Annotated in this window: 51 protein-coding genes and 3 pseudogenes; 26 read left to right on the forward strand and 28 right to left on the reverse strand. The window is 60.9% G+C overall.

The window, feature by feature from the left end:
* Positions 1-314: 314 nt before the first annotated feature.
* Positions 315-710: a MerR family transcriptional regulator gene (locus tag GPJ75_RS21330; protein WP_163271213.1), complete on the reverse strand. Its 396-nt coding sequence runs from the start codon at positions 708-710 to the stop codon at positions 315-317.
* 96 nt (positions 711-806) lie between these two features.
* Here GPJ75_RS21330 and GPJ75_RS21335 point away from each other — a divergent pair, with 96 nt between their 5' ends.
* The 15 genes from GPJ75_RS21335 (at position 807) to msrQ (ending at position 11,182) form a co-directional block, all read left to right on the forward strand.
* On the forward strand, positions 807-1,217 hold the full coding sequence (locus GPJ75_RS21335) for a mercuric transporter MerT family protein (RefSeq protein WP_246249175.1): 411 nt from the start codon (positions 807-809) through the stop codon (positions 1,215-1,217).
* 28 nt (positions 1,218-1,245) lie between these two features.
* On the forward strand, positions 1,246-1,569 hold the full coding sequence (locus tag GPJ75_RS21340; RefSeq protein ID WP_163271115.1) for a cation transporter: 324 nt from the start codon (positions 1,246-1,248) through the stop codon (positions 1,567-1,569).
* 206 nt (positions 1,570-1,775) lie between these two features.
* On the forward strand, positions 1,776-2,138 hold the full coding sequence (locus GPJ75_RS21345; RefSeq protein WP_163271117.1) for a heavy-metal-associated domain-containing protein: 363 nt from the start codon (positions 1,776-1,778) through the stop codon (positions 2,136-2,138).
* 4 nt (positions 2,139-2,142) lie between these two features.
* Entirely contained in the window at positions 2,143-2,364 is a 222-nt protein-coding gene (locus GPJ75_RS21350; RefSeq protein ID WP_163271119.1) for a hypothetical protein, read from the forward strand.
* A 10-nt stretch (positions 2,365-2,374) separates the two neighbouring features.
* Positions 2,375-3,799 carry a mercury(II) reductase gene (gene merA, locus GPJ75_RS21355; protein WP_163271121.1) on the forward strand — a complete coding sequence of 475 codons (1,425 nt, stop codon included), beginning with the start codon at positions 2,375-2,377 and terminating at the stop codon, positions 3,797-3,799.
* A 9-nt stretch (positions 3,800-3,808) separates the two neighbouring features.
* A complete protein-coding gene (locus GPJ75_RS21360; protein ID WP_163271123.1) occupies positions 3,809-4,069 on the forward strand; it encodes a hypothetical protein in 261 nt (86 codons plus the stop codon).
* A 77-nt stretch (positions 4,070-4,146) separates the two neighbouring features.
* Positions 4,147-5,502, forward strand: coding sequence for a dihydrolipoyl dehydrogenase family protein (locus tag GPJ75_RS21365; protein ID WP_163271125.1), 1,356 nt, complete (start codon positions 4,147-4,149; stop codon positions 5,500-5,502).
* Positions 5,503-5,547: 45 nt separating this feature from the next.
* Positions 5,548-5,790: a hypothetical protein gene (locus tag GPJ75_RS21370; RefSeq protein WP_163271127.1), complete on the forward strand. Its 243-nt coding sequence runs from the start codon at positions 5,548-5,550 to the stop codon at positions 5,788-5,790.
* Positions 5,775-6,629: a helix-turn-helix transcriptional regulator gene (locus GPJ75_RS21375; RefSeq protein WP_163271129.1), complete on the forward strand. Its 855-nt coding sequence runs from the start codon at positions 5,775-5,777 to the stop codon at positions 6,627-6,629. The genes GPJ75_RS21370 and GPJ75_RS21375 overlap by 16 nt, the downstream gene beginning before the upstream one ends.
* Positions 6,630-6,722: 93 nt before the next feature.
* On the forward strand, positions 6,723-7,418 hold the full coding sequence (gene merB, locus GPJ75_RS21380) for an organomercurial lyase (protein WP_163271131.1): 696 nt from the start codon (positions 6,723-6,725) through the stop codon (positions 7,416-7,418).
* A gap of 90 nt (positions 7,419-7,508) precedes the next feature.
* A complete protein-coding gene (locus tag GPJ75_RS21385; protein ID WP_205602602.1) occupies positions 7,509-7,904 on the forward strand; it encodes a hypothetical protein in 396 nt (131 codons plus the stop codon).
* Positions 7,905-8,270: 366 nt separating this feature from the next.
* Entirely contained in the window at positions 8,271-8,549 is a 279-nt protein-coding gene (locus GPJ75_RS21390) for a hypothetical protein (RefSeq protein WP_163271133.1), read from the forward strand.
* A gap of 489 nt (positions 8,550-9,038) precedes the next feature.
* Positions 9,039-9,329 carry a hypothetical protein gene (locus GPJ75_RS21395; protein WP_163271135.1) on the forward strand — a complete coding sequence of 97 codons (291 nt, stop codon included), beginning with the start codon at positions 9,039-9,041 and terminating at the stop codon, positions 9,327-9,329.
* A 303-nt stretch (positions 9,330-9,632) separates the two neighbouring features.
* Positions 9,633-10,535, forward strand: a complete 903-nt coding sequence (gene msrP, locus GPJ75_RS21400) for a protein-methionine-sulfoxide reductase catalytic subunit MsrP (protein ID WP_246249177.1) — start codon at positions 9,633-9,635, stop codon at positions 10,533-10,535.
* The gene (gene msrQ, locus GPJ75_RS21405) at positions 10,535-11,182 is read left to right on the forward strand and encodes a protein-methionine-sulfoxide reductase heme-binding subunit MsrQ (RefSeq protein WP_163271139.1); all 648 of its coding nucleotides are present in this window, start codon (positions 10,535-10,537) and stop codon (positions 11,180-11,182) included. Before msrP ends, msrQ begins: the two co-directional genes overlap by 1 nt.
* 18 nt (positions 11,183-11,200) lie before the next feature.
* On the opposite strand, the gene GPJ75_RS21410 is transcribed toward msrQ, so the two are convergent.
* The 13 genes from GPJ75_RS21410 to GPJ75_RS21470 all read right to left on the reverse strand — a co-directional run bounded on the left by GPJ75_RS21410 (position 11,201) and on the right by GPJ75_RS21470 (position 20,226).
* Positions 11,201-11,971, reverse strand: a complete 771-nt coding sequence (locus tag GPJ75_RS21410) for a L,D-transpeptidase (RefSeq protein ID WP_425483178.1) — start codon at positions 11,969-11,971, stop codon at positions 11,201-11,203.
* 93 nt (positions 11,972-12,064) lie between these two features.
* Entirely contained in the window at positions 12,065-12,805 is a 741-nt protein-coding gene (locus GPJ75_RS21415; protein WP_163271141.1) for a cytochrome c biogenesis CcdA family protein, read from the reverse strand.
* 4 nt (positions 12,806-12,809) lie between these two features.
* Positions 12,810-13,583, reverse strand: a complete 774-nt coding sequence (locus GPJ75_RS21420) for a DsbA family protein (protein ID WP_246249179.1) — start codon at positions 13,581-13,583, stop codon at positions 12,810-12,812.
* A gap of 83 nt (positions 13,584-13,666) precedes the next feature.
* Complete coding sequence (locus GPJ75_RS21425) at positions 13,667-14,299, reverse strand: cytochrome c oxidase assembly protein (protein ID WP_163271144.1); 633 nt, start codon at positions 14,297-14,299, stop codon at positions 13,667-13,669.
* A 14-nt stretch (positions 14,300-14,313) separates the two neighbouring features.
* Positions 14,314-15,189: a WD40/YVTN/BNR-like repeat-containing protein gene (locus GPJ75_RS21430; protein WP_163271146.1), complete on the reverse strand. Its 876-nt coding sequence runs from the start codon at positions 15,187-15,189 to the stop codon at positions 14,314-14,316.
* Between the two features lie 117 nt (positions 15,190-15,306).
* Positions 15,307-16,008, reverse strand: coding sequence for an SCO family protein (locus tag GPJ75_RS21435; RefSeq protein ID WP_163271148.1), 702 nt, complete (start codon positions 16,006-16,008; stop codon positions 15,307-15,309).
* A gap of 68 nt (positions 16,009-16,076) precedes the next feature.
* Complete coding sequence (locus tag GPJ75_RS21440; protein WP_163271150.1) at positions 16,077-16,361, reverse strand: hypothetical protein; 285 nt, start codon at positions 16,359-16,361, stop codon at positions 16,077-16,079.
* Positions 16,358-16,843, reverse strand: coding sequence for a hypothetical protein (locus GPJ75_RS27220; RefSeq protein WP_205602603.1), 486 nt, complete (start codon positions 16,841-16,843; stop codon positions 16,358-16,360). The genes GPJ75_RS21440 and GPJ75_RS27220 overlap by 4 nt, the downstream gene beginning before the upstream one ends.
* 52 nt (positions 16,844-16,895) lie before the next feature.
* On the reverse strand, positions 16,896-17,456 hold the full coding sequence (locus tag GPJ75_RS21450; protein ID WP_163271152.1) for a DUF1573 domain-containing protein: 561 nt from the start codon (positions 17,454-17,456) through the stop codon (positions 16,896-16,898).
* Complete coding sequence (locus tag GPJ75_RS21455; protein ID WP_343036339.1) at positions 17,443-18,225, reverse strand: WD40/YVTN/BNR-like repeat-containing protein; 783 nt, start codon at positions 18,223-18,225, stop codon at positions 17,443-17,445. Before GPJ75_RS21455 ends, GPJ75_RS21450 begins: the two co-directional genes overlap by 14 nt.
* A 201-nt stretch (positions 18,226-18,426) precedes the next feature.
* Positions 18,427-19,056, reverse strand: coding sequence for a TlpA family protein disulfide reductase (locus tag GPJ75_RS21460; protein WP_163271156.1), 630 nt, complete (start codon positions 19,054-19,056; stop codon positions 18,427-18,429).
* Entirely contained in the window at positions 19,053-19,574 is a 522-nt protein-coding gene (locus tag GPJ75_RS21465; RefSeq protein WP_246249180.1) for a DsbE family thiol:disulfide interchange protein, read from the reverse strand. The genes GPJ75_RS21460 and GPJ75_RS21465 overlap by 4 nt, the downstream gene beginning before the upstream one ends.
* A 238-nt stretch (positions 19,575-19,812) precedes the next feature.
* A complete protein-coding gene (locus GPJ75_RS21470; protein ID WP_163271160.1) occupies positions 19,813-20,226 on the reverse strand; it encodes a hypothetical protein in 414 nt (137 codons plus the stop codon).
* A 237-nt stretch (positions 20,227-20,463) separates the two neighbouring features.
* On the opposite strand from GPJ75_RS21470, the gene GPJ75_RS27765 reads away from it, so the two are divergent.
* A complete protein-coding gene (locus tag GPJ75_RS27765; protein WP_425483179.1) occupies positions 20,464-20,772 on the forward strand; it encodes a cation transporter in 309 nt (102 codons plus the stop codon).
* Between the two features lie 81 nt (positions 20,773-20,853).
* Here GPJ75_RS27765 and GPJ75_RS27770 read toward each other — a convergent pair whose 3' ends face one another.
* Complete coding sequence (locus GPJ75_RS27770) at positions 20,854-21,030, reverse strand: hypothetical protein (RefSeq protein WP_425483181.1); 177 nt, start codon at positions 21,028-21,030, stop codon at positions 20,854-20,856.
* Between GPJ75_RS27770 and GPJ75_RS21480 the strand changes: the two are divergent.
* Positions 21,000-22,139 (forward strand): annotated as a pseudogene (locus tag GPJ75_RS21480) (heavy metal translocating P-type ATPase); the annotation flags it as partial. The gene GPJ75_RS27770 and the pseudogene GPJ75_RS21480 overlap by 31 nt on opposite strands.
* Before the next feature lie 11 nt (positions 22,140-22,150).
* Complete coding sequence (gene cueR / locus GPJ75_RS21485) at positions 22,151-22,582, forward strand: Cu(I)-responsive transcriptional regulator (RefSeq protein WP_163271162.1); 432 nt, start codon at positions 22,151-22,153, stop codon at positions 22,580-22,582.
* Here the strand turns inward: cueR and GPJ75_RS21490 are convergent.
* The gene (locus GPJ75_RS21490; protein WP_163271164.1) at positions 22,568-22,792 is read right to left on the reverse strand and encodes a hypothetical protein; all 225 of its coding nucleotides are present in this window, start codon (positions 22,790-22,792) and stop codon (positions 22,568-22,570) included. The genes cueR and GPJ75_RS21490 overlap by 15 nt on opposite strands.
* A gap of 198 nt (positions 22,793-22,990) precedes the next feature.
* Between GPJ75_RS21490 and GPJ75_RS21495 the strand changes: the two genes are divergently transcribed.
* Complete coding sequence (locus GPJ75_RS21495; protein ID WP_163271166.1) at positions 22,991-23,692, forward strand: c-type cytochrome; 702 nt, start codon at positions 22,991-22,993, stop codon at positions 23,690-23,692.
* A 297-nt stretch (positions 23,693-23,989) separates the two neighbouring features.
* On the opposite strand, the pseudogene GPJ75_RS21500 reads toward GPJ75_RS21495, so the two are convergent.
* The 3 genes and pseudogenes from GPJ75_RS21500 to GPJ75_RS21510 form a co-directional block, all read right to left on the reverse strand.
* A pseudogene (locus tag GPJ75_RS21500) lies at positions 23,990-24,995 on the reverse strand (tyrosine-type recombinase/integrase).
* Complete coding sequence (locus GPJ75_RS21505; RefSeq protein WP_163271168.1) at positions 24,992-25,915, reverse strand: tyrosine-type recombinase/integrase; 924 nt, start codon at positions 25,913-25,915, stop codon at positions 24,992-24,994. The pseudogene GPJ75_RS21500 and the gene GPJ75_RS21505 overlap by 4 nt, the downstream one beginning before the upstream one ends.
* Positions 25,912-26,817, reverse strand: a complete 906-nt coding sequence (locus tag GPJ75_RS21510; protein WP_163271170.1) for a tyrosine-type recombinase/integrase — start codon at positions 26,815-26,817, stop codon at positions 25,912-25,914. The genes GPJ75_RS21505 and GPJ75_RS21510 overlap by 4 nt, the downstream gene beginning before the upstream one ends.
* A 417-nt stretch (positions 26,818-27,234) precedes the next feature.
* Between GPJ75_RS21510 and GPJ75_RS27225 the strand changes: the two genes are divergently transcribed.
* Positions 27,235-27,858: a hypothetical protein gene (locus GPJ75_RS27225; RefSeq protein WP_205602604.1), complete on the forward strand. Its 624-nt coding sequence runs from the start codon at positions 27,235-27,237 to the stop codon at positions 27,856-27,858.
* Here GPJ75_RS27225 and GPJ75_RS21520 read toward each other — a convergent pair.
* Positions 27,790-28,359 carry a TetR family transcriptional regulator gene (locus GPJ75_RS21520; RefSeq protein ID WP_163271221.1) on the reverse strand — a complete coding sequence of 190 codons (570 nt, stop codon included), beginning with the start codon at positions 28,357-28,359 and terminating at the stop codon, positions 27,790-27,792. The genes GPJ75_RS27225 and GPJ75_RS21520 overlap by 69 nt on opposite strands.
* A gap of 78 nt (positions 28,360-28,437) precedes the next feature.
* On the opposite strand from GPJ75_RS21520, the gene GPJ75_RS21525 reads away from it, so the two are divergent.
* The 4 genes from GPJ75_RS21525 (at position 28,438) to GPJ75_RS21540 (ending at position 30,489) form a co-directional block, all read left to right on the forward strand.
* Positions 28,438-28,815, forward strand: a complete 378-nt coding sequence (locus GPJ75_RS21525; RefSeq protein WP_163271173.1) for a nuclear transport factor 2 family protein — start codon at positions 28,438-28,440, stop codon at positions 28,813-28,815.
* A 51-nt stretch (positions 28,816-28,866) separates the two neighbouring features.
* On the forward strand, positions 28,867-29,151 hold the full coding sequence (locus tag GPJ75_RS21530) for a putative quinol monooxygenase (protein ID WP_163271175.1): 285 nt from the start codon (positions 28,867-28,869) through the stop codon (positions 29,149-29,151).
* Between the two features lie 129 nt (positions 29,152-29,280).
* Positions 29,281-29,643, forward strand: coding sequence for a nuclear transport factor 2 family protein (locus GPJ75_RS21535; RefSeq protein WP_163271177.1), 363 nt, complete (start codon positions 29,281-29,283; stop codon positions 29,641-29,643).
* Positions 29,644-29,826: 183 nt separating this feature from the next.
* Positions 29,827-30,489 (forward strand): hypothetical protein, encoded by a 663-nt coding sequence (locus GPJ75_RS21540; protein WP_163271179.1) that lies wholly within the window; start codon positions 29,827-29,829, stop codon positions 30,487-30,489.
* Between the two features lie 185 nt (positions 30,490-30,674).
* Here GPJ75_RS21540 and GPJ75_RS21545 read toward each other — a convergent pair whose 3' ends face one another.
* The 3 genes from GPJ75_RS21545 to GPJ75_RS27775 form a co-directional block, all read right to left on the reverse strand.
* Positions 30,675-30,857: a hypothetical protein gene (locus GPJ75_RS21545; RefSeq protein WP_163271181.1), complete on the reverse strand. Its 183-nt coding sequence runs from the start codon at positions 30,855-30,857 to the stop codon at positions 30,675-30,677.
* 168 nt (positions 30,858-31,025) lie between these two features.
* Positions 31,026-31,415: a hypothetical protein gene (locus GPJ75_RS27475; RefSeq protein ID WP_246249183.1), complete on the reverse strand. Its 390-nt coding sequence runs from the start codon at positions 31,413-31,415 to the stop codon at positions 31,026-31,028.
* Between the two features lie 169 nt (positions 31,416-31,584).
* The gene (locus GPJ75_RS27775) at positions 31,585-32,088 is read right to left on the reverse strand and encodes an IS66 family transposase (protein WP_425483180.1); all 504 of its coding nucleotides are present in this window, start codon (positions 32,086-32,088) and stop codon (positions 31,585-31,587) included.
* Between GPJ75_RS27775 and GPJ75_RS21560 the strand changes: the two genes are divergently transcribed.
* Positions 32,015-32,335, forward strand: a complete 321-nt coding sequence (locus GPJ75_RS21560; RefSeq protein WP_246249186.1) for a LysR substrate-binding domain-containing protein — start codon at positions 32,015-32,017, stop codon at positions 32,333-32,335. The two genes, GPJ75_RS27775 and GPJ75_RS21560, sit on opposite strands and share 74 nt — an antisense overlap.
* A 216-nt stretch (positions 32,336-32,551) precedes the next feature.
* On the opposite strand, the gene GPJ75_RS21565 is transcribed toward GPJ75_RS21560, so the two are convergent.
* Positions 32,552-32,770 carry a winged helix-turn-helix transcriptional regulator gene (locus GPJ75_RS21565; RefSeq protein ID WP_205602605.1) on the reverse strand — a complete coding sequence of 73 codons (219 nt, stop codon included), beginning with the start codon at positions 32,768-32,770 and terminating at the stop codon, positions 32,552-32,554.
* Here GPJ75_RS21565 and GPJ75_RS21570 point away from each other — a divergent pair.
* Positions 32,769-34,076, forward strand: a pseudogene (locus tag GPJ75_RS21570) (MFS transporter); the annotation flags it as partial. The gene GPJ75_RS21565 and the pseudogene GPJ75_RS21570 sit on opposite strands and share 2 nt — an antisense overlap.
* Positions 34,077-34,512: 436 nt before the next feature.
* Here the strand turns inward: GPJ75_RS21570 and GPJ75_RS21575 are convergent.
* From GPJ75_RS21575 to GPJ75_RS21590, 4 genes are all read right to left on the reverse strand, one after another.
* Complete coding sequence (locus GPJ75_RS21575; protein ID WP_163271185.1) at positions 34,513-34,878, reverse strand: hypothetical protein; 366 nt, start codon at positions 34,876-34,878, stop codon at positions 34,513-34,515.
* A 53-nt stretch (positions 34,879-34,931) separates the two neighbouring features.
* Positions 34,932-37,685, reverse strand: a complete 2,754-nt coding sequence (locus GPJ75_RS21580; protein ID WP_246249187.1) for an ATP-binding protein — start codon at positions 37,683-37,685, stop codon at positions 34,932-34,934.
* A 260-nt stretch (positions 37,686-37,945) separates the two neighbouring features.
* Positions 37,946-38,296, reverse strand: a complete 351-nt coding sequence (locus GPJ75_RS21585; protein ID WP_163271187.1) for a CobW family GTP-binding protein — start codon at positions 38,294-38,296, stop codon at positions 37,946-37,948.
* A 296-nt stretch (positions 38,297-38,592) separates the two neighbouring features.
* The gene (locus GPJ75_RS21590; RefSeq protein ID WP_163271189.1) at positions 38,593-40,542 is read right to left on the reverse strand and encodes a putative bifunctional diguanylate cyclase/phosphodiesterase; all 1,950 of its coding nucleotides are present in this window, start codon (positions 40,540-40,542) and stop codon (positions 38,593-38,595) included.
* Between the last annotated feature and the right edge of the window lie 289 nt (positions 40,543-40,831).

The raw sequence follows: 40,831 nt of genomic DNA on the forward strand, positions 1-40,831 counted from the left end.
ATTTTATCCCGAGCGGGAGACTATGCCGATTAAGCCGCCTAAGCCACGGGACTTTCGATAAGAACGGCCGCGCTCGCTCGGCATAGTCAAAGTGTCCGGCGCCGCGAATGTCTCAGTTGCGTGGAAGCTCGTCATACAGAAGCGATGACCGGAAGGGTCGCTGCATCTCGCCGCTGCCCAGCATTCAGTTCGGTTGCCAACGCGATCTCATCGCCGCCAGCTGCAACTTCCGCCCCCTCGTTTGATAGCTGAAATTCCTGCTGCTTCTGTTTCTCGCGACACACTTCGTCGCAGCACCGACGCAACCATCGACCTCAGGCAGCGAGCGCGTCAAGGATCGGGCATTCCGGCACGTCTTCGCCCGAGCATTGCGCCATGGTCCGGGCCAGGAGCCTTTCGATGCGCCGAAGGTCGGCGATCTTGGCCCTGATTTCCGCCAGATGCGGTTTTGTCCGTTCCTGGATCTCGGCGCAGGTCTGAGCCTTGCGATCGACGAGATCCAGCAGGCCGCGAATCTCATCGATGCCAAAGCCAAGCTCGCGGCTGCGTAGGATGAAGCGCAGGCGCTGAACATGGGTCTCGTCATACAGACGATACCCCTTTGGACTGCGCGGTGGCTCCGGCATGAGGCCGATGTTCTCGTAGTAACGAATGGTCTCGAGGTGGCAGCCGGTTCGCCTGGAAAGCACGCTGCGCTGCAACCCGTTCACGGAAGTGTGTTTCGCCATGGGGCTAGTTCCGTCTTGAGCCTGTAGTTGATACAGGCGTTATGTACCATGCGGATTGGCAACTGTCATGAGGTTTGGATGATGAATGATGCACACGACGCCTCCCTGGATCCGGCGCGCGGGATCGACGGTGGCGAAAGTGCCGTCAGGGGATCCAAACTGGCCGCTGTCGGAGGAATTCTCGGCGCGATTGCAGCATCGAGCTGCTGCGTCTTGCCTTTTGCCCTTTTCATGTTTGGCGTCAGCGGCGCCTGGATCGGTAATCTGACGGCGTTGGAACCTTACCAGCCCTACTTCATCGCGATGACCTTGGCTTTCCTTGGCTACGGCTATTACGCGGTCTATTGGAAGGCAAAGAAAGCCTGCGCCGAGGGCAGCTACTGCGCCACTCCGAGGTCAACCCGGATCGCAAGGATCGGCCTTTGGACCGCTACGGTCCTTGTCACCATCGCCTATGCATTTCCCCGTCTCGCCGTCTACTTCCTCTGATCGGCCCCAACTGGAAGGAGAAGAAAACATGAAGCTTTCCTTCGTTCGCCTCGCGGCCATCACTGTTGCGTCCCTCGCAATGCTCTCGCCTATCACTGGCTATGCTGCAGAAAGAACGGTCACCTTGGGTGTGGAAAATGCGACATGCGCTTTGTGCGCCCCCATCGTGCGTTCCGTGTTGCAGCGGGTGCCGGGCGTTGCAAGCGTGGATGTGGTGGAGAACTACAGCGCGTCGCCGCCAGTAAGCGCCACCGTCGTCTTCGATGATGATGTCACCAATGTTGACGCCCTCATCAACGCCACCACGAACGCCGGATACCCTTCAAGGCTCGCCTTGAACGCTGGCGGTTGAGGCAGCCCATCGACGCGGCCTACATCCCCGTTTTGCGGCCCCCCTTTTCGGCCAAGCCAAGCGCTGCACGCAGTTTCGATGCCGCGGGTGTTTTCTTCGTCGAGGAGTCGCTTGACCCTGTACTTGATACAGGGTGTACCCTTCATGGAATAGGAACCTTGGTGCGGGCGCTCGTTCCCTTGGCGACCCGCAAAAGGAGAAAGGACATGCGAAATCGCGCGAGAATCGCCGTTGCCGCCGCCATACTTGGCGTGGGCGGGCTTGCCATCCTGGCTTTCGCATCGACGGGGTCAGGCCCCTCCGTGCCGACGTCGTCCGGCCAGGCTGTGCTGACACAGGTCGCGGCGTCGGAACGGCTGCAGACCTTTGCCGTTGACAACATGTATTGCGCGTCCTGCCTGTTTATCGTGCGCGGGGCGATCGAACGGGTCGAGGGTGTCAGGTCGGTTACGGTCGACGTTGCCAGCCAGCAGGTCACTGTGGCCTATGACCCGGCCGCTACCACAATCGAGGCCATTGCAGCTGCGCCGACGCAACGGGGATATCCGGCCCGCCCCATAGGGAGCTGAAGCCATGAGCGACAAGTCGCTCTTTGGCCTTGGGTTGGCCGGCATGGTTATTGCGGTCGTGTGCTGCATTGGGCCTGCCCTGTTGATCGCCACCGGCCTTATCAGTGTCTCGGTGCTGACGGGCACGACGATCTACGTGCTAACACCGCTTCTCGTCCTCTTCGTTGCCGTGGTCGGCTACGATCTATGGCGGCGCTGGCCGCCTTCCCATAACGGAAAACACTGAGGGAGTTCCCATGTCTGATTGCTGTGCGCCAAAGGCCAATGGCCGCTATGATCTCGCCGTGATCGGCGCCGGTTCCGCCGGCTTTTCGGCCGCGATCACGGCCGCTGAGCTGGGCGCGCAGGTCGCGCTCGTCGGCCACGGCACGATCGGCGGCACCTGCGTCAATGTCGGCTGCGTGCCGTCAAAGACGATGATCCGCGCCGCCGAGGCGCTGCACGGGGCACGCGCCGCGCATCGTTTCCCTGGCCTTGCCGGCGAGGCCAACGTGGTCGACTGGGCAGGTCTCATCGCGGCCAAGGACGATCTGGTCGCTTTCTTGCGGCAGAAGAAATATGTCGACCTGCTGCCCGAATATAACGGGATTGCCTATCTTGAGGGTCCTGCGCGCCTGAACGGACAGGGCGTATTCGTGAACGGCGCCGCGATCTCGGCCGGCAAGATCATCATAGCGACCGGCTCTTCGCCGGCACTGCCGGATATTCCCGGTATCGCGGACGTACCCTACCTCACCAGCACGACAGCACTCGAACTCAAAACACTGCCGCGCTCGCTGCTGGTGATCGGCGGTGGCTATATCGGCTGCGAACTGGCGCAGATGTTCGCACGTGCCGGGACGGAAGTGATGCTCGTAACCCGCCGTCGCCTGCTGCCGGAAGCCGAGCCGGAAGTCTCAGCGGCCCTGATCGGTTACCTCCGCGATGAAGGGATCACCACAGCGATGGGCCTCGCCTACCGCAGAATCGTGCAGACAGATTACGGAGTGGAGCTCACCGTGGCCGTCGATGGCGAGGAGCAGTTGATCGGTGCCGAACAGGTTCTCGTCACCACCGGGCGGTCGCCAAATACCAGTGACCTCGGCCTTGCCGAGGCAGGTGTCACTCTGGCCGGCAATGGTGGCATTGTGGTCGATGATCGGATGCGCACCTCGAAGCCTGGCGTCTACGCTGCCGGCGACGTCACCGGCCGCGACCAGTTCGTCTACATGGCGGCCTACGGTGCCAAGCTCGCGGCACAAAACGCCCTGAACGGCGACGGCCTCGTCTATGACAACGCGGCCATGCCCTGGGTGACCTTTACCGATCCGCAGGTCGCCGGCGTCGGTTTGACCGAGCAGGCTGCCAAGGCCGCAGGCTTTACGACCAAGACCTCGATCGTCTCGCTCGACCAGGTGCCGCGGGCGCTGGCAGCGCGCGACACGCGCGGGCTCATCAAGCTGGTCGCCGATGCCGGGACCGATCGTCTGCTTGGCGGCCAGATCCTGGCGCCCGAGGGCGCCGACAGCATCCAGACGGTGGTGCTGGCCATCAAGCACGGCATGACGACACGGGAGCTCGGCGAGACGATCTTTCCCTATCTCACCACGGTCGAAGGGCTGAAACTCGCCGCGCAGGGCTTTGGCAAGGACGTGGCGAAGCTGTCCTGCTGCGCCGGATAGGAAGGAAAAATGGAACCTTCGCACGGCTATGGTATCGCAGGGCTGCTGGTAGCCCATATCATGTGCTGCGGCGCACTGGTGCTTGCCGCGACCCGGGCGATCAGTTTTGCCGGCCTCGCCAGTTGGCTTGTCGGTGGCGGCTTCTTCTGGTTTGCCGGTACGGTCCTGGCCGTCATCGGAATCATTCTGTGGCGCCATAGTGCGCAATCGAGCGCCAGCGATGTTCGCCACGGTGCCGTCACGCATCCCCTCCATGGCCAGCATAAATAGGCTTTCGCCAGAACCGGTGGCAGCTTTCATGAACAGAAGGCAGTCCAGCAGTTGCAACGGGCTGAAAGGGCAAAACCATGAGCAATACCAGAAGTTTCGATTTGATCGTGATCGGCGGTGGGACGGGCGGAAACGGTGTCGCCCGGATGGCTGCCAAGGCTGGCTGGTCGGTCGCCAGCATCGACAGCCTGCCCTTCGGCGGCACCTGCGCGTTGCGGGGCTGCGACCCGAAAAAGATGTTGATCGCCGTGACCGAGGGGGTCGAATGGGCCCGCAGCCTCGCCGGCAAGGGGCTGGAATCCCAGACCGCCGTCAACTGGCCGGACATGATCACCTTCAAGCGCACATTCACCGATGCGATGCCCGGCCGCATCGAGGGCGGGTTTGAGAAGGCCGGCATTACCGTGTTGCACGGCGAGGCGCGCTTCACCGGGCGCGACAGGATCGAGGTGAATGGCGAAACCCTGTCGGCACGGCACTTTCATATCGCCACCGGCGCCCGGCCAATGACGCTGAACATCCCCGGCGAGGAATTGCTGGCGACCAGCACCGATTTCCTCGCGTTGCCGGAACGGCCCGACAGGGTGGTGTTCGTTGGCGGCGGATTCATCGCGATGGAATTCGCCCATATCGCAAAGCGTGCGGGCGCGCGCGAAGTGACGGTTCTGGAAATGATGGAGCGGCCGCTGGGGAATTTCGATCCGGACCTGGTCGCGATTCTGTCCGAAGCCACAGCCGATCTCGGCATCGATCTGCGCACGGAGGCCAAGGTTCTGAAGATCGAGAAGAATGGCACAGGTTTCGCGGTCACCTACGAGACGCCGACAGCCGTTGAGACTGTCGGCTGCGATCTGGTGGTTCACGCAACCGGTCGCGTGCCCCATATCGACCATCTCAATCTCGAAGCGGCGGGCGTTGAGTATAGCCGCAAGGGCATCAAGGTCAGCCGCTTCATGCGGACCACCAACCCCGCCATCTTCGCCGCGGGCGATTGTGCGGACAGCGGCCCGAACCTGACTCCCGTCTCAGCCAATGAAGGCCGGATCGCCGGCAAGAACCTGCTTGCCGGCAAGGATGAGCGGGAGGTGAAGTATCCGCCGATCCCAAGCGTCGTCTTCACGCTGCCGCAGATAGCCTCTGTCGGTCTTTTCGAAGCCGCAGCACGCGACAGGGGATTGGATTTCGACACCCATTTCGACAAGACGGCGGGCTGGTACTCGTCACTGCGCGTCGGCGCCAGGCACACCGCCTACAAGGTTCTGGTCGAAAAGGGGACCGGAAAGATCCTGGGCGCGCACCTCATCGGCCCCGGTGCCGAGGAACAGATCAACCTTTTCGCAATGGCGATGACCGCAGGTCTGACCGCGAACAAGATCAAGGGACTCATCTTCGCCTACCCCAGCTTTGCATCCGACATCAGTTCGATGGTCTAGGAAGATTGGATGGGCACTGGCGGACCAATACCAAGGACCCGGCATATGCGCCATAATCGACGTTTTGACGTTGTCGCCCAGGACGCCAGCAAGCTGCTCGGGGCCAATATTTTGGTCGCCAAGGCCGGAGAGATCATTCAGGAAGCGACGCTCGCCACCTGCTTCGGGCTCGGAGTTTACGATCTCGTCGAGACCTTCCATCCCCATCTGACAAAGGCCGCGGAATTGAGACCCGCCGTCATCACCTTCACAAAGGACGTCAAGCAGCTCTCGTGCTGCGCGACGTAGCGAATGTTATGAATGATCTAAATCCCGTCGATTGCGTGCATCCGCTCAAAACGCTCGACGCAACCGGATTCAGGGTTCACGAAACCGCTTATTGCGCGGCCGCCTTCATCTCGGCGGAGTCGCTGCCGTGGGCACGGATTTGCCTCACGCTCGAGGGAGGCTACGAGGCGGATTGGGGCCACACACGGCTCACCTGTGGTCCGGCGTCCCTTATGTTCCAGCCGCCCGCAGAGATTTATGGCGCCCGCGTCTCGGACGCCGGCAGTCTTTGCCTGACAGTCGATATCGATCCAACTGTCGTTGGGGTCGCCGCCGACACCCTGGACTTCGAACGCTTGAATGCTACGCGCCGACTACCGCCCCATTGGCTTGCCTTCCAACTGCGGAGCGAACTGGCGTTGGAAGACGATCTGTCTTCCACATCCATAGCAAACACCCTGTTCGATCTGCTTGGCGAGCTTGGCGGTCGGCCGGGCCTTGAAGTGCGTGATGCCCCACCGTCATGGCTAGCGCGCGTCCAGGAGCAGATCCACGACGAATTTCGCCGCCATCACACGCTCGAGAGCCTGGCGCGGACGGCCGGCGTCCACCACGTGCATCTCGCCCGCGAGTTCCGCCGACGCTTCGGCTGTACGGTCGGCCACTATATCCGCCAGCGGCGGATCGAGTTCGGCTGCCATCGGCTGACGGCTTCGCAGGATTTGCTCTCCGAAATCGCGCTCGACGCCGGCTTTGCGGATCAGAGCCACTTCACCAACACGTTTCGGCGGCTGGTCGGCATGTCGCCGGGTGCCTTCCGCGCTCGCTATTTTGCTCCTCCGCGGCAATTGGCTGCTTAAGCGCTAATCCGCTTCAAGACGGACGCTTCCGTTTGCAGTGAGATGCCGCTGGATGACGACCCGCCGGTCGTTCCGAAAAGGAGACATGTCACCATGACACGCAACGACAAAACGCTTCATGACGATTTGTGGGAGTTGGCAGCGCAATCGCTCCCAGTGTTCTCGCTCACCGAACAGCACGCCGGCATTGTTCTCCTTCGAGAGCTGGCGAAAGGCGAAGCCGTGACCTGCTCTCGGCTGGCGCAGGCGCTCGGCACGACCTTCGGTGCGGCGGAAGCCCTCATGAGGGACTCCGCTCTGCACCCCCTCATCCACACAGACAAGGGAGATCGGATCGTCGGATTCTGGGGGCTCTCGGTAGTGCCGACGCCCCACCAGATCACAGTGAAGGGACGCAAGCTCTGGACGTGGTGTGCGTATGACAGCCTGTTCATCCCGGAACTCCTCGGCGAGACCGCCGAGATCGAGTCGCGCGATCCCGAATCGAACGAACCGATGCGTCTCACCGTGTCGCCCGAAGGTATCATCTCCACGGAGCCGGCCGACATCGTTGTGTCCATGGGACGTCCCGACACGTGGGATCAATCATCGGCGGCGCGCCTCATGGCAACTTCCTGCCATTACATTTTCTTCTTCGTCTCGCGCGCCTCCGGCGAGCGCTGGCAGGCGAAGCACACGGAACCCGCGACCATCCTGCTCTCGCTCGACGCAGCCTTCGATATCGGCAAGCGGTCCAATGCGCATCTGTTCCAGGCCGAGCTGACTCGGCGGCGAAAAGCGATGGCGTAAGTGTCGGCGCCATCCGGATCGGTCCTCGCCGAGATGGATGCGTGTCAGTGATGGAGCTGCCGGCCCTCATTGAGATGACGGAGGATAACCATGAATACTGCCAAAACCGGTCAGTTGCCGAAGCCGTCAGCCGTGGACTGGGCGCGAAGCCCGATCAGCATCGCGATCTGGTGGGTGATCCCAATCGCCGCCGGCGTGCTGACCGATTTCTTGCCGCTTTCGCGGCCGGCGACGGCGCTGGTTTGGGCCGCGGCGCTGGCGTGGATGGGGCTTGGCTGCGTGCTCAATGTCCGGCGCTGCCGCCGCCGGCACTGCTATTTCTCGGGCCCGGTCCTGCTGGCGGGGGCGATCGTCGTTGCCGTCCACGGTTGGGGTTTGGTTCCGCTCGGCCCGAACGGATTGAGCCTGACCCTTTGGACCATCTTCGGGCTCGTGGCGCTTTCCTTCCTGCCTGAACTGGTCTGGGGACGGTATTCGCAGCGATGATCCGCAGGCGACTTCCTCCGAAACGGCGGGAAATCATCGGGCCACGTCAATCCTGCAGGAATCTTCGAAGGACAAGGGTATCTTGACCCTGTAGCGGCTACTGGCGGTACCATCCGGCCCCCAAAAGTAACAGGGGCTAGGGCCACGATGTGACCCATGTGGCGACATCAAGTCCAGAACAAATGGGAAGGCGTTTCTGGCTTGTCTATCTGTCGTCGTCGGCAATTCTCCATGCGTTTTGGGGGAGATTGCCCATTCGCCGCTTTACACTCTCTGGCGCTCAGGATCGCCTCTGCAGATTGTTTCGGATATCGCCCAATGCACGTTGGGCGACATCGCCATTGCCGGAGCAGCCATTCTCGCGGGATGGTGGCTTGCAAGAAGGCCCTTCTGGCCATTTACGCCCGTTTCGCCTTTGTGGTCGCGACCGTTCTGACCGGATTTCTCCTGACTGTGGTGATCGAATGGGTTTCCATTCATGTGTTGGCGCGTTGGAGCTACGACGCAAGAATGCCGGTACTGCCATATGTTAATGTCGGGATTTCTCCGCTGCTGCAGTGGCTGATCGTTCCAATTGTGTCCCTTTGGCTGGCGTTTCGCGCGGAGCTGCCGGGCAGCAGGCCGATAGGGCCGGCCAATCGCTGACACTTTCGCTCGTCTCGTCCTCAAGCTGGTCTCCGGCGTGGTTCGCGGCGCCGGATGCCCGGGGCTCTTCAATCCGATGGCGCAGAAATCTATTCACAGCAATCCCGGCGACAATCGCCATGGCCACGGCCAAGAGGATGTTCATGCTGCCGAACCATCCGATAAGACCGCCCAGGCCCGCGAAGAGGAGAGCCGGAGCGCGATTATTGCTGTTGTGATGCCGGCAAGCGGTTTGTCGCTCATTGCAGCCTCCTGCATCCGACTTGTGTTAAGCATACGCCCGGTAGCAACTACAGACTCAATACTGCATGAGGCGCCCTCATCGCAGGATGGCTGCGCGTCCCAGGAGATAGAGTGGTTTCCCTGCGGTAGTCACAAGGTTGTGATCTCCATTGCCATTGACCATGTAGCGCCTACAGGGCGCAGGCTTTGGTCAATGGGGAAACTCCTCTGCCGCCGCGGTCGATCGTTGAGGAACGCGGCGATGGCATGGACATCATGAAGCAGTACGCGTCCTATTTGACTCCATCCGCACCGCTGTGGCTGCGCCGCCTATGGTGCATCGCCGGCCTCGCTTGGCTAACGGTGATTATCGGGAGCCTGCCGGTTCAGGTATCGCAACCGAATGGCACGCTGCTCAAGGCGGAGATTGTGCGGATGACAGCCTGTGCCGCGTGTCGCTCGCATCCGGCGATTGGCCGACAGGATTTCCTGGAACAGGTGCAAATCAGCCGCATCACCTATGCAAGCGACGACTCTCTGTCGGCGGGTTCCTCATAGAACCGCTCGCTCCGGGAAAATACCCGGCCATTATCTACAATCGCGGCGGCTATGGTGAGTTCGGCGCGCTGGCACCCGACGTGAGGCTGCTGCAATTGGCCGATCTGGCCGCTGAAGGCTACGTCGTCGTGGCGAGCCAGTATCGGGGTACGACGTGGCTGCAGACACAACATTGTGTGCAGATATGAATTTCCAGAGGCGGGCCCGATGCTACTATATGGCTAGGCTTCCATGGAGATCGCCATCTCAGGGATTCATCGATTGTTATTTTCGCATGCACCACCTGTCCGTCCGTCGGAGATCATGCCGCGCGACGTCTACCTCAATCGTCGCGACCTGATCCTCGGAGCGACCGCTGCGGGGCTTTCCGCCGCCATGGCGCCACGGCGCGCGGAGGCGGCGCAGCTTGAAGCCTCGCCCAGTCCGTTGTCGACCGACGAGGAGCCGACCGCGCTCGAACACATCACGAACTACAACAACTACTACGAGTTCGGCACCGGCAAGGAAGACCCGGCGAAAAACGCCCACACCCTCACCACGAAGCCGTGGACTGTGAAGGTGGACGGCCTCGTTTCGCGCCCGGCGGAGTTCGACCTGAACGACCTCCTGAAGCCGGTGACGCTGGAAGAGCGCGTCTACAGGCTGCGTTGTGTCGAGGGATGGTCCATGGTCATCCCGTGGGTCGGTTTCCCGCTGTCGGAAGTGCTCAACCGGGTGGAGCCCCTGGGCAGCGCCAAGTTCGTGGCGTTTGAAACTGTCTTGAGGCCGGAGGAAATGCCGGGCGTGGGGGGATTCTTCCCTGTGCTCGACTGGCCCTATGTGGAAGGCTTAAGGCTCGACGAGGCCATGCATCCCCTCGCCATCCTGGCGGTCGGCCTTTACGGGGAGACGCTGCCTAACCAGAACGGCGCGCCGATCCGGCTCGTCGTGCCGTGGAAATACGGCTTCAAGAGCATCAAGTCCATCGTCAGGATCACGCTCATGGAGGCGCAGCCGCCGACCTCGTGGAACAAGCAGAACCCGCGCGAATACGGCTTCTACTCGAACGTCAATCCGGAGGTGGACCATCCTCGCTGGAGCCAGGCGACGGAATTGCCGATCGGCCAAGGCCTCTTCGCCAAGCGCAAGCCGACGTTGATGTTCAACGGCTATGGAGAGCAGGTGGCCCAGCTCTATGCCGGCATGGATCTCACCAAGTTCTACTGATGCTTCACAGGACCGATGTCGCCAAGAAACTGAGGCCGTCTCCGGCGGTACGGTTCCGGCTGCTGCGCGCCGCCCTCTACTGGGTCGGGTTCGCTCCGGCCGTATGGGTCTTCTATCTGGGCTTCACCAACCAGCTCGGCGCAAATCCGGTCAGGACGCTGGAACAGGAACTCGGCATCTGGACGCTGCGCTTCCTGATCGCCACGCTGACGGTGACGCCGCTGCGCAATCTCACGGGCATCAGCCTTCTGCGCTACCGGCGCACGCTCGGGCTGCTGACCTTTTACTATGCGCTTCTGCATTTCGCGACATACATGTTGATCGACTACCGGCTCGATCTGCAGGCGATCACGGCCGATATCGTCAAGCGCCCCTACATCACCTTCGGCATGCTGGCCCTGGCCATCCTAGTGCCGCTTGCCGTCACCTCGAACGACCGGATGGTGCGGCGCCTGGGAAGCACCTGGACGAAGCTTCACCGCTGGGTCTACCTGGCGGCTACGGCCGCCGCCGTGCACTATCTGCTGGTGGTGAAATCCTGGCCTTTGGAGCCGATCGTTTATTTCGCGATCATCGCCGTGCTTCTTGCCTATCGGCTCGGAAAGCACTTGCGCCGCCGCAGACGCAGGAGGCCTGCTGCGGCGTGAAGCAAGCTAAGAGGACATTCAACCCAACAGGTCTGGCGTGGTCGGGCCGAGGCTGGTTACCAGGATCGGCGTGCCGTTGGTGACACGCTCGTAGAGATCGATCACATCTTGATTGAACATGCGGACGCAGCCCGATGAGACGGACTTGCCGATTGTCCACCATTCTGGTGAACCGTGAATGCGGTAGAGGGTGTCCTTGCCATTCTGGAAGATATAGAGCGCGCGTGCTCCGAGCGGATTGGTGAGGCCCGGGTCCATGCCGCCATTGGCGATGCTGTAGGGTTCAAGCTCGGGCCGGCGGTCGACCATCTCGTCGGGCGGCTTCCAGCGCGGCCAGGCGCGCTTGTACTGGATGACACCGCGATCAGCCCATTCAAAGCCGGCGCGGCCGAGACCGACGCCGTAGCGCATCGCCTTGCCGTTCTCGTGGGTCAGATAGAGAAAGTGATTGGCAGTATCGACCACAATCGTGCCCGGACGCTCGCCGGTCGGATTCGTGACGAGATGCCGAAAATAGACCGGATCGATGCGTTCAAAGGGGATGGCGGGGAGCGGAAATTTTTCCTCGGGCCGCGCCGCGTACATCGCTGCGTAGTAGGAAAGATCGTTTTCAAATCCGGAGACACCACCCTCCGCGACTGGAAACCGGGGAGCGGTCTCTCGCACGAAGGGCTGAGCCATTCGCGTGGTTGAGCAGCCGCCCAGACCAATCAGGGAAGCGGCGGCGCCCAGACGAAGAAAAGTTCGACGGTCGAGAAAATCCGGTCGTGGCATGATGTGCGATTTCATCAGTGGATTTCCTGACTATTTGCTCGCCAGAAATGGACAGGTCGTTCGTCGCTTTGCTGAGCTCGCAATTTGGGGGTTATACGAAGCTCCTCCTCAGCCGATTTTCGTGAGAATGGGGAACTGCTCGAGCAGCCAGAACGAGAACGTCGTCATCGTGCCGGTCATCATCGCAACGCCCATGACGATCATGATCACGCCAGCCGCGATTTGAAGTAGGCGTCCGGTGCGCTTCATGCCCTTCAACCGCTTGGCGAGGCTTTCGGTGAACAGCGCCGACAGTAGGAAGGGAACGCCGAGACCGACCGAATAGATGCTGAGCAATGCGATCCCGTTCGACGCGGTTGAGGATAGCGCGCTGACGGTGAGGATCGTCCCGAGAACCGGTCCGATGCAGGGCGTCCAGCCGAAGCCGAACGCGAGGCCCAGAACATAGGCGCCGAGCGGCCGGCCGCTGGCCAGGCTGCCATGAAAGCGAAACTCGTGCTGAAGCCATGGCAACCGCACCAGGCCAGTCATGAACAGCCCGAAGAGAATGATGATCGCCCCGCCGAGAATGTTGGTTTCGTAGCGATAGGCCAGAAGGAGGCGGCTGATCGCCGTGGCGCTCGCCCCAAGCGCCACGAAGACGGTCGAAAAGCCAAGAACGAACCAGGTGCTTAAAAGCAAGGTGGAAAGCCGGCTGCCGACAGAGCGGTACGGTCCGCCGGCTACGGCGGCATTGCCGGCAACATAGGAGATATAGCCCGGCACGAGGGGGAGAACGCAGGGCGAGAGGAACGAGATCGCGCCCGCCGCAAGCGCCGTCAGAATGCCTATGTTGGAAATCTCGAACACTGGCTCAACCCTCCGGCTTTTCGCGCGCGTCGGCGATGAAGCGCTGCAGCGTGGCGAGGTCGACCAGCCCGCGGATGATTTCGTCACCGACCACGAAGGTCGGAGTGCCGGTGATGCGCAGATCGTTGGCGAGCGCGCGATTGCGCGCGATGGCGTCTGCGACGGCCGGGTCTTCCATGTCCCACTTGATCTGCTCAACGTCGAGGCCGACATCCCCCGCGATGGTCAGGGTGGAACTCTCGCTGACCCGGCCGGGAAAGCCCATCAGGGCGTGATGGAACGCCTCGTATTTTCCCTGTTTGTGGGAGGCAAGCGCCGCCTTCGCGGCGAATTCGGACCCCGACCCCAGGATCGGCCATTCCTTGAACACCAGCTTCAGATTAGGATCGTCTTCGACGGCTTGCTGAATATCGGGGGCCGCCTTGCGGCAATACGGGCAGTTGTAATCGAAGAACTCCACCAGCGCGACGTCGCCTTCCGGATTGCCAGCCGTTGGCGCCGCGGGGTCGTTGAAGATGTCGTCGCTACGCTCCGCGATCAGCGTCTGCAACTCGTTCGCCTCCGCGAGCTGCCGGCGGTCTTCCAGCCGTTGCAGGGCTTCGACAACGATTTCCGGATTTTGCAGCAGATACTGCCGCGCCTGCGCTTCGAAATTGCGTGAGACCGGCCTTTCGGCGTCGAGCAGCCCGGTGGCAAAAAGCAGCGCCAGCCCGGAGAAGAGCATAGCGAGGACTGAAAGAGCGATCGCGGCGGCAAGGCCGGCGGTTGGCTTAGACATGGGGTGGGCTCCGATCAGGAACGAATGGCAAGGCAGCAACGGCTGGCCTTTTGACGTAAGAGTGGCTCATCGCTCTTGCTCCTTCAGCTCAGCAGCCTTGATCCCATGGGAGGCCACTTCTCCAGGGCTTCCGCCCCCTTGTCGAAAAAGGTGTAAGAGAGCGTGATGGTGGTGACCGAAGCCAGGTCCGGATCATCTTCGATCGCCGGATCGACGAAGAAGGTGACGGGAAACTCCTTCGCCTCGCCCGGCATCAGCAGTTGCTCGGTGAAGCAGAAGCACTGGATCTTGTTGAAATAGACCCCCGCTTGGGCCGGCACGACGTTGTAGATGGCCGTGCCGAGAATCGGGCGATTGGTCGGGTTGCGCCCCGAGCAGGCCACCACTCCGGTCTCACCGAGAGCAAGCTCAACCGATTTCGGGGCGTTGAACTCCCATGCCATGTTGGCGGCAACATTGGCGTCAAAGCGGATGGTTGCCCGTCGCTCGGACTGCTTCGTCGGCGCGGCCGCCGCGACCTGGGTTGTTCCACCATAGCCCGTAACCTGGCAGAAAAGGCGATAAAGCGGGACCGCCGCAAAGCTCAAGCCCACCATGCCAAGCACGAGAACAGCAAGCATCGCGGCCGTTCGCCGCTTCCGCCGGGCCGTACGCCCGGGGTCATTCTGGCCAGCTTCGGTAGGAGCAGACGCCGACAGTTGCTGGTTGCTATGCATTCTCTGCCTTCGCCTCACGAACTCAGGGCGGCCCAGTTCTTTCCCCCGTCGGTGCTGGTCAGGATCTTGCTTTCCCCCGTGACGGCGAACATGCGGTCCGGATTGCCGGGATCGAACGCGAGGTGGAGGAGGATTTGCTTTCCGAAACCGTTGGCGATTGGCTGCCAGGCAAGTGCCTGGGCCGGCGCTTTCATCAGGCCTGATCCCAGAACAAACGCGTAGACCATGCCGTCCGGGGCAGTCTCGACCATGCTTGCCGGCCGTCCCTCGGTCCCCGTGGCATTCCACTTCTTGCCACCGTCGAGGCTGACCATCAGCCCGTTCCGGGTCGCGGCATAGACGATGTCCGTATTGATGGCGGATGCGGCGAGATCGAACACGTCGGCAGGTGGAGACCCAGCAATCTCCCAGCTTTTGCCACCGTCCCGACTGACTTGCACCCTACCGTAGAGGCCGTAAATGACGGTGGGATCGGCCGGGCTGACATCCATGGCATGGAAATCGACCGGTCCGTCAGCGCCGCTCGCCAATTGTTCCCAAGTCCTCGCACCGTCTCGTGAAACGATCACGCCCATATTGCCGCCATTGACCGGATGTCCGCTCGCGAAGAACACGTCAGCTTCGCTGGGGTGCGGGGAAAAACCCATGTAGTCGTTGCTATTGTCGGATATCCGCTCCGCCGTGCCGTCCGGCGCGGTGTGCCAGACCCCGTAATGGGTGGCGAGATAGAGGCGCTGCGGGTCGGCCGGATCGACCGCAATTCCATGAATATGGGAGACCTCGGCAAGGGGAACGCGCTCCCCGGCCTGGCTCTGCCAACCGGCGGTGCCACCAGCTATAGCCAGTGCCAGCGTTGCGGCGATGATCAGCGGCTTCATGTGACGTTTCATGCGAAATTCCTCAGTTGGCGGTGTCTTGCACCGTTATTCGATGACGCCGCAGGCAATGCGGCGGGCGGCCGATTCTGAAATGCTTCTCCCACATGGTTGGTCGTACCTTTTCTCTTTCTAAAGCAGCGAGCGGAGGCGCTCCCACAGCGAGGCGGGATCGTCGTGATGGGGGACGTTCGCGTTGGTCAGGCCATTGATGAAGAGAACGAGGTTCGTCGGCTCGAAGCCGAGTCCGTGGAAATTGGCCACCCATTGGCCGTTCTGATCGATGATATGGGTGACCACGCTGTGGGTCTGATAGCTGTCCTCGGTGACGATAAACTTGTGACCGAACTTCTCGGCGAGCTTACGAGTGGTGTCCTCGGGTTTGTCGGGGCCGCTGGTCAGAAAGACCCAATTCGTCGTCGGATCGAGGCCGTGGACCGGGCCATAACCTTCAAGCACCTCCGGCGTATCGCGCTCCGGATCGGTGGTGATCGTGATGAACTGGACCCGATCCTTCATCGGGGTCTCGTTCACCATGTCCTGGATCTCGCCGATCCGGTCGGCATGCAGGGGGCAGACATCCGGGCAGCCGGCATAGATGAAGTGCAAGACAACGACCTTGCCCCGAAGGCCTTCGAGATCGACCGGATTGCCGGTGGCGTCCTGGAGTGCAAATTCCGGCGCGGGTTCGCTTCTGCTTTCGAAATATTTCTCCTTGTCGAAGAGGTCCTGCTGCACGTCCTTGAGCGAGTGCGCGGAGGCAACGGGGGGAGCCAGGGCGACCACGGCAACAACGGCCGCGGTTGCGGCGAACAGGCGTATAAGGGATTTCATGGCGTCCTCCTTGGCCGACAAGGGGAGAGCGGATCGGTAAGTCAACCGACCCGCCTCCCGTTGTGCGGCTACCCCTTGTTGTCGAGCTTCTCGCCTTCCTCGGAAGGCATGTCCTGCATCATGGTCTGCATCATCTTGTTGCAGGTGCTCATCATCTCGTTCATCTGGGACATCATGCCCATCATCGGCATCATCCCCATGCCGCCGCCCTGCATGCCCTCCATCATCTCCTGCATGCCTTGCGACTGATCCGGCTGCCTGGTGTCCGTATCATCCTGTGCAAAGGCGATGGGGACGGCAGCAAGTCCTGCAACGGCGGTCGCGATGGCAATCGCTTTCGACAGTCGGTTCATTGGAACTTCTCCTTTTCCTGTTGATGGTCGGACAAGGGTCCGGCCTCCTCGGGTTGAGCCTCGTAGGAGTCATCAACCGAGTTCGAATTGGCTGGAAGCGGAGCTTCAGAGGCCACTGGCTCCACCGATCCCTCAGCCGATTTGCTTGCAGTCATCGAAACGGCCGTCTCGTCGACCGATTGCGGCTTCGAGCAACAGCTCGCTTCGTCGCTGGTGAGGTTGGAACTGCTCGCGTCGGTGCCGCTTGCGCCGGAGGCGCCAGGCCGCATGCAAAGACCGAGCGCACACATGATGGCGCAGGGCGCGAGCGCGAGCAGAATGGGTGCGACGCCCGCCACCACCAGCCATGGCCAGCCGATCCAGAGTGCAGGGATACCGACTGCGATTGCCGCGACGATCAGGCCGCGTCGGCCGCGCAACTGGTAGCGGATGTAGCGGAATATGTCCGCGCTCAGCGATGTTTCGGATACGGAATTGCTCATGGACGTTTCTCTTTCTTCTCTGGCTGCTGTTATTTTGGTCTCAGGCGAGCCATCAGCCCGCCGCGCCCCCTTTGACGGTCGCGTGCACGCCGAGTTCGACGACCGGGTTCTGCGGGTCGGTGGTGGCGAACTTCACGTTGCGCGCGACGGATCCTTCGACCGGCATCAGCGCCGGCTTGTAGATGACGGTGACGGCCGCCTCTTCACCTGGGTTCAGCACGCCCTTCCAGGCATTGGTCGCCGCGTCGTTGTGCATCGCCATGTTGAATTCCGGGCTCTTGCCGGCCGGCAGGACGATTTCGGCAAAGGTGCACATGCACGAGGTGCGGACCTGGCTGAACTCGATGGGCTCGGTACCGGTATTCTTCAGTCGGAAGTCAGCACGGCCCACGTCCTCGACCGCCAGGACGCCGAGTTCAACCTGTTCGCGGTCGATGGCGAGCGTCGCCTCGGTCGGCGTGATCTGGCCGTAGTCCGCCTGAGACGGTTGTGGTGCCATAGTCCGGTAGGCCGCGAGCGCCACGCCGCCTGCTAGCACCCCGACGACAAGGACGGGCATCATCCAGGTCTTGGCGCTGGCGAATGCCTTCTGCGTAGGATCAGCCTTCTGCATCGTCGTCCTCCATCTTTGTCCAGTGCTGCCCGGCATCGGTGCTGGCGGCGAGGGTGCCGTCCGTTCCCACGGCGTAGGCTTGGTCGGGATTGCCGGCGTCCACGGTCACGATGGCGTCCTCGACAAGATCGGTGACAGGGCTCCAGCTTTGCCCGCCATCCGTGCTCTTGAAGACACCCTGGCGCAGCCCCGCATAGAGAATCTCTGGGTTCGTCGGGTTTACGGCGAGGCTGTAGACCCGGCCCTCGGGCAGACCTTCGTTCGGAAGTTTGTCCCAACCGCAGAAGCAGTCCGGGCTCTTCATCACGCCGGTGTCGAGCCCGGCATAAAGCCAGATGCCGCCCATGCCGGTCGGGCTGTTGACGGAGACGAGGCTGCGGATCTCCTGTTTTTTGGGACCGTCATCGACCCGTTGCCAGGATGTTGCCGCATCCTTGCTGCGGTAAAGGCCGTTGCCCAACACCCAGACATAAAGCGTGTTCGGGTCCTTGCCGTCGATGGTGAATCCTTCCGTGGAGAGCCCGCCAAGACCCGAACTGGCTGCCTCCCACGTCTTGCCGGCATCGGCGCTCTTGATCACGCCGATACCGTGACCGGTCGCATACATCACCTGCGGATCGCTCGGGTCGATCGCGATCGACGTGATGTTTGCCCGCTCTTCGCTTTTCGGAATGCCCTCGATCGCAGTCCAGGATTTTCCGTTGTCGGTGCTCCGATAGATCGGCCGGGCCCCAGGAAGAGTTCCTTCGTCTCGGGATTCACCGCCAATGCGTGAACGTGCCCGCCAAAACGGCTGGGCGCCAACTGGGCCCCTTCCTTGTGGTTGATTTCAGTGCCTGACGCAGCGGGCAGCGGATGCTGTTGCGCTGTTGCCGGGACGACGGCCACAACGGCAGCGGCAGCGGCAAGGACCGGAATGAGCCAAAGTTTGGATGGTTTGTTCATGTTGGATTCCTGTGTTCAATTTGAGTTAGCTCGCCTCGCCGGGCGTCTTCACGAGTTGTTGTTGGATGATGTTGACCAGCTCCGGGCTGTCCCATTCGGCGGGCCCCACCAGACGTCCGGTTTCCAGACCCTCCGGATTGATCAGCAGGGTTGTGGGTATGCCGACCGTATTGAGCCGGTAGGCCGCCTTGCCGGTGGCATCGACATAGATGCCGAGAGCCTTAAGGCTGAGCTCGTCATAGAAGGCCTTGACCTTGGGGAGCCCGTCGCGGTCGATCGAAAGTGGGACGACTTCGAAATCGGAACTGCCGAGCTTTGCCTGGAGCCGGTCGAGTGCCGGCATTTCCTCGCGGCATGGCACGCACCAGGTGGCCCAGATGTTGAGCAGGATCGTTCTGCCGCGGAAAGCCGCCAGGGACATCTCGCGGCCATCTCCATCAACGAAGGAGAGTTCCGATACCGGTTGCGGCGTCTCGTGCAGCACGAAGGAGCTATCGCTGCTCGCGGTCTCCGTAGATACAGCTTGCGGCGCGCTCGATACCGCAGGCTCGTTGGGCTGCCTGATCGCGAAATACTGATAGGCACCAACCGCGACAAGGAACAAGACGGCGCCAATGATGGTGGCAGTCGCCTTACTCTTGGTAGCGCTCTTCATTTCCGGAGCTCCTCGATCAGCGGAGCGAGCTTCGTCCGGTAGACGTCCGGGGTGACGGCACCAACATGCTTGAAGGCAATCCGGCCTTGTTTGTCGACCACGAAGGTCTCCGGAACGCCGTACACGCCCCAATCTATCGACACCCGTCCGTTGAGGTCAGCGCCGGTGCGCGTATACGGATCGCCCATGGTGTTGAGCCATTTTTCCGCGTCACCCGGCCGGTCCTTGTAGTTGATGCCGTGGATGGGTACGGCGCCGGTCCTCTTGAGCTCCATGAAGACCGGGTGCTCTTCCCGACAGGCCGTGCACCAGGACGCAAACACGTTGACGAGCGAGACCTCGCCCTTGAGGTCGGCGCTCGACAGGCCAAGGGTACGCCCCTGGACCGGTGGCAGGCTAAACTCGGGCACCTCCTTGCCGATCAGGGCTGAGGGAATGACCTGAGCGTTGCGGCCCAGACCCCATCCGAGCACGATCGTTAGCCCCGCAAATACGCTTACCGGAAGCATGGCGAGCATGCGGCGACGCCGGAGAGATGGCGCGTCCGTGTCAACCGGCTCCCCCGAAAGGGATGATGGTGCGCTCGCATGGAAGCGAGCCGTTTGAGAATTGGAAGACATCCCATCCTCGCTGATTGGAGTGTTTCCTCACAGGCAAAAGCCTGCGGCGGATACGGTCCAAGAAGGCTGGGCACGCAAAGCGTGCTCACCCGGACCCCGGACGGGAAATCACCTCAGTCGAGCGGTGAGGACCGTCCTAGGCGAGGATGGATGTTTTGGGAGGGAAGGGCTCGGGCGAGCCCTTGAAGCCTGTAATGCGCTCAGTAACGGCCGGATAGACAACGGAATCCAGCCGCGGCAGTGAATTCGCGGCATTGGAGTCGACGGCTTGCATGCAGGTTCCAAAAGCGAAACAGGCCGTCGTGGTCATCGCCTTGTCACCGCCGCCGCAGTCGTTGCAGCCGCTCGGCATCGATTGGTCAACCGACGCCTCAATGGCAGGCTGAAGCATATCGCCGCTCTGTGCGGCAGCCAAAGCCGTTCCGCCCCCGAAAACGAGGAGCAGCAGAGCAGCCAAGAGGCAGCGGACGGTTTTCATCACCTTGGCAATATAGAGAATTGGCGTCCAACTGCCAATCACCACTTCGAGAGACCGATCGTCACAGGCCACATCACGACTTCGGGCCAGTCGAATAATTCCCTCGGCCCTTGACCTTACCACCGCTGGAACCTTGATCTCTTCTTGCGATCAATCGAACAGGAACGACAATCATGACATCCTTGGTCGCATCGGAAAGCAGGAGGCTACCGGCGCATGCCGAGCCCCGCCGGCTAAACATTGCCATCGAAGGCATGAACTGCGGCTCCTGCGTCGGTCGGGTCGAGGGCCATCCAGGCGGTTCCAGGTGTGGTGTCCGTCTCGGTCAATCTGGCGGCCGAACACGCAGACATTGCCTTTTCGGGACCGCCCGATGCGGTGGCCGTCATCCGAGCGATCAACGATGCCGGCTATGAAGTGGGGACGGAAAGCGTCGATCTCTCGATCGAAGGCATGAGCTGCGCCGCATGTGTCAATCGCATCGAGACCTCCTTGAAGGCTGTGCCTGGTGTGACGGACGCTATGGTGAATCTCGCTACGGGAAAGGCCTCTGTCGAAATTGTATCGGATGCCGTTGGCGTTGCGGATCTGGAGACCTCGGTCGAACGGATCGGCTAAGCGGCTCGGCGTGTTGTCCCGGATGAACCCGCCGATCATGAGGCCGGCGCGCGCGAACGTGAAACAAGAAGCCTCGCGCGCTCATTCATGCTTGCCGCGATCTTGAGTGTGCCGGTGGTCGCGCTGGAGATGGGCGCCTATCTGGTCCCCACGATTGAAGCGTTTGTCGTCAATCAAATCGGCCTGCAGGCGAGTTGGTATCTCCAGTTCGTCCTCACCAGCGTGATCCTCTTCGGGCCGGGCTTGCGGTTTTTCCAAAAGGGCTTTCCCGCATGGTCGGCATCGGCCGCGGCGCCGAGATGGGCATTCTGTTCCGCAATGGCGAGGCGCTGCAGACAGTGCGCCAAGCAGAAGTGATCGCGCTCGACAAGACCGGCACGCTGACTAAGGGACGGCCGGAACTCACCGATCTTATCACCGAGAACGGATTTGAGCGCGACGCGGTTCTGGCGCTGGTCGCCGCCGTCGAAACACGGTCGGAACATCCGATCGGCGAGGCGATCGTGGAAGCCGCCAAAGAGTCTGATCTGGCAATTGGCTGTCCCGAATCGTTCGAAGCCATACCGGACTTCGGCGTCAGCGCCACGGTTACCGGTCGCGCGGTTGCCGTCGGGGCCGACCGGCTGATGGCCCGGCTGGAGATCGATACGGAGCGCCTTGCGGGTGTCGTGGAGCGACTCGGCGACGAGGGGAAGTCGCCGCTTTATGCGGCGATCGACGGCAAGCTCGCGGCGATCCTTGCCGTGGCCGACCCGATCAAGCCGACGACGCCCCAGGCGATCGAGGCGCTGCACCGGCTTGGCCTGAAGATCGCGATGATCACCGGCGACAATCGGCGCACGGCGGAGGCCATCGCCAGGCGGCTTGGGATCGATGAGGTCGTGGCTGAGGTGCTTCCGGACGGCAAGGTGGAAGCGCTGCACCGGCTCATGGATAACGGGCGCAAGCTGGCCTTTGTCGGCGACGGCATCAACGACGCGCCGGCGCTGGCCGAAGCCGATGTCGGCATCGCAATCGGCACCGGCACGGACGTGGCGATTGAGAGTGCGGATGTGGTGCTGATGTCGGGCGAACTGACCGGCGTGCCCAACGCGCTCGCGCTGAGCCGCAGCACGCTCAGGAACATCAGGCAGAACCTGTTCTGGGCCTTCGCCTACAACACCTCCCTGATCCCGGTGGCGGCTGGCGTGCTTTATCCGGCCTTCGGCGTCCTGCTCTCGCCCATGCTTGCCGCCGCCGCCATGGCGTTCTCCAGCGTCTTCGTTGTCACCAATGCGCTCCAGCTCAAGACCTTCCGCCCGCCTGTCGTGGCGGGTGCGGACACGGCGTCAAGCGAAGGCGTTCAAGCCGCCGTGGCGACACCTTAAGAGAGGCTGTCATGAACATCGGACAGGCTGCCCAGGATTCGGGCATATCGGCAAAAACCATCCGCTACTACGAAAACACCGGCCTCATCCCGGCTGCTATCCGCACCGGGTCCGGCTATCGGTCATTCAGTGCGAAGGACGTTCACACACTGCGCTTCATCCACCGCGCCCGCCGACTGGGGTTCTCGGTGCACGATATTCGCCAGTTGCTCACCCTTTTGCAGGACAAGAACCGGGCAAGTGCGGACGTCAAGGCGCTCGCCCTGGCTCACATGACAGTGCTCGACCGAAAGCTTGCAGAACTTCAGACCATGCAGCGGACGCTCCAACATCTCATCGCACATTGCGAGGGCGACGAACGCCCGGACTGTCCGATTCTCGACGACTTGGCGGGGGATGGCGCGGAGCGTCTGCGCGACGAGCCCGGCTCACCGCTCCACTGAATGATCTCCTGGTGCGCGCTTCCTGCGGAGAAGCATTGGCCGATCGGACGTGAGAATCAAAACAATGCTGAGGGCGACCGACAGGATGATCGGCGTGAAATACATATGCAGCACGACCCGCCAATCGTGATCCAAAACATGGCACACCAGCCAGAGGAGAGAAAAAATACTGACAAACGCAGCCAGCATGGACAGGATGAACTTGAACAATTGGACACGCATCGAAGGAAGACGACGTAAGGAGCCCTCACTGCCTGAGCGCGTTCACTGTAACAGATCACCAAACGGCATCGGAGGCCGCTTCCGCTCAAGCCGTCTCCGCCACTGAAGGTTTTGAGACGGCTTCCAGATTTTTGATCGGGCTGTCGCGGCGGGTATCATCGGCTTCGCTGAAGGGGAGGAACCAACATGAGAGCAACCGTTTTCGCTGCGGCGGCCCTCGTCGGCTTTCACACGACGTCCGTCGCGCTTGCCGACGGCGACCCAACACGCGGTGCGCAACATTATCGTGCGTGTGTCGCCTGCCACGCGCTGGAACCCGGGCTGCATCTCAGCGGCCCGAGCCTCGGCGATGTCTTCGAGCGGATGGCCGGAAAGGCCGAAGGCTTCGTGCGCTATTCGGACGGGTTGAAGACAGCGGATTTTTCCTGGAACGCGGCCGCGCTCGAAGGCTGGCTGAAGGACCCCGAAGCGATGATCCCAGGCACCTATATGGTGTTCCAGGGAATTGCCGATCCCCGGGCGCGCGCCGATCTCATTGCGTTTCTTGAGGTCGCCGGAAAGCCTGGCGGCGGAGAGAAGGCAGTGGCCAACGGCCTCATCCCGGCGGAATACCTTCGTGCGGGAGCGCCGGAGCCGATCGGCGATGCGTCGCCGGAGACACGTGTTGCCGCCATCCGGCACTGTGGCGACAGCTATTTCATCAAGACAGAAGACGGCCGCGAGACGCCTTACTGGGAAAAGAACATCCGGCTGAAGATTGACAGCGTGGAGACGGGCCCGCCAAAGGGTGTGGCGGTGATCCTTGGCGCCGGCATGGCTGGCGACCGCTTCTCGGTGATCTTCTCCAGCCTCGCCGACCTCAAATCCCTCGTCGAGGAGAAATGCTGACGGGACATCAAGGCGGCTCAATTCCATCCCGTTCTGCTCGACCGACAATGTGAAGGGTAACATTTCGCCGGTTTGCAGCCTTCCCAGCATGTAAACCAGACGACCGAAGCGGGTCGTGAGCCGACTGCCTAGGTCTCTGGCCTCTGTGATGTCTGCGCTGGGGCCGCTTCATGGTTGGCCCGTCGAGGATGGATCAAACTTGCCGCCCCTTGGCCCCTAGAGGGATAGTCCACCGCGAGAAACCGTGCAGGAGGATCGGGGCCGGGCGAGTCGCTGCCCGGCACTGACATTGAGAAATCAAAGTGCATTCAGGAATGCCAGCAGTTTGTCGCCCGGCTTGAAGCGAATGCCTTGTTGCCCCTCCATAGCTGTCACCTTCGCCAACGCCGCCTCCTTCAGCGCGAGATGAGCATGGAGGTAGGTTTGTGTTGTTTGAATCGACTCATGGCCAAGCCAAAGCGCAAATCACCGCCAGGTCGACGCCGACCAATAGCAGTTCCATGGCGGCGCTATGTCGGAGCGTGTGCGGGTGAAACGTGTTTCGAGCGCAGGGAGGGATAGGTCTCCGCTGCGACGTTCACGTACTTGGACAGCATGAACTGCACAGCGTCTGCGCTCATGCGATTTCCATGGACGGTTGGAAAAAGCGCGGTCGCTCCGTGGCGCGGCGGTTCCGTCAGCCACTTCTTGACGGCCTCCCGTGCCAGTTTGGTCAGCGGGGTGCTTCTCTCTTTCCGCCCCTTGCCGACGCATCGAATATGCGCGCCGGCACCGAACTGCACGGCATCCCGAGCAAGGCCAGTGATCTCCGGCAACCTCAAACCCGTCTGCACGGCCACGAGCAACAGCGTGTAGTCGCGACGCCCTGCCCACGTCGTCTTGTCGGGGACGGCGAGGATGGGATGGCCTCGATCTCGGCTCGGCCAAGGAACTCGACTTCCCGGCGGGCGACGCGCTTTGGAGGGATCGCCAGGACACGCTGGATCTGAGTGCTATATGCCGGTTCTTTGAACGCAACGAAACGAAAGAACGTCTTGATCGACGTTAGACACAGGTTGCGCGATCGTGCTCCGATGCTCCGCTCGGTCTCCAGATGCTCGAGGAAGCGAGCGATCAGAGGGGCATCGAGGTCGGCAAGGTTCAACCGCGACGGCGGTCGGCCGAGTTTCTTCGACGCGAAACGAAGAAGGAGCCGAAACGTATCCCTGTAGGAAGCAATCGTGTTGGCGCTGACGTTCCGCTGCTGCATCAGCCGTTGAGTGAAGAACCGCTCGATCAATGACGGAAGGATCGTTGGATTCATGACGTCTCCCCCCATCTGCTCTCCAGCCGATCGGCGGCATGACGCATGAATTCCGGGCACGCTGAAAGGTACCAATACGTGTCGCGAGTGTGGGTATGTCCGAGATAGGTCGACAAGACCGGAAGCATACGGTCAACGTCGTCACCTGCCTCGTACCATCGCAAGAGCGTGTTGACGGCATAGGTGTGTCGAAGGTCATGAATCCTCGGCCTGCGCGTGCCGACCGCTCCACGAAGACCCGCACGCCGCATACTGGTGATGAAGACCAGCTCGATGCGCTGCTTATAGAGGCCCTTGCCGCGTTCGCCGACGAAAAAGCGCTCGCCCAGCCGCCTTGGCGGGCTGGCGTCCCGTCGTTCACAATAATCTTGAAGCACTGCTGCGGTTGTGTGATGAATCGGAACGATCCGCGATTTGCCGAACTTCGACTCCTCGACGGAAATGACCCCGGCATCGAGATCGACATCCGAACGGGTGAGCCGGATTGCCTCTCCGAGCCGCATTCCGGTCACCGCCAGCAGGCCGATGCAGCAATGGAAGGTCCATTGCCCGAAGCCGTTCCTGGAACGCCATCGCTTTATCTCCGAGAGGAGGGCTTCGATCTCCGCTGCGGTGTAGGTATGAGGTTGCGGCCGGTGATGCTGCGGGAACACCCCAGTCGGGGGGATCTCGGTCCGTGGCTCGAGGTCGGCGAGATACCGGGCGAATGTTCGAACCGCCGAGAGCCGGATCGCCCACGTTGCCGGGCCCGCCGAGCTTCCAGCCCATTCGATTGCCAACTTGCCTGTGACTACGGTCGCTTCCCGTCCCTCCATGAATGCGACGAAGTTGCGGAGCTTGCCTTCGTCGTCCTTGAGTTTGAAGCCACGAGCACGCTTTGTCCGGAGGTACGCCTCGAGAAAGTCGTGGAGTTTTGTCATCGGGCGCCCTCCGGCAAGGGAAGGCACAGCAGGCGCAGACGCGGAAGATCCACCTTGGCGTAAATCCGTGTGGTGTCGTGGCTCAAATGCCGGAGGATTTGGCCGATCCAATTTAGAGTGGCGCCGGACCGAACCATATCTGTCGCCAGTGTGTGTCGGAATACATGCGAGCGAACGTTTGCGACCCCGGTAATGCCGGCACGCTTTAAAGCCCTCGTGGCGACCGAAATGATACCGGTTGCGGTGGGAAAACCCACCTTCGGCGTCTCCAGGCGCAGGAAAACCTGCCGAGATGCTGAAGATGGCCGATCATTTACCAGGTAGTCGGTAATCGCGGCACGGACGTCGCACGGCAGGGGTAATACGGACTGCGTTCCCGCCTTGCCAGTGATGGCGATCACGCCGGAGTCCCAATCGATGTCGTCCAGCAAGAGCTTTGAGACCTCGTGGGCGCGCAGTCCCAAGCGAGCCAACAGTAGCAGGATTGCATAGTCGCGACGCCCCGCGGACGTGGTGCGATCACAAGCATCGAGCACGCTCTGCAGTTGTGCAGGCGTTAGGAACTTCGGCAGTGTTGCGCGCCTGCGCCCGCTAATAGCGGGAATGCATGATGACAGGTCTTCATCGAGCAAGCCCTCGGCAAACAGGTATCGCAGGAAGGACCGCAGCCGTGTGAATATGCCTTGCGTTGTTCCTACGCTGCGATCATGGCGGTGTCGCTCAACGTATTTGATGACGTCCTGGCGGGATATCTGCCCCAGGTCGTCCGTACCGTTCCATATCTCCCTGAAAAACGGCAGGGCGTAGTATATACTGGACTCGATCGTGCTGGGCTGAAGCCCACGCTTTCGTCTCAGGTGCTCGCTGAACGAGTTGAGAATCTGCTCGTGTGGATCGGTCAAGGGCGGTCTCTGAACGATGCCAGCTTCACACAGGTCGCCAAGGAACCGCAAAATCGCGGATCGATCTCCGTTTTGAAGCTTGCCAATCTTTCTCCGGTAGCTCAGGAAACTGAAGACCGTCTTGCGAGAAACGTCATTCCCGTCGTGATGATGATCAATGAGCCACCGGGCGTAATCCCCGACCGCCCTTGTGGCTCGGTAGACTGTTTGCGTCCGATAGCCGGAAGCCTGCATCCGAGTGATGTAAGCATCGACATTGTCTCGAAAGTTCCACCCATCAAATCGTTGCCATAGCTGGCGGCTGTAGAGATTAGCTGGGGCGGCAGAAGGCGGAGATCATGGCCCGCTTGGCGGAGGCGCCGGCCGACATACCGGACCGTTCATCCCAACATCGCCAATGTCTACCGGGACAGGGTGGTGACCTTCACCGAGGCCCTGAATGATTCGGATGGCGGTCGGGAGGCGGCCGCCGCACTGCGCTCGCTGATCGGCGAGGTTGTCCTTTGGCCGGGCAGGAAGCGCGGCGAGGTGCATGCCGAGCTGCGCGGCGAGTTGATGGGCATCCTGGACTTCGCCAATCCCGCCAGAGGCGGGAACCCCGGAGAAGTTAGGACAAAGGTCGAAGCCGCCCCCCCCCCCCGCAACCAAGCACACACAAAAAACCTTCTAAACCAATATGTTAGCAGGGTTTTGTTTTGGCCGCGTTGTCCGTCGAAAACAGATATCAACAAAATCAATCGCTTAGTATTTAGGTTCAAATCACCCGCAACCAACCACGCTTGGCACGTACCGGCAGCAATTTCGGGAAAAATCGCACGATCGGCGGCAAATGGCGGAGCATCCGGGATGAAGATGGGCACTATTGCTGCGCCATTGCGCTATTACGGCTTTGATCTCGAAGCGGGTGCGTTCAAACAGGCTGCGGACTCGTGCGATGCGCCAGCAAGATCGAGCCGCTTGCGGGACAGCGCATCAACGGCGCTCCAGCAGTCTGTCCACCCCCTCCTGGACAAGGGCGGGGATCTTTTCGGGATCATCTAGGTAGGCGCTTTCCAACAGGCCGTCTGAAAGGGCGACGAGGAGGGAAGCGGTCACGGAAGGAGCGGGATCGCCGTCCTCTGCGAGGAGTTTCCGCAGGCTATTGTGATACCACACGCGACGCGCATCGATTGCCCGCCGCACCGGGCTGGTCGGGTCTGGGTACTCGGCCGCTGCATTGAGGAATGGACATCCCCGCCAACCACCCGCGACCACGGCCTCGCTGATCCGCCCCATGATAGCAGCGATTGATTCCCGCGGCGGCTGCTTCGGCAGCGTTGCCACTGCCTCCCGCCCGAGCCGGTCCTGCTCTTCGATATAGGCAACGACGAGTTCATCCTTCGACGGAAAGTGCTTATAGAACGTCGCCTTGGCCACGCCAGCTTCCGCGATGATGCGGTCGATGCCCGCGGCATGAATTCCCAACTCATAGAAAAGCCGGGTCGCGGTATCGAGCAAACGACGGCGCGCGGGACTTGCTTCAGGGGAGTTGCGAGGACTGATTTGGTTCACCGCTTGACTCTAACAGACAGGTCTGTATATTGCAATATAGAGACAGACCTGTCTGTGTAGGAGACCGTCATGCGATCTAATGAGACATCGGAAATCGTTCGCCGGTTCAATCAGGCGTTTCTGGAACACGATCCTGCAATCTTCGAAGACCTCATCGCCCCGGACTGCGTCATGGAGACGATCCAGCCGGCACCGGACGGCACGCGATACGAAGGTTACGATGTGAACCTGACGTTCTGGCAGACCATGGCGGTCGACCGCGTCAACTGCTTCGAGGTGGAAGACACCTTCGTGATGGGCGACCGCGCCAATGTTCGCTGGCGCTTCCATTTCGGCGGTGGGGGCTCGCTCCGCGGCGTCAGCCTGATCCGTGTCCGTGACGGTCGGATCGTCGAGGCCTTGGCTTATGCCAAAACACCGGGTCAATCGGCACTCTTGCCTGAGTGACCGCCGAAGCCGCTCCGAACAAGCGGATCAATACCTAGAGGAGAGAAGTACATGATCATCATAGCCGGGCACTCTCGAGCCAGGGATGGAGTTGAACGCGACGCTGCGGTAGCGGCGTTTGCAGACATGGTCGAAAGAGCAAGGAAGCAGGACGGCTGTCTCGACCTGTCGATCAGTGCTGACTCGGTCGATCCGGATCGGATCAACGTCTTCGAGTGCTGGCGCGACCAACAGTCCTTGAACACTTGGCGTAAGATCGCGAAAGGCCCGAGGGTCGCATTGCGGGACGCCCAGGTGAAACTCTATCGCAGCGACAAGGCCGAGAAACCATTCTGAGACCTACGCGACAGGCACTTTTCGGGCGATGCGCCGTCGACCACCCACCCAGGTCGCAGCGCCTCCAGCGTTCGGACCGGCAGTCAGCGGACACCAGCCAATGGCTGCATGACTCAATGAGGTGAGAGGATGAACACCAACAGCGAAGTTACCCGTGAAATCATTGAACGTTTCCATGCCGCCTTCGAGGCGCACCGTGCCGATGAACTCGACGGCCTGATTGGTGAGGGTTGCGTTCTCGAAAATACAGCGCCAGCCCCGGACGGCGCGCGATACGACGGGCGTGAGGCATGCCTCGATTTCTGGAAGGGCATCGCATCCTCCGCGAATCTTGTCTTCGAAGCAGAGGAGATTTGGGCCAGCGAGGATCGCGGGATCATCCGCTGGAAACTCAGCTGGGGCGAGAACGAGACGGAGCGGGTTCGAGGGGTAAACATCATCCGTGTTCGGGGAGGAAAGATCGTTGAAGGTCTGGGATACGTGAAGGGATAGGAGAATGCCTACTACTCGCGGTCTCGCGGGCATTCCGCGGGCTTGAGCCTCCTCCGATGTTACGAGATCCGAGCTCGCCGCTAGCTAAGGGACTTACAGCAGGTCGCAACGCAGACATCAGATTGCCGAGGTTTGCCTGTGGCGAATTGCTGTCGTTCTCAACATCTCCTGAGGGCACCTGACATGAGCACTACTCCTTGCCGCAGCACCACTGGTCTACGCCAATTTCTGAATCTTGAGCAGCAGCGCAATTGGATAGAAGGCAAGACGAACTTGCCTGACGCCGACGAGCGCTCGGAGTCTATGGAACTGCGGTTCAAGTACGTCGCGCGATTTCAGAAGCTGCTTCGTAGCCCGCAAGCACAAGAAGTTCTGAAGATTCTCAGGCTTTACGGCCAAAACTGCATCCCCATCCCACGCAAATCTGAGCGTCACTACTGGTCGGTTTCTTGTCTGCCGTCGACTTCCGACAAGCCGCTTGTCCGCGTTAATGCGAGCTGGATGGAGCTTTTCACGCTCTATGCGGACGGCGAGGGCATCCGTGCAAGATTCCTGGTGCATCTTTCGGATTTCACCACGGACCATTCACCCGCGCAGGGCCATTTGGACGAACCTTTTCTCGAGCACTGCGTCACGACGCCAGAAGACGTCGGCTATTTCTTCCCGCGCGGCGAGGACATTTTCGGCATCAAGGTGCGAGGCGCCCCCTCGATCCACAAATTCCTCGCGACCCGCCACGTGTTGCGCGCCATTCGGACATTCAATCTGACGTACATGAACCGGGGGCGGAACGCCTATCAGGCGAGCCACTGCTACAGCTTGGCGGATTACTTGCTGGAAGGTTGAGTGGCTCTGGGATGCCCACCACCCTTGGCGAGATTGCCGGGCCGAGAGGTATTCGAACCATTTTGTCGTGGTGTTGTCCGCTGTGAGTAGTGAACTCCGCAGGAGTGGATATAAGCAATTTATCGGGGTCAGTTTATTGTTCCGGGTCCATTTCGGTCCCCTCTGCGGCGTCGATGACGGTTGGATCAGCATCCGCAGTGCCTGCGCTGCACCGCCATCTTCATCCAGCAGAAGTGATCAGCCCGCATCAGCATATAGGCACGACCGCCGTCACGCGTGAGTTCGACAGGGCCATTGGCGACCTGCTCTAGCAGGGCTGCGAACTCGCGCGAAGCGCTCAAAATTGCATCGACGTCATAGGTCGTCATGTCGCCTCCCGGGCCGCATCCAAGCTGCAGCAACCCTATAGGCAGACGCCGCCGGTGCGGAGAATAGGTCTACCGTGGTGCGAGTGCGGGATACGTGGCGTGGGAATCGAGGATCAAAGGTCTGATCTCCATTGCACCTTAGTGGGATTTTCATTAAGGAACAATGAGTTAGATCGCGGTCGCGTCGCCCGCCGGCATCACCCACCGCTCGCGGCGGTAGCGCACCACTTCGGCCGACAAAACCAGATCGCGTACCAGGATCGTCTCATACCCTTTGAAGCGCGAGCCCGCAGGAGCGCTCACCGCAACTGGTACGTCGCGGCTCACGCGACCGCCGTCGCGCTTGGCGCCGCGCCGGCGGCGCTTGCCTTTATCACAGGTTGGCTGCGTTGCCTTCTCCATGCCCGACGGCCTGGACGGCTTGATCGGCGGCCGCGGCGGCAGGTTCTTCAACCGCGCGATCTCGTCCTTCAGCGCCTGGTTCTCGCCACGCAGCGCCTGGTTCTCAATCTCGAAGCTCTCAACCCGGCCTTGAAGGCCCTGCACCGCACCGATCAATGCCCCAACCAGCCCGCGGAGTTCCGCGAGCGATAGGCCCTCAAGAGAATCAATCGGTGGTAGCGTCACACAAAGCGTGAATCACAAACCCGAGCGCTTGCAAACCCCCGCCGCCCGGTAATCTGCCCCGGTTACGCGGTCGCGGTAACCGGGGCGGATTTCCGGGCAGTCAGGCTTGAGCGGCTTGCCGAATGAGATGCGGGAGGGGCGGAATCGGCTCTTGTGTGGGTATGCCGAGCCGGTCGCCGAGATAGCGGAAGAACGCGACGTCGAGCTTCATGCAGGTCTTCATCAGGCCGAGCAGGACGTCACGGGCCTGCCTGCCAGCGTCACTGACGGCTCCACCGGAGATCTTGCGCTTGATGACGCAGGTGCGGATGTCGTTTTCCGAGCCGTTTGTGTGGAGCGGGATCTCGGGACGGTCGAGAACGCGCAGCAGTTCGTGCTTGCGGCGATGCAGCCGGGCCAGCAGCCGGTCGAGCATGACGTAGCCGGTTCGTCGTTTAAACAGGCGCTCGAAGCGGGCGCGCAGGGCCGCCGCGCGGCGCCGACATGGGGCGCGAAAAAGGGAGTCCGGCTCATGCGGCAGACCTCGTCCATTGGCCTCACGTACACGATGCCGAGCGAAAGGGCTGCACCTTTGGTTCCAATCACAAGGCGTAGAGGAAACCACAGCGCTTCGCGGCCCGTCGTTCGATGATTCGAGTCTCCTCCTCAAAGCCGTGCTGAGCGGTCAAGGCGCGGGCTTATTACCTGCGGCCATGATTGCTACCGAACTCGAGGAAGGACGTCTCATTCGACTCGCGGACACAGCCCTTCTCGCTGAGTTTGCCCATTATCTCGTCTATCCCGAAGCTAGCCACAGTCGACCGAAGATAGCAACATTCAGATCGTGGATTCTCAAAGAGGCCGCACATTGACGTGGGGTCAGTATACGTTCGGCCGTCGCGTGATGATCTGCGGCCGAGAGAATATAAGGCGAGCGCGTTGCTCCTCGATTTTTCAAACTACTGGAATGTCGAATTCTCGCCCGGTTCCACCCACTCCGGTAGCGATGAACCGTTCGCCCCCCGCCCTTCTACGATCTCCGCGACTTGCGATTGAGGGTCGTGTTGCTCGCCGCATTCCAGTCGATTTTATTCCTCTTCGGGGATTTTCAACAGCACCGTGTCATCGGGGCCGATGGTTCGACCGTCCTGAGTGCGGATGTCGAGGTGGACCGACAAGCCCTTCTCACGACCGACCAGAACTGAATGCTCCTCACCCGGTCCAAAAAGGTGGCGTTCGCCGAATTGCCGCAGCGCAATCATCACCGGAAACAAATCCCGGCCCATCGCGGTCAGCCGATATTCCATGCGCGAGCCGCTGTCACCGGTCGGGAATGCTTCCAGAGGCGCAGCGCCGGATGGCGCTGCGAACGGCACCGCTCGCCCAAATGAAACGCAACGGCAGGGTCGTGCGAGGGGATCAGCATTTGTTTCCCAGCCAGAAATACAGGCTTCGGTGCTCACCCGGCCGGTCACGCTGCTATTTTCCGTTGCGAGCGGCCTTGCGGTCGCTAACGCCTATTTCGCCCACCCGTTGCTTGACGTGATGGCTGACGATCTCGGGCTCACGCGCGCCATCGCGGGCCTGTTCGTCGGAGCGACCCAGTTGGGCTACGCACTCGGCCTGATCCTGCTGGTGCCGCTTGGCGATTTCATCGATCGTCGCAAGCTGATCGTTGGCCAGTCGCTGTTGTCCGTTCTGGCGCTCGGATGCGTGGGACTTTCCTTCACGACGGTGACGTTGCTGGCGTCTATGGCGGCGGTCGGGCTCCTGGCTGTCGTCATGCAAGCCCTCGTCGCGTATGCCGCGATCCTGGCACGGCGCGCAGAACGCGGACAGGTGGTCGGTGTAGTCACGAGCGGTATAGTTCTCGGCATCCTGCCGGCGCGGACTGTTGCCGGAATTCTGACCGATCTTTCAGGGAGGCGAAGCGTCTATCTCCTCTCTGCTGTTCTGACGCTCGTGATTGCCGGGCTCCTCTACAATGCTCTCCCGCACGAAGAGAGGCCAAAGACGAGAATCGCCTACCCGCGTCTGATCGGCTCCTTGCTCACGCTTTTCATCGAGGAGCCCGTGCTGCGCATCCGCGCTGTCATCGCCATGTTGATCTTCGCCAACATCACAACCCTGCTCGCACCCCTCGTGTTACCGCTAACCGCGCCGCCCTTTTCATTATCGCATACCCAGGTCGGGCTCTTCGGCCTCGCCGGCGCTACAGGCGCGCTCGGTGCCGCACGCGCGGGACGGTGGGCCGACCAGGGACATGGGCAGCGCACAACTGGGATTGCGCTCATTCTCATGCTGGTTGCTTGGTTGCCGATCTCGATGCTGTCACACTTGATCGTGTGGCTCATCGTCGGCGTGTTCGTCATCGATTTCGGCTTGCAGGCGACGCATGCCACCAATCAGGGCATGATCTATCGCGAGCGACCCGAAGCACAGAATCGTCTCACCGCCGCTTACATGATCTTCTACTCGATCGGCAGTGCAATCGGTTCCTCGACATCGACAATTGTCTATGCCCACGCCGGCTGGAATGGCGTCTGCCTTATGGGTGCGGGCATCAGCGCCTTAACGCTCGCCTTCTGGGCCTTGACATTGCGGGCAACACCTGCCGCTGCCACACAGAATAGTTGCCGCGGAATAGTTGAGGACGGCCTTGCTGGGGGTGATTTATATCTGCAAACTCCCGGGCCAATTCGCGCGTTATCCACTCGCTGTCGAGCATCAAATCGACTTGATCTCGCCCGGGGGTACACAGTATACCTTCGACGAGCCGCGCTCTCGAGACTGTCAGCGGCACGTGCCGTCGCTTCTCGAAAGAAACAGCTTTCACCTGCTTGGAGCCGGGCGGGTGAAAGACCTGGGGAGAATGACCGTTTCGTCCCGCAGACCAGCCGTTCTGCGCGTTCGTAGTGAACTTCCGCCCTCCACCCAAAGGCAGTTGCTTTGGCTATTTGGCCGGGCGTAGCGCGGGCCCGTGGGCACCGCGGGGAAGCAGCAGCCCCGGCGGTTGCCGGGGGCCTGCCATTGTTCGTCGAGTCGCCGGTTAACGTTCAATTTGGAAGCGCGGGGTGGGCTCGTCGTTCTCGTCGCTGGGGCCAAAACCTTCCGCAGCTGAGAAGCCGGCCGTCTGGCCATTGCCGGCGGGGAAGCCATAGGACCTGCTGGCGCTGCCCACGCTGTCGGTCACGACCATCCTGTCGACGGGGGGGGCGATCTGAAAGCGAGGGGCAGGCTCACTGTTCGCCTCGCTGGGACCGAAGCCCCACGCTGCATCGACCGCAGCTGCGTTGCCGGCACCAAGCACTGCGAGAACAGACGTAAGAATTACAACTTTATACATAGTGACCTCCTGTTGTTTCTGCGGAGGAACCGCGATCAAAACCCTATGCGCGGCGGTGCCTGCGCGCATCGGTACGGCTCCCCAATTTCTTGGTGGTCGCTTCCTAGTTTTCGCGCGCTTACCTAATTTTCGTGGCCCTGTAGCGAATCTGCGGTCGGCAGGAGCCACGGCTCGCCACGCAGGCGTAGGACAACCTCCAGCCGGTTGGCAGCGTGGAATTTGCCAAGCACGGCAGAAACCTGGTGCTCGATCGTGCGCGGGGAGCGCGACAAAAACCGTGCGGCTTCCTTGTTGCTCATGCCTTGAGCGATCAGAGCAAGCACCTGTTGTTCGTGCTGTGTCAGGCCGAGCGGGTGACGGCGGGCGGCCGCGTATGGCCCTCGGCGTATCTTCGGCAACTGATCTGTAATACCCAGACGATGCGCCAGCTTTCGCGCCAGCGTTGCAGCGGGATGCGCATCGATCTCCTCGAATATGGTTACGGCAAGAACCAAGGCCGCCCCGGCATCGACTCCGCTCACTTGCGTCAGAGCAAGCCCTGCCTCATAGGGGAGCCCCAGTCGTGTCCATTCTCGTGCGGCCGCCAACGGATAACCGCGGAGTTCCGCAGATCGTGGTGGAGGAAACCGTGCTGCCCGCGTCCGCAGCGGTTTCGCCATCCCGCATCGCTGCCACCAGACCGCCAGTTCACCCATGTCCCAGGGACGGAAATTGTCGAGATCCATCGCGGCGAGTGCCGTCAGCTGCTCGTGGCTGGCATCGAGGTCTTCGGTAAGCCAAGCGGCTTCCGTCAGTGCAAAGCGGACCGGTATGATCCGCTGAGGCTCGGCGGTTGCCAATCCCTCTTGGAGCGATTGTTGGAGTAACGGCAACCCACGGGGCTCGCCCAGCCGCACGTGCACCCTGCCGAGCACCGTGAGGGCCGGCAAGTGCATCACCATCGGTAGGTGCTCCAGGTTCATGACGCCCTGTGCGATCGTAGCGGCCTCACGAAAACGGCCCTGCTCCATTAGCAACTCCGCCTGCCGACCGAGCAGGTATTGAGCCGCCGAATCGAGGTCATGCCTGGTGCAGAATGCAATTCCTTCGGCCAGCAGCCGCTCGGCCAAAGCGAAGTCCTTTGACACAACCGCGCATTCCGCAAAGTTTGTGTAGGCTCGCGCCGCATCGTCGTGGAGCCCGTGCTCCAGCGCCAGCGCGAGGCTTTCCTCCAGCTTCTCACGCCCGCCCGGGCGGGCGGCGAATAGCAGCGCAGTGCCGACATTGTTTTGGGCGTGGACGCGTGTCTCGATCTCGCCTAATTGGTCGGCCAGCCTGATCGCGCGCGAGCCCCATTTGATCGCTTCGTCGAATCGGTAGTGCAGCATATGCAGTTGAGAGCGTGTGCTGTAGGCCATTGCCAGTTCCGGCCCGGGCGGTTGACTTTCCACTTCACGCACCGCCTGGTCAGCATACTTTTCCGCCTGTTCGCCCTCACCACGGCGCCAATGAAGCCGAGATAGCCAGCGCAGATTGGGACCGACCTTGTCGACCCGTCCAAGTTCTCGCCAGATCGCAATGGCCCGATGACGAGCATCAATGATAGCGTCATAGACGAGGAGCGATAGCCCGGCCTCGTAAGCCCAGTCTTCATAGAGTTGCGCGGCAAGCGGCCGTGGTGCATCATTGACATATTTCAGCGCGGTCGCAAGATGTAGAGCCGCCTCTCGATGTGCGCCCAGACGCGCAGCCTGTGCCGCGGCTTGCGGTGCAAGTTCGAGAACCCGCTCGCTGTCATCGGCTCCGGCAGCGTGGTGGGCCCTGCGTGGGAGCAGAGCGCTCGCCTTGGCATCAGGAAGCGCGGAAAGTGCTGCTTCCACTTTCCCGTGAAGTGACCGCTGGAGGGACGGTGAGAGCCGATTAAGCGTCGCCTGCCTGGCAAGCTCATGGCGGAAGGTCAAGGCGCCCTGACCGTCTCGCCGCAGCAGTCCGCGCGCCACGCATTGGTCAACAACGGCTTCAGCATCGCCACCGAGAAGCGCCCGGATCAGCCACGGCTCCATGCTTCCCGGCACGACGCTCATCATTTCCAGCACCTCGCGCTCCATTGGCGTCAGGCGCGATAGCCGCGACCAGACCGCGTCGCGTATAGAGGCCGGAATGCACGGCGGTGTGGTGTCGCTGCTCGCCAAAAGCTCTGTAACGAAAAAGGGGTTGCCCTCTGTAACGCGATAGAGATCCCCGTCGGAGCGGCCCGCCTGCTCGGCCATTGCCTTAACTGCTTCCGGAGAAAGCGGTTCGAGCAACACGCGGGTCACCGAGGCCGACGGTAGATCGCCGAGCACATGCGTCAGGGAATGATCGGCACCTACTTCATCGCTGCGCAGACTGAGCACCAGCGTAGTTCGCAGCAAGGCGACACGACGACCGAGGTATTTTACGAGGTCGAGGGTCGCATTATCAGCCCAGTGGACGTCCTCAAAGATGAGCACGGTCGTGCCCTTCGCGTTCTGAAGTGCATTCAACAACGCGGGGAAAAGCCGCTCCGGGGCGGCGGCCTGGTCGAGCAATTCTCCGACGCGCTGGTCAAGCGATTGCGCCACATCTTGCACCGGCCCGAGCGGGCGTGGCGTGAAGAGCGCCTCACACCAGCCCCAGAGCACTCGATGATTCTTGCCGACATGCTCCTCGAATTTGCGCAGGAGGGACGTTTTGCCAATACCAGCTTCGCCTTCGACTAGCACAATGCTGCCACGGCCGGCAGCCGCGTTCCGCGCGGCCTCCAGCAAAGCCTCAAGTGGGCCCTCTCTTTCAAACAGCATGACATACCTATCCGAGGCGATCTCCAAGTATAACAGAAAGATTATACCGAAGCGATCATATTTAATGAAATTCATGCTTTTTGTATTGTTAAGAACAAATAGTACGTTATGGAATAAATATCATATTAAATATTCTCATCTCTCGGATATATGAAAAAATTCACAATATGTACCACTTTTGGATTAAACAAAACGCTATCTGGATTTCAAAAGTCTCTGCTGGAGATCGACACAAGCCGCCGTGTGAACGCCAGCCAATGTGAAGAGCCATCAACGTCAGCAAATGTGTAGATGCTATGGGGCGAGCGGCGAGGGCATGGCACTTTCGGCGCTGTTTAACACCACTTGTCGCTTTGCAGATGGGGTGGCTGACGTGCGAACGGCGATGCTCCCAGCTTGGCGGAACCGTGACCGCCATCACCGCGGATGGCGTCCTCGAGCGCCAGCCAGCCGATCACGTCGTCGCCCGGCGAGGCGGGTGCATAGACGCGGCGTTGGAAGAGCGCGGCTGGATCGAAGCCGTCCTGGTGGGAGTTGTCGATCGGCGTAGCCGGATTGAGCGAGGTCAACCGTGCCCTCAGGCTCTCGATGTCCCGGATCAAGGTCGGATCGGACTTAGTCAGAACGATGCGGTCGGCGAAGGCGATCTGCTTGGCGGCTTCGAAATGGTTTTCGATCCAATTCACCCGTGACGATGTCGATGAGGGTGTCTGCATTTCGTCGGCAAGAAGTGCGGCGAGAAAGGGCAGATCACGACAGCCAGCCAGGATTTCGATCTGGCAACAATGTCGGGGCGGACGGCCAGCGCTTCTATCGACTGAAGGGCGACTAGGCCAAGGACCATATGCCTGCCATGATTGTCGTCGCAGCGGTCTGGGGGCCGCACATGCTGAACAGGGTGACGGTGGTAGAGCCGGAAGACGTGGCTATCAGGCTGCCTACGCGAGGGATGGCGTGATCGCAGTCCGGAGGCGAGGGCACATCACGCATAACCCGCCTGAGACATATGCTGGTCGGCAATCTGCGGAGCCTGCAGAAGCAGCGCCTGCTTCAACGGCAGCGCATTTGAGAAAAAGAAGCCTTGCGCAACCGTGCAGCCGAGCGACTGAAGAATCCGGCGATCCACGTCCGTTTCAACGCCCTCTGCCATGACCTCTCTTCCAAGAGCCTGACCAAGGTCGATGACCGACTTGACCAGAGCCTGATCCTCCACCGACGTGGCCAGGTCGCGAACGAACCCTTTGTCGATCTTGATCTTCCGGATTCGCCCGTCCTTGAGCGAAGCGAGAGTGGAAAAGCCAGTACCGAAATCGTCCAGGACGATGAATACGCCTGCATCGGACAATCGCCCCAGCTTTTCGCCCACCCTGTCGTGATCGACGGGAGCCTCCTCGGTGATTTCGATCTCCAGCATGTCGGTTGGAAGGCCTCTGGCCTCCAGTCCGTTCAGGATCATCTCATCGACATTGCCTGCCTCGAGCTCGCGGGGTGACAGATTCATAGCAACGCGGATGTTTTGTCGGCCAGTCGCTATGAGTCCGTCAATCATGGCGCAACAGTTGAGAAAAACAGTCTCTGTCAAAAGCTGGAGCAGTCCGTTTTCGCGCGCAGCGGTGACAATATCGGGCGGAGAAATGGCCCCATGAAGCGGATGGTTCCATCGCAGGAGTGCTTCGAACCCGATGATAGCGTTGGTATCTAGCCGCATGATGGGCTGGAACCATGTACACAGGCTCCCGCTTTTAATGGCGGCTTGCAGATCCCGTTCAATGCACTGTCTCCGCTCGAGTTCACGGTCGAGGTCGTCGTTAAAGAAGCAGAATTCGTTCCTGCCACTGCGCTTGGCCGCATAGAGCGCAACGTCCGCCCGCAGCAGCATTTCCGTCAGCTCAGGGTTCTCAGATAGATATATTCCTATCGATGCGCCGACCTGCACCGAATTCACCATGGGGTGCTGTTTTGCAATCGCGGCAATGATTGTGGACGCCAACTCATCCAAGGGACATGCGATCATGCGTGCGGGAATGAGCAGCACAAACTCGTCTCCGCCGACGCGAGCGAGTGTTGCTCCTCGTGGAGACGCCTCCTCAAGTCTGCGGGCGATTCCTTCAAGCAGGTCGTCGCCGATCTTGTGGCCGTAAGTGTCGTTGACAGCTTTGAAGCCGTCGAGGTCGATCAGCATCGCTACGGATGGCCCATCTGCCCGACCCATGTGCTCGATCGCCTGTTCCAACCCCCGCCTGTTGAGAAGGCCCGTTAGCGGATCATGCACGGCAGACTGTTTTGCCTCGTGCTTGAGGCTGCTTGTCTCGCGAAACCGAGCTTGGCCGACAAGAGAGCTCCGGATAAGCCCGGCGAGAAAGAGCAGGACCGCAAAGGCAAGGACATAATCCTCGAAATTCCCCTTCGCCGCCAGGCATCCGGCCGTGATCAAGAGCGGCGGTGCAATGAAATTGATCGCAACCGAGGCACGAGAGCTGCCGTACGTCACTGCCCCCGCCGATATGCCTGCCAGGATAATCATGTGGAGCGAAGACTGAGAGGAAGTGTATCCGTCAGTCAGTACGGCAAGAAAGGCCCATGCGAATCCCGACAGGAGAGCGAGAATCTCGTAGAGCCGAAGGCGGTTTGAATACCACGTCGAGCCGCTATTGCTGGCCGGAACCCGCGTCCCTCGTTGTTGGGTAAGGGCAAGCGCGATACGCGCGCCGTTGATAGCGTTGACAGCGACAAACCAGATGACGGCAGCAAGGTTGTTGCCGAACAGTAGCTCCACAACCAGGATCAATACCGACAGCACCGTGCTGATCGGCATGGAAATGAAGAGACCAGTCCTCAGATCGGCAAGTTGGTCCCGGAGGATGCCCTCTTCGATGGCGTTCTTTTGTCCGCCGATCACCGATTCCGGACTGGTTTGATCTGATTGCCCCATTACCAGATCGAGGCATAGGCAAATGCGATGAAAATCGTGTTAAGAATTTGTGTGGCTTGTGATGCAATCGGGCAAACCTGGAGCTGAGATTGAAGCCTTGGAGGCCGGGGAATTTCTCGAGAAGAGTGATCGAGACCGCATCGCCCGGGCGCTTGCCCTACCTACGGTCGGACGGCTTCCGTTCTTCCCGAAGGCGTGCCTCTAGAGCACGTCCTTTGAACTCCGAGTCGTAGCGTTGATGACACGGATTGGGTTTTATGATTCACCGTCGCCGTTGCAGGAGATGGCG

The organism is Chelativorans alearensis (assembly GCF_010993735.1).
In the GTDB taxonomy this organism is placed as follows: domain Bacteria; phylum Pseudomonadota; class Alphaproteobacteria; order Rhizobiales; family Rhizobiaceae; genus Chelativorans; species Chelativorans alearense.

Coding starts and splice junctions, on each gene's coding strand:
- GPJ75_RS21335 (WP_246249175.1), top strand. CDS start 807: ATGATGAATGATGCACACGACGCCTCCCTGGATCCGGCGCGCGGGATC.
- GPJ75_RS21350 (WP_163271119.1), top strand. CDS start 2,143: ATGAGCGACAAGTCGCTCTTTGGCCTTGGGTTGGCCGGCATGGTTATT.
- GPJ75_RS21360 (WP_163271123.1), top strand. CDS start 3,809: ATGGAACCTTCGCACGGCTATGGTATCGCAGGGCTGCTGGTAGCCCAT.
- GPJ75_RS21590 (WP_163271189.1), bottom strand. CDS start 40,542: ATGGGGCAATCAGATCAAACCAGTCCGGAATCGGTGATCGGCGGACAA.
- GPJ75_RS27220 (WP_205602603.1), bottom strand. CDS start 16,843: ATGAGCAATTCCGTATCCGAAACATCGCTGAGCGCGGACATATTCCGC.
- GPJ75_RS21465 (WP_246249180.1), bottom strand. CDS start 19,574: ATGCTCGCCATGCTTCCGGTAAGCGTATTTGCGGGGCTAACGATCGTG.
- GPJ75_RS21580 (WP_246249187.1), bottom strand. CDS start 37,685: ATGAATTTCATTAAATATGATCGCTTCGGTATAATCTTTCTGTTATAC.
- GPJ75_RS21385 (WP_205602602.1), top strand. CDS start 7,509: ATGAATACTGCCAAAACCGGTCAGTTGCCGAAGCCGTCAGCCGTGGAC.
- GPJ75_RS21420 (WP_246249179.1), bottom strand. CDS start 13,583: ATGTCTAAGCCAACCGCCGGCCTTGCCGCCGCGATCGCTCTTTCAGTC.
- GPJ75_RS21450 (WP_163271152.1), bottom strand. CDS start 17,456: ATGCAGAAGGCTGATCCTACGCAGAAGGCATTCGCCAGCGCCAAGACC.
- GPJ75_RS21495 (WP_163271166.1), top strand. CDS start 22,991: ATGAGAGCAACCGTTTTCGCTGCGGCGGCCCTCGTCGGCTTTCACACG.
- GPJ75_RS21565 (WP_205602605.1), bottom strand. CDS start 32,770: ATGGAATATCGGCTGACCGCGATGGGCCGGGATTTGTTTCCGGTGATG.
- GPJ75_RS21505 (WP_163271168.1), bottom strand. CDS start 25,915: ATGACAAAACTCCACGACTTTCTCGAGGCGTACCTCCGGACAAAGCGT.
- GPJ75_RS21575 (WP_163271185.1), bottom strand. CDS start 34,878: ATGCGCGCAGGCACCGCCGCGCATAGGGTTTTGATCGCGGTTCCTCCG.
- GPJ75_RS21540 (WP_163271179.1), top strand. CDS start 29,827: ATGAGCACTACTCCTTGCCGCAGCACCACTGGTCTACGCCAATTTCTG.
- GPJ75_RS21345 (WP_163271117.1), top strand. CDS start 1,776: ATGCGAAATCGCGCGAGAATCGCCGTTGCCGCCGCCATACTTGGCGTG.
- GPJ75_RS21395 (WP_163271135.1), top strand. CDS start 9,039: ATGGACATCATGAAGCAGTACGCGTCCTATTTGACTCCATCCGCACCG.
- GPJ75_RS21430 (WP_163271146.1), bottom strand. CDS start 15,189: ATGAAACGTCACATGAAGCCGCTGATCATCGCCGCAACGCTGGCACTG.
- GPJ75_RS21340 (WP_163271115.1), top strand. CDS start 1,246: ATGAAGCTTTCCTTCGTTCGCCTCGCGGCCATCACTGTTGCGTCCCTC.
- GPJ75_RS21525 (WP_163271173.1), top strand. CDS start 28,438: ATGCGATCTAATGAGACATCGGAAATCGTTCGCCGGTTCAATCAGGCG.
- GPJ75_RS21370 (WP_163271127.1), top strand. CDS start 5,548: ATGCGCCATAATCGACGTTTTGACGTTGTCGCCCAGGACGCCAGCAAG.
- GPJ75_RS21440 (WP_163271150.1), bottom strand. CDS start 16,361: ATGAACCGACTGTCGAAAGCGATTGCCATCGCGACCGCCGTTGCAGGA.
- cueR (WP_163271162.1), top strand. CDS start 22,151: ATGAACATCGGACAGGCTGCCCAGGATTCGGGCATATCGGCAAAAACC.
- GPJ75_RS21530 (WP_163271175.1), top strand. CDS start 28,867: ATGATCATCATAGCCGGGCACTCTCGAGCCAGGGATGGAGTTGAACGC.
- GPJ75_RS21365 (WP_163271125.1), top strand. CDS start 4,147: ATGAGCAATACCAGAAGTTTCGATTTGATCGTGATCGGCGGTGGGACG.
- merB (WP_163271131.1), top strand. CDS start 6,723: ATGACACGCAACGACAAAACGCTTCATGACGATTTGTGGGAGTTGGCA.
- GPJ75_RS21425 (WP_163271144.1), bottom strand. CDS start 14,299: ATGCATAGCAACCAGCAACTGTCGGCGTCTGCTCCTACCGAAGCTGGC.
- GPJ75_RS21535 (WP_163271177.1), top strand. CDS start 29,281: ATGAACACCAACAGCGAAGTTACCCGTGAAATCATTGAACGTTTCCAT.
- msrP (WP_246249177.1), top strand. CDS start 9,633: ATGCCGCGCGACGTCTACCTCAATCGTCGCGACCTGATCCTCGGAGCG.
- GPJ75_RS21435 (WP_163271148.1), bottom strand. CDS start 16,008: ATGAAATCCCTTATACGCCTGTTCGCCGCAACCGCGGCCGTTGTTGCC.
- GPJ75_RS21410 (WP_425483178.1), bottom strand. CDS start 11,971: ATGAAATCGCACATCATGCCACGACCGGATTTTCTCGACCGTCGAACT.
- GPJ75_RS21545 (WP_163271181.1), bottom strand. CDS start 30,857: ATGACGACCTATGACGTCGATGCAATTTTGAGCGCTTCGCGCGAGTTC.
- merA (WP_163271121.1), top strand. CDS start 2,375: ATGTCTGATTGCTGTGCGCCAAAGGCCAATGGCCGCTATGATCTCGCC.
- GPJ75_RS21390 (WP_163271133.1), top strand. CDS start 8,271: ATGGTGGCTTGCAAGAAGGCCCTTCTGGCCATTTACGCCCGTTTCGCC.
- GPJ75_RS21460 (WP_163271156.1), bottom strand. CDS start 19,056: ATGAAGAGCGCTACCAAGAGTAAGGCGACTGCCACCATCATTGGCGCC.
- msrQ (WP_163271139.1), top strand. CDS start 10,535: ATGCTTCACAGGACCGATGTCGCCAAGAAACTGAGGCCGTCTCCGGCG.